This window comes from Rhizobium sp. L9, from assembly GCF_002531885.1.
Lineage (GTDB): Bacteria > Pseudomonadota > Alphaproteobacteria > Rhizobiales > Rhizobiaceae > Rhizobium.
In genome coordinates, this window is record NZ_NWSZ01000026.1 from 1 (window position 1) to 57,391 (window position 57,391).

Sequence of the window (57,391 nt, forward strand, 5' to 3'; positions counted from 1 at the left end):
GGCAACCCCAAATATCCCAACTCTCCCGGTTCACCGTCACTCGTGATGGAAATCTTCCGCAAATTGCGGTCGCTCCCCGGTCACAGTTTTTGGCCGGACGATGTGAGCCTTGTCGGGTCAGGTGATATCGCTCCCACGAAGATTCTAACATCGGGACAGGTAACTGACACCTACCTGCTTGCGCTAGCCAAGGTGCATGGGGGGCAGCTGGCGACATTCGATCGCAAGCTGTCAACAGCAGCGGTTACAAGGGGCAATTCTGCCTTGCACCTGATCACCACGAGTAGATCGTGAGTTCCCGTCGATCCATTATGCGATTTTCCTGGGCTAAACCGTGAACGCCATAGCAACAAGCCGCACAATGCTGGCCTCGAAACTCGCGCCGTGCCGGAACTGTTGACCGCTATTTCAATGTCGGTGGCGTAAAAGGTATTTATGGAACGCGCTGCAGATAAATTCGCCGATCGTCCACGATGAGGCGTCGCAATTGCATTTCCACCGCGCCAGAGACCTATGCTCGTACCGCCCGCGAGCTGTCTAGCAGGATAACCTCTGCGCTCGCTCCGTCGTCGGATGCCGGAAGATTGTCGTCTTCAGCGACAGGTTGATGGATTTTGAACTGACACAAGAGTTCGGTGAGCGCTTCCGCCTGTGACGCTAACATGCTTCCTGCGGCGGCGGATTGTTCCGCCATCGCCGCGTTCTTTTGTGTTTCGTTGTCAATTGAGCCGACCGTGGCGTTTATGTTAGCCAACGTTATCGCTTGCTCTTGCGCCGACCAGGCTATTGCCACGACATGCCGATCGATCTCGGTGACCTCCGCTATAATCTGGCCCAGGCTCTTTCCAGTCTCGTCTACGAGGGATACCCCTTTTTCCACCTGTGCGCTTGCACTCGAAATCAGTTGCTTGATTTCCCTTGCAGCTGTCGCTGATCGCTGCGCCAGCTCTCGAACTTCTTGAGCCACTACTGCAAAGCCACGTCCGGCATCGCCAGCCCGGGAAGCTTCAACTCCGGCATTCAGGGCAAGGAGGTTCGTCTGAAAAGCGATCTCATCAATCACCTCAATGATTGTCGTGATCTGATCGGAAGATTTCTCAATGTTTCGCATCGCCTCGACCGCAGAACGAACGACGACACCGGACGCCTCCGCCCCAGTCTTCGCTTGTGCGACCAGGACTTTCGCTTCGTCGGCTCGAATCGCGTTCTCGCGAATCGCGGACGTTACCTGTCCAACCGCCGCTGCAGTCTCCTCGAGTGAAGCGGCTTGCCGCTCCGTTCTGGTGGACAGGTCATGGGACGCCGAACGGATTTCTTCACAGCTGCTGTCGATCTGAAAGGCGTTTTGATTCACCGACAACAACGCGCCAAGGAGCTTTTCGACTGAAGCATTATAGTCGAACCGAAGACTATCCAGATCCGCTCTAAAGGGTGTTTCGATCCGGTGGGTTAAGTCCCCGTCGGAAAGCCGCTGAAGTGCAGCGCCCAATGTGCTTACAGCAAACTTTGCCGCGCCGGCGTCGGCAGCGTCCCTCCCCTCGCGCGTTTGCCGGTCTCTTTCCGCTGCCTCTCGCACCAGCTCGCTCTCGTGTTCCAACTGTGTGCGCTCAATGGCGTTCTTTCGGAACACTGACACTGCGCGGGCCATGCTTCCCAATTCGTCTCGACGCTCCTCGCCTAAGACTTCGTCGCCCGTGTTACCATCCGCCAGAGACATCATTCGGTCCCTGAGACGAACCATCGGCAGGGTCACGTACCGGGAGGCTATGAAGATCGACACCGCCAATAAGGACGCAAACAGGACTGCGATAGTGACGAGCGAATAGAAGCTGGTTTTATCGGCGCTGTCCGCCAATTGCTGGCTCTTGAGCGCGGTTGCGCTGGCAAACCCATCAGTCCAGTCACGCACGGCAAGGACCTGATCCGCTATGATTGGGTCGGCTCGGCGCAGCAGTGCATTGGCATTTGCGGTGTCGCCCTTAAGTGCCAATTGGACCGCCCCGTTGGTCAGCTCGAGAATACCGTTGGCGGCAGATATGAAACCATCGATACTCTCCTTCTGATCGGGAGCCAGCTTCTTGACAGCGCGAAGTTCGGAAAGCAATTTCGCCTTGTTGTTCTCGTAATAAAGAGCGAATTTTTTGATGTTCGGGTCCTTGGTGTCATAAGACATGACTTGGTAGGCATTGTAGCTCAGCGCGGTAAGCCGCTGGCTCGCCCGGGCCATCTGAATGGCCGCCGCCTCATCCTCGGCGATGAAGCTGACATAGCTCTGTGAGGCATACCGATATTTGAGCGATACAAATGTCAATCCGGTTATGCCGATCGCACAGACCGGCGCCACCAACAGAAGCATTTTCAGTTTTATGCTGACATTCTCTAGAAACGACATAGTAAATCCCCCATGTATGTCGTTGATTCTTTGCCCATTACCGCGATATCTACTGCCGCTATCAGACTTCTTCTTTAAGCGTCTCTTTCTGCGTGATGAGGCGCGCCGAGTGATGTCCCGTCGTGAAGACCCAGAGCCAGCTGAGTGCGACGGCCATTCGGCTGCGCGTGCCGATCAGGAAGTAAATGTGGGCCAGACCCCATATCCACCAAGCAAGCGAACCCTTCAGTCGGAACTTCCCGAAATCAATGACAGCCGAGCTCGGGCCAATTGTCGCCAGGTTGCCGAGGTGTCTGTAGCGGAAGGGTGCGGGCGCGGGTTTTTGCAGGCGCCGCGCCTTGATGACCGAGGCAACATATCTCCCTTGTTGCTTCGCCGCGGGCGCGATGCCAGGTACCTGACTTCCGTCTTCCGTTCTCACGGAAGCGGTGTCTCCAACGATGAACACTTCCGGGTGCCCGGCAACGGTCAGATCTGGTTCAACGAGCGCTCTTCCTGCGCGATCCCGCTGCGCTCCGACCCATTCGGCCGCCTTGGATGCCTGAACGCCTGCTGCCCAGATAACCGTTCGGCTCGGAACGACCTCGTCTCCAATGGTCACGCCGTCTTCGTTGCAGGCGGTCACCGGGCGGCCGATGCAGACTTCGACACCCATCTTCGTCAACGACTTGGCGGCGTAGTCGGACAGTGCCGGCGGAAAGATCGGAAGAACTCGCGGCCCGGCTTCGATCAACAGAATTCGCGCCGACGAGGTGTCGATGCTTCGAAACTCTTCCACCAGGATTTTATGAGCGAGCTGGGCAATGATGCCAGCCATCTCTACCCCCGTGGGTCCAGCCCCGATGATGCTGAAGGTCAAGAGGGCCTTCCTACGCTGGAGATCCGCCTCCAATTCGGCTTTCTCGAACGCAAGAAGAAGCCGCCTTCTTATCGTCGTCGCATCTTCGAGCGCCTTTAGACCGGGAGCAAAGGGCTCCCACTCGTCACGGCCGAAATAGGCGTGGCGCGCTCCAGTGGCGAGGACCAATGTGTCGTACGGCACCGAATGATCGCCCTTCAGTGATACAGAGCGTTGCGCTATGTCGATGCCGACGACTTCGCCGAGCAGCGTAGAGATGTCCTTCCTTTCGCGGAACAGCGTCCTTATCGGCCAAGCTATTTCCGACGTCGCAAGCACCGTTGTCGCGACCTGGTAAAGCAGTGGCTGAAAGAGATGATGATTGCGCCGATCGATGATTGTAATGGAAGTTTTTGGGCATTTGAGATCCCTGGCGAGCTGGAGACCCGCAAAGCCTCCACCTACGATCACTACGCGATGTTGCGCCATTTTCACTCCAAGATATGGACGGGGTGCTCCTCATCGGAAGCACAGTTCCGGCCGAGCCACTGACGCGGTTCATTCAGTCGCTTACGCGGCTATTCACGATGATGGACGGGGGACTAACGAGCAGTGGCAGGAGTGGCTCCAGAACGCGGATCACATTGGGGTGCTTGCCGTGAGCGGCCACCGCCTCCTCGTTCGCCCAGCCATCGAGAATGTAGAACGTATTGGGCTCGTCTGCGCGCTGGTACAGGTCGTAGTAGAGACATCCTGTTTCTTCACGGGCCGGTCCGATAAACTCCAGAAGGAGTTCCTTCACGCGGCCCCTGTTCTGGGTTGTGGTTTTGAATTCGACGATAAGGTGCTGTTCCCCGGATTTCGTGGGCGACATCGGCTGGCTCCTAGTTGAACACGATGACGGGCTTGATAACGCGACCCGCTTCCGCGTCCGCGATGGCCTCGTTGATCTTCTCGAATGGATACTTCGTGATCAGCTTCTGAAACGGGAACTGGCCTGCCTGATTGAGCTGAACCATCTGCGGAATAAACAACTGCGGAATTTGGTCGCCGAGGATTGCGCCCTGGATCTTGCGGTTGAAGACCATGAGGTCGAGTGGGATCGGGATGTCCTTGCCGAGCGCGTCGAGGCCGAGCAGAACGACATGTCCGCCTGGCCGTGTGCATTTGATGGCGTTGAGGATAACTGGAATGATACCGACCGCCTCGACGGCGAAATCAGCACCACCGCCGGTCAGGGCGTGAATCTGTTCCACGATATCGGCTTCCTTGCCGTTGATGGCATGCGTCGCGCCCAGTTCCTTGGCCATCTCGAGACGCTGCAGGTTCAGATCGACGATGATGATCTTGCTGCATCGACGCACTTTGGCGGCCATGATTGCCGCGATGCCCACGGCTCCCGCACCGAATATGACAATGGTCGAACCAATTTCCGGCTTCATGGCATTGATGACGGTGCCGGCTCCGGTCGCCATGCCGCAACCGAGTGGCGCTGCATCTGTAAGGTCGAAGCCTTCCGAGGGGAGTAGAGCTGCATTGTTCTCTGTCGCTAGAATGTGTGTCGCGAAGGAAGACTGACCGACGAAGTTGCTGCCCACATCGTCACATACGATGGCTTTCTTCCCGTTTCGCCGCAGACCCGTCAAGTTGTATTGCGTGTAGTTCTGGCAGTTCATCGGATGCGAGCGCCGGCAGTCGGCGCAGAAGCCGCATGAACTCTGGCTGAGGGCGACGGCGTCGCCTATCTTCAATGCCTGCACGTCAGGTCCAACCGCCTCGACAATCCCGACACCTTCGTGCCCTGGAATGACGGGAGCCGGTGGGCCGAAGATGCCATCTCGCAGAAGCAGGTCGGTATGGCAGATGCCCGTTGCAACCGTTCGGACAAGGATCTCGTTCCCTTCGGGGTCAGCGAGCTCGAGGTCCCGAAACTCCAGTGGAGCCTTCGGCTTCACGGCGACGGCCGCAGTAATCTTGACCATTTCTTCTCTCCTGCTTTCTCTTGCTAAGTCGCGGAAACAACTGCGATCGACAATTACGGCACTCGGGCTCAGATGCGCCCCGTTCGAGTTCCGTAGATGATCGCGGCTAGCGCGATGATGAGGCCCTGGACGATGAGCTTTCCTGGTTCCTGAATGCCGAAAACGGTCAGCATCGCAAACAGGAAGCTGAACGCGACGACCGCAACAAACGGACCAGCAACGCCGCCACGATCGACGCCGAAGGTGACGCCGCCGAGGATCGTCGCAGCCAAAGCATTCATGAACGTATCGAAGCCCGGCTTGATTGTGCCGACCGCCAGCGCGGAAACTTGGACAAGCGCAGCGATCCCGGTCAGGACTCCTGCCGTCACATGCGAGACAAGTATCGTTCGGGCAAGCGGGATCCCCGTTGTCTCAGCGGCGCGCGGGTTATCGCCAACTGCACGGAAATAGCGGCCAACGATCAAGAAGCGGAACGCGAGGGCTACGAGAATCGAAGTCGCGACCCAGATGATGACGGAATAGGAAAGTCCATGCACGTTGCCGTTCGTCAGTACGCGTAGCCACGTTGGCGTGGAGCCGGGCGCCCTGCCCGCGCTCATATACTGAACGATGCCGATCAGGATCGCGGAGACGCTTAGCGTCGAAATAACGGCGGACGCACGGATGTAAGCGACGAGGACGCCGTTGATAATTCCGACGAGCAGCCCAACTACGATAGGCATCGCCACGGTCAGGAAGGGCGGGTAGCTGTTTAACAAGCCCGAGCTTGCGAGGTAGATCGCAAAAGCGAAAACGCCGCTGACGGAGAGATCAATCGACCGAACTCTCATCACAAGAGACTGCGCGAGCACAGCTATTCCAAGTGGGGCGGACTGCTTGAGGATTACAAACCAATAGTTCGGGTTGACAAGGGTCGCGCTCACGGCCGGCGCGACCGCGATTAGCATCGCAAGCACATAGTACGCCGGAGGCAGACCGATGATCCAGGAAACAGCGCGCTTGCCGTTAACCGAGGGCGATGGCGCACCGGGCTTAGAATTAGCGGTAGTCATCGAGGTGTCCATCTTCTTCAAAGTCCGATTGTTTTGCGCCGCTGCGATACGACGAGCACGAGGAGCAGCGCGCCTTTAGCCACCGATTGCAGGAAGGCAGAGACATTCGCGAGGTTCATCACGTTGTTGACGAGGCCCAAAATCGCGGCTCCTACGGCAGTACCAAAGATGCTTCCGATTCCGCCGGCGAGGTGAACGCCGCCGAGGGCTGCCGCCGTAACGGACTCAATCCCGAAAGCGGCTCCGCCCTTGGGATCGCCGGACGCAAGCCGTCCCGCTAGGAACATCCCTGCGGCGCAGGCAAAGAGAGCCGACAGAACGTAGGCGTTGATGATCGTGCGCTCCACCGGCACGCCGTTCATGCGGGCGTTGAATTCATTGCCACCAGCAGCAAAAAGATAGAGGCCAAACGGTCTGCGATAGAGGATCCAGGCGGCGGCGAGCGAAGCGACGACGAGCCAGACCAAGGAGTTCGGTATCGGGCCCATCGAGCCCGCCACCGAGGTCGAAAGCCAATTCGGCACCTTTCCCCCGGGAATTGGGAGTATGATCAGAGCGAGACCCTGGCCGATTCCCATCGTGGCGAGGGTCATGATGATCGGGTGCACGTTCAGGCGCGCAACGCCGTAACCGTTGACCAGCCCGAATGCGGTTGCAACCGCAATGCAGAGCAGGATTCGTACGAGAACGGGCATGTCCAGCGTCATTATCGCGGTCGTCACGCTGATGATTGACCCTACAGAGACGTCTAAGCCGCCGGTCAGGATCACGAATGTCTGGCCAAGCGCTGAGATGACAAGGGTGGTCGACTGCGCAAGCAGGTTCGAGAGGTTTTCGCCCTCGAGAAAGCCGGGCAGGAAGGCAATCGACGCGACGAGCATCACGACGAGCGTTCCGATCGAAAGTCGGATCGCCCCTGCTCGATACGGAACCCTGAGGTAAGTTGCGACAGTGTTCATAAACTTCTCCTCAATGAACCGCAGCGCTCTGATCATGCGCGGCATGAGACCCCAACGCGGTTCCAAGAATGCTTTCTTCGGTGGCTCCGACGGCAGGCGTCTGACCCACGATCTTTCGGTCGTGGACGATCAGAATGTTGTCACAGAGCCCGATGAGCTCGGCGAGTTCACGGGAGGAAACGATCACTGCTCCGCCACGCTCGCTGAAGTCACGAAGCAGGCGGTAGATCTCGGCTTTCGCGCCGACGTCCACGCCACGCGTTGGCTCCTCGATCACAAGAATGTCCACGCCCGACAGAAGCCACCGTCCGAGCAAGACCTTTTGTTGGTTTCCGCCGGAGAGCTTGCCAACGGGTGCGCTGGGGTCGGCGGCCGCTACCCGCAGGGACGCGATGATTTCACGCACGCGCGAAACGGATCTCCACGCGACGCTGGCCATGCTGCGGTTGAGCTGCTTGCCAAGCGCGATGTTGTCGTAAATTGGCAGACGGAGAAATAGACCTTCCTGCTTGCGGTCCTCGGGTATGAAACCGATGCCTGCGGAGATCGCGCTGGAGAATCCCGAAGAGACGTCCACGACGCGCATGGATGAGTCGGCATGCCGGCGTCTGATAGAGACGGATTTCGCCGACTCCACTCCGACCAGCGCTCTCATGATTTCCCGTTGCCCTTGTCCTTCGAGACCCGCAAGCCCGAGGATTTCTCCTCTCTTTACTGAAAATTGAACCGTCGGTCCTTGGGCATCAAGGCGAAGGCCAGAGACCTCGAGCATATGATCGCCCGTTTCACCCGCCCGCGACGGAAAAAAGTTCTGCAGTTCTCGGCCGACCATCGTGGCGACAAGAGAACGGAGGTTGAAGTCTTCCACTTTCCCGGTCCTCACCCACGCGCCGTCCTTCATCACCGTGATCTTGTCACAGAGTTCGAAGACCTCGTTCATCCGATGTGAGATATAGACAACGGCTTTGCCGGCGCGCTTGAGATCCCGGATGACTTTGAACAGGTGTTGAACGTCGGCCGAATTCAACGCTGCTGTTGGCTCGTCGAAGATGAAAACGTCCGCATTCGATGTAAGACCCTTCGCGATTTCGACAGCCTGTTGCTGGGCGACCGTCAGCGTGTCGACGATCGCCATCGGGTCGAGTTGGGGAAACACGTCGGCCAACAGACGGCGCGATCTCTCGATTACCGCTGCTCTATCGATCGAGCCGTCAGCGCGCCGTGGCTCGTGACTGAGGAACATGTTCTCGGCGACGGTTAGATTGGGTATGAGAGTGAATTCTTGGAATACCGTCGATACGCCGGCGAGGCGCGCTTCCTTTGGGCTACGGAAGTTGACGTCCTCACCGCGAAGCCGCACGGTTCCCGAGTTGGGCTGATAAACGCCGGACAGAATCCGCATCAGCGTGGATTTACCCGCGCCATTTTCGCCCATCAGGGCGTGCACCGAGCCGGGCTCCAGCGAAAAGCGTACGTCCGACAAGACCTTCGTGGCGCCAAACGACTTATTGATGCCGACCATTTCGACAAGCAGGCTCATGAAAGCTTTCCATGTTGTTGGAGTTGCGGGCGCGGAAATTCCGCGCCCGGCTTGCTTCAGGCTTTGAAGTATTCGAGCAGCTTCTCGTTCGGCATTTCGGTCGGAGCCCAATATGCATCAGTGAGATCTGGCCTGTAGAACTTGGAGAGCGTGTCGTCAGTGATTGGCTTGGGACGGTTAGTCCAGTTGCGATTGATTGGCTTCCCTTCGAGAAGCGCGAACGCGGCGCGTAGCGCGGCGGTGGAAAGCGCCGGCGGGCAGATGGGCCCGATTGACGACAGCTTTTCATCGTTCCAGCGGCGCATCCAACCATTCAGCGCTTCGCCGGTGATCGGCGGTATCGTTGAGGCGCCGGCTTCCTGAAGGGCATCGAGAACGCCGAGCGACATATTGGCGCCATCGGTCCAAACACCGGCGATGTCGGGATCGGCGAGATAGAGATTCTCGGCGATCTTCTTCGAATCCTCGTATGACCAACTGCCGTGCTGTGTCGATGTGATCTGAAGCCCGGACTTGTTGAAGACTTCCATGGCGCCGCTGTAGCGGTCGGCATCGATCGGATGGCCGGCGACGCCGCGCAGGACCCAAACCTTACCCTTGTTGCCGAGCTTGTCGACGAGGAACTGCGCCATGACGCGTCCGAAATAGAAGTCGTCGCCCTGCACCTGAACAGTGAAATCCTCGGTATCAACACGGCCGAGGTAGACGACGGTCGGTATCCCGGCTGCTTTCGCCTTTCGAATGCCTTCTACGGCCGACCCCGTGGTCAGCGGAGCGATGATGATCGCGTCAACCTTCTGCGCGATCAGGTCTTCGATGTCGGCGACCTGCTTGGACGGGTTCAAGTCGGCGCTGCGGAACTGATAGTCCGCGACACGATCCTTGTTGCGCGCAATTTCGTATTCCGCTTCGAAGGCGGTCTGGTAGGTGTGCGTCGATCCTGCGAGACCGTAATGGCTGTGACCGATCTTCCAGGGACCGCTCTTCGCGAATTTGCCCGCTTCGACGATCGGGTTGTCGCCCTCGGACGGCCAGGTGTCGGAAAGAATGTTGATATCGGTCGCCGCCCGAAGAATGTTCGGCACGCCGAACGTGCCAGCGGCGAGCAACGCGCTACCGGCCTGCAGGAATGTACGTCTCTTCATCTAAGTTCCTCCTCTACCGCCCCAGGCGGAAATTTTTGTCTGATATGCGAGAGCCGCTTAGTCTCCTGCCGTTGCCGGACTCTCCACAGAACGGCGACGAGCATCATTATAAATCAGCAGACAATCTGTCAATCTATTTAAATATCCACGGTAGATACCTAGATATAGGGGATCTATCCTATTGATTTATCGACTCCGTTCGCTTTTCGCCAGAGCATGAGACAATAGGACAATCATTGGACCCGAAACTGAATGCGAACAAAAGGGATGAAAATGGCGACCTTGGTCATCGTCCGTGACGGGCAAAGCGATGGGAACGAAAGGAACGAATTCACGGGCTGAAAGGACGCGTCACTTACCGATCAGGGCGGTTGGAAACCCTGCTCGGCATGTCTGTTCTGACCGAGGACGACCGATGACGCCTCGGCCAGACTCCCTTGCGGTCGGCTTCAGTTGAAGTCGGTGATCACCACATAGCCGCTCGTGTTAAAGCTATCCATGTCGTGCAGAACCGATTGGACGTCACTGAGGGAAACCGTTCGACTCACAAGAGCGGTGGGTCTTAGTTTCTTCGAAGCGACGAGACTGTGGAGGTCGCCATACTCGCTCTGTGGATTGCCCAGGCTGCCACGAATTTCGAGTTCTTTGAGCACGATCATGTCCATCGGAATCGCTACGATGCCCTTCTCCGCCTGGGACGTCAGACCAACCTGGGACAATCGCCCGCCTTTGCGGAGCGAATGCAGCGCCCCGTGTACGGTCGCGACGCTACCGAGCGCATCGACTGCGAGATCGACCCCCGCGTCTCGTTCCGTAACTCTCCTGACCGCGACGCCGACCTTCTCAGACGAAAGGCCCTTCGCATTGACGACAGCATGCGCGCCGATTTCCTTCGCCTTTGCAAGTTTTGCATCATCGACATCGACAGCGATCACACGTCCGCCGAGCGACGCTGCGATCTCTATTGCGGCCTGCCCGACGCCACCGCACCCAAAGACGGCGGCGCTCTCTCCGCCGCGCAACGCGCCACGGCTCTGGATTGCACGCCACGCCGTCATGTAGCGGCAGCCAAGCGCCGCGGCGGTGAGTTCGTCCACCCCCTCCGGAAGCGGTATGCAGTTCAGGTCAGCGTTGGGCGCGCGCATGTACTGCGCCCAGCCGCCTGATCCTGGGATGAGGTGCGGCACCGCCGCGTTGTCGCAAATGTTCTGCTCGCCGCGAGAGCAATGGTGGCAATGCCCGCATGCCAGATTGAACGGCACCGTGACACGTTGCCCAGGGCGGACGGACTTCACGTCGGATCCGACGGCTTCGACAATGCCGCCGATTTCATGCCCGAGGACGGCTCCGGGCTGAAGCTTCATTCCGACCCATTCCCAGTCGCCGTTCCATAGATGCCAGTCACTTCGGCAGATCCCTGATGCCACGACCCTAACGAGAGCATCGCCTGGCTCCAGCTCCGGGACCTTGACCTCAGCTACCGAGACCCGTCCCCTTACTCCCTCAATTTGCGCGGCCTTCATTGAACGACTGGACCACGCCTTCGGCGCTTCGAACATTCCTTCTTCCTCCCGAGTGGCACATGTGAAGTTGTATTTTCCAACGGCAAAAAGCTATTTTTTGTCTGCTAATCTGTCAACGGTTGGCCGACGAATGTAATTCGAAGCCCATCCGCTTTGCAATACAGGCGCCAATCGCTAGCGCTTACCGCTGTAAAGACGTGCTTTTTCGACGTTTTAAGTGGCGGTCATGACAGTGGAAATTCGATTGCACACAAAATAGACCGAGACATATTGACTGATTGTCTGAGGATACGTAGTTTTCGCCCATCTGCGCTGGTGCGCGTCTGGAGGAGCCCAACTTATGAAGCAAGCGTATGCTGCAATCTCGCGCGAGAAGGCGAAGCCTCTCGTCTTAGAGTGCATCGGAATTGATGAACCGCGAGCGGACGAAATCCTAGTTCGGATCGTCGCGTCCGGCGTCTGCCATACGGACATGGTCGTCCGGGATCAGGGATACGACGTGCCTCAACCGGTCGTCCTTGGACATGAGGGCAGCGGCATCGTCGAAGCGGTCGGAAAGGACGTTAAGAGGCTCGCTCCCGGCGACCACGTCGCCCTCAGCTACGCCTACTGCGGCAAGTGCGAAAGGTGCCGCGTCGGCACGCCATATTATTGCGAAGATTTCTTCGGCAGAAATTTCCGCGGCACCCGCGCCGATGGCACCTGCCCGATCCACGATTCGCACGGCAAACAGATTAGCGGTTGTTTTTTCGAGCAGTCCTCGTTCGCGACGTACGCCATCGCCAGCGAACGCAACGCAGTTAAGATTTCCAAGGACGTACCCCTCGAGCTTATCGGTCCGCTCGGTTGCGGTCTCCAGACAGGCGCGGGCGCGGTGTTAAACTGCTTAAAGCCAATGCCTGGGTCGTCCATTGCGATCTTCGGCGCGGGAGCGGTTGGGATGGCGGCTGTCATGGCCTCAAAAATCGCAGGGTGCACGACTATTATCGTTGTCGATCTCAACGATGAGCGTCTCGAGCTTGCAATTGAACTCGGTGCAACACACACAATCAATGCTCGCTGGGAAGACAGTATCAAGGCCATCAAAGAGATCGTTCAAGCCGGCGTGGACTTCAGCCTGGAATGCACAAGCTCTCCAAAGGTTTTTCGCCAGGCCGTCGATTGCCTTGGAACGCCAGGGACTTGCGGACTTGTCGGCTCATCTGCGCTCGGCACCGAAGGCACGATCGACATCGGCAACTTCCTATTTGGCCGCACCCTTGTTGGAGTAGTCGAAGGGCAAAGCATACCGTCTGAATTCGTGCCTCAGCTTATTGAATATTGGCGGCAAGGTCGCTTCCCATTCGACAAGCTCGTCCAGTTTTACGACCTCGAGGAGATCAACGAGGCGATGGCCGACTCAGAGAGCGGAAAGGTCATCAAGCCAATCCTGCGCATGAACCACTAGCCTTCTGGTGTCGCGGCCGAAATATGCGGGGCCGCGACGGAGGTTGCGGTGCCACAGGCTAGCTTTTGCACTTGGGGGAGAAATGGTTAAAGCACTGTTTGGAGGAGACAGCTTCGACTACATCGTCGTCGGAGGCGGAACGTCTGGATGTGTCGTCACCAATCGACTGAGCGAGGCGGGCTTCAAAGTCTGCCTTCTCGAAGCGGGTCCAAAAGACGTCAATCCGATGATTCACATCCCCGCCGGCTATATCAAGAATATCTATAGCAAGAAACTCACCTGGAACTTCATGTCCGAGCCGAACCCGGGCACAAACGACAGGAGCTTCGCCCTGCCCCAGGGCCGAGTGCTTGGAGGATCGAGTTCAATCAACGGTCTCAATTATGTCCGGGGTCAGGCAATAGACTACGACAACTGGGCTTCCCAAGGAAATCCTGGGTGGAGCTACAATGAAATCCTGCCTTATTTCAAACGATCGGAGCGTCGCATCGGCAACGCCGACGATCGCTACCGCGGACGTGACGGCGAGCTTCCAATCACCGACCTGGACTGGCATCATCCCGTCAGCGATGCTCTGATCGACGCGGCGGTCGAATTGGGAATTCCCCGAAACCCGGACTATAATGGTGCCAGCCAAGACGGCGCAGGGTATTTTCAGCGGACGATCTACAAAGGCTTCAGGCACAGCTCGGCCCGCGCTTTCCTTCGTAAGGCAATGAAGCGCGGCAACGTGGACCTCCGTACGAACAGCCAAGCCACCTCAATAATCTTCGAGGGCACAAAGGCCGTCGGCGTCGCATATGTGGTGGGAGGGCCAGACGGTGCTCGACACGAAATCCGTGCGACACGAGAGGTAATCCTTACCGCAGGTGCACTCAATACGCCAAAGCTCCTTCAACTGTCAGGGGTCGGACCGGCCGACGTTCTCGGGCGCGCGGGGGTCAGGGTTTTCCATGAGCTTCCCGGCGTAGGCAATAACCTTCGCGACCACTACGCCGTTCGCATGGTTGCCCGCGTAAAAGGCTCGACAACCATCAACGATCTCGCTCAAGGTCCTGCCCTTCTGGGCCAGATTGCTCGTTGGGTCTTCGGGAAACCGAGCATACTTGCGGTTAGCCCCTCACTTGTTCACATCTTCTGGAAGTCCGATCCCTATTTGCCGAGGCCCGACCTTGAGTTCGCGTGCGCGCCAGCGAGTTTCCGAGAGGGCGTAGTCGGGTTGCTGGACACGCACCCTGGCCTGACGCTCGGCGTCTGGCAGGAGCGCCCGGAGAGCCTTGGTTTCGCCCATATCAAATCGTCAAACGCCTTCGAGCATCCGGCGATACAGCCCAACTATCTCACCCATGAGACGGATCAAAGGGCCCTGCTTGGTGGGATGCGCGTGGCGCGGCAGTTGTTCCGAGCCAACGCTCTCAGCAAATACATGGATGCCGAGACATCTCCCACGCCAGATCTCGAAAGCGACGAGGATCTCCTCGGATTCGCGCGCCAGAAGGGCACGACCGTCTATCACATGATTGGCACCACCCGCATGGGGCCGCGCTCAGATCCCGGAAACGTGGTCGACTCGCAACTGCGCGTACATGGCCTGTCCGCTCTTCGCGTCGCAGATGCCTCGATCATGCCTTCGATGCCGTCTGCCAACACCAATGCTTCGACGCTGATGATCGCAGAAAAGGCTGCTGATCTGATCTTAGGATGGCACGTCGCGCCGGCCGCGCCTCCGGAGGAACATGCCGCATGAGGAAAGAGGCACCATCGTCGACGAAGTTGATACGGGCAGCCGAGGTGCTGGATGACACAACCTCAGCCTATGCGATTTCTGCTCACGCGTGCTTCGAGAAGTTCCATGGTGCGGCCAATCGACTGGCGGGGCTTCTAGTTCTTCTTGCCATTGCGAAGTCCCGTCTTGTACTCGACGTGCAGGTCCAGGCCGCGGCGGCCCGCCTCATAAAGGCGGGAAATGAGGAGTTCCGCGCACTCCGGTCCACGCCTCGCAGCCAGCATTTTCACAGTCATCTCGCCAACGCAGGCAACCTGCTGCGCGTCGCGATGGAGCACGTAGAGCGCACATTGGCAGGCTCCGCATCCGCGCGCGACCCGCTGGTGCCGCTACAGGCGGCATGGTCGGAATTAAGAAACGCATCAAAATGCCTGCCAGGGTTCGAGGTGGTGGACTTCCGCCACTCGTGTTGTGCCCTTCATGAAACCGCTATCAGTTAATAGGCATTGGGAGGTGACATTGTCTGACTACTCAATATGGATGCTCGAATTCGCCTGGGTACCTGACGCGCCTAGCAGTTCTCTCGTCTATGGCCGGCACAACGCGGGCAATGAAAAGCTTCCTTACTGCTACACCCTCCTGAAGGGGCATGGGAAGACGATCCTGTTGGACTGCGGTGTGAACTACGCCTCCCACGGCCGTGAATTCATGGAGCGCTTCAACGTTCAGAACTGGTTCTCGCCCAAGGAAGTCCTCGCCGAGGTCGGCTGTACTCCCGAGGAAATCGACCACGTGATCCTGACGCACGCGCATTTCGACCACATGGGTGGTTTGGAACTGTTCCCCAACGCAACCTTCCACATTCAGCAGGAAGAGCTCGCGGCATGGGTTTCGATGATGGCGCTCGACCGACGCTTTCGGTGGCTGCTCACGGCCACTGATACGGGGGACATGCTCTATGCAGTCCAAGTCGCTCGGGAGGGGCGAATGCGCGGCATTGATGGCGATGCCGACAACATCTTCCCGGGGATCGATGTCAGGATAGCGCGGGACACCCATACCGCCGGGTCGCAATATGTCATCATCCGTAACGACGGCAAATCTGCAAGCGACGACGTCTTCGTATATACGGGGGACTTACTTTATCGGCACGACAATATTGATGGCGGTGTCGCCGGCGACCCGATCTATCTTCCGGTCGGCCTTGCCTTTGGCAGCCAAACTAAGCTCATCTTCACTACTCACGAGATAATGAAGTGTACCGGTTTCGACATGCGTCGAGTTCTGACGCCACATGAACCTGCGATGACCAGCATGTATCCAAGCCGCACGACGAAGAACGGTCATTACTTGATCGAGGTGGCCCTAGCGCCGGGGCAGCAATCACACGTCTAACGCTCCCAAGGCGTGGTCGGGCGGGGATGGCATCGTATGTAGCCTTCTCGCCCGACTAATTCACGGCGGTCCTGCCAGCCTTGAGCGGAGTCGCCGCAGTGGGGAAAGCTGTTGGACAGCTGTCGACGGCGCCAGAGTGCGGTTTCAAGTAGAAAACTTGATTTTAGGTGTTGTCGACCGACTTCACGCGTGAAACATTCACCCGATAAAAGCCACTGGCCCCCTCGACGCTTGTGCGAGCGGTGAGATCGACGCCATCGGCTCTTTCCTCGACGAAGTCGTCATGGCTGTAGAATGCCGAGATATCGTGGTCGCTCCGGGTGGGCTTCTTGATGTGTTCGGCAGATGCTTGTTCTGTCATGCGGCAACCTTGCGATTGAGAGCGGTTCCGCTGCGAACCTCTCAGAGATACGAATGTAGCCTCCCCCAGGTCGTGGGGGACGCCGATTCAATGGATGGAGAGCTTCACTGCGAAGCACGCCGTTCGGCGCGCCTCCTCAACCTTCTCAGGCGGGTATGCCGCCGAGGCAGACGTATTTCATGGACAGGAAGTCATCCATGCCGTACTTCGATCCCTCGCGACCGAAGCCCGACTGCTTCACGCCGCCGAACGGAGCCACTTCCGTCGAGATCAGGCCTGTGTTCACGCCGATCATGCCGTATTCAAGTGCCTCGGTCACCTTCCACACGTTGCGAAGGTCGTTCCCGTAGAAATAAGCGGCGAGGCCGAACTCCGTGTCATTAGCGAGATCGATGACTTCATCGACGCTCTCGAACTTGAAGACCGGCGCCAGCGGCGCGAAGGTTTCCTCGCGGGCGACCTTCATATCCTTCGTCGCTCCGGACAGAAGCGTCGGCTGGACAAAGGTCCCACCGTTCTCATGTCTTTTGCCGCCGACGACGACGGAGGCACCGCGGCTGACCGCGTCCTCGATGTGGTCGTAGAGCTTGGTCACCGCCTCGTCATTGATCAATGGACCTATCGTTGCTCCATCATCAAAACCGTCTGAGACTTTAAGACCTGCAACCCGGCTCGCCAGCTTTTCCACGAACTTGTCGTAGATGCCGCTCTGGACATATAGGCGGTTAGCGCAGACGCAGGTCTGCCCAGCGTTGCGGAACTTGGACAACATCGCTCCCTCCACCGCTTCGTCGAGATCCGCGTCATCGAAGACGATGAAGGGAGCGTTACCGCCGAGTTCGAGACTGAGCTTCATGATCTTCTGTGCGCCTTGGGCCATCAGGATGCGCCCCACTTCCGTGGAACCAGTGAAGGTAAGCTTCTTGACGATCGGGTTCGAGCAGACCTCCGCGCCGAACATCCGGGCGTTTCTAGTTGGGAGCACGCTGAACAATCCGCTGGGAACTCCCGCCCGTTCGGCGAGGATTGCGAGCGCGAGAGCCGAAAGCGGGGTCTCTGCGGCGGGCTTGAAAATGATTGCGCATCCGGAAGCGAGAGCCGGCGCGACCTTGCGAGCGACCATCGCGGATGGGAAGTTCCATGGCGCAATAGCGGCGACGACACCGACGGGCTGCTTGAGGACGAGAAGACGTTTATCGGCATGGTGACCCGGTATCGTGTCACCATAGACGCGTTTCGCCTCTTCCCCGAACCATTCGATATAAGATGCGCCGTATGCCACCTCCCCACGAGCTTCGGCAAGCGGTTTGCCCATTTCAGACGTCAAAATGACTGCAAGATCATCGGCGTTCTCCACGACCAAGTCATAAAAATTCCGCATGATCGACGCTCGGTCCTTCCCGGAGCGGGCTGCCCAGCTTTTTTGTGCTTTCTTTGCGACGTCAATGGCAACGCGCACATCGTCGAGACCGGCACTGGGGAGAGATGCAATAACCTCGAGGGTGGAGGGATTCTGCACCTCGATCCGCTCACCGCCTGTCCCTTCCTTTTGCCAAGTGCCTCCCACAAACATTTCTTCACGTACGAGAGAGTGGTCTTTGAGACGGTTGAGAAGAGTGTTCGAGACAGCCATCAGCGTTCCTTTCGAATGCCTGCGTATAGTTTCAGATCTGATTTCGTATGTGGGGCGATCGGGCGTAAATCGCGACCATCGGCACGATCAGCAAACCGACGACGGCCTGCTGCGCAGGGAAACTGAGGCCGAGGCCCACAAGAAGCGACGTCAATACCGTAAGCACAAGGACGCCGAGAACCGTGGCGCCGTAGCCACCTGCCCCACCGAGCAATGACGTTCCACCGATTACAACGGCAGCGACAGTGGTGAACAGGTAGGGATCGCCGACCCCCACAAACCCGCCGCCCGAAAAGCCGAGAAGCAGCATGCCTGTGATCGCCGACATTGCGCCGCTGGCGCTATGGATCACCGTCCACACCTTGAATTCGGAGATACCGAGGCGTGCGGCAGCGGTCCGACTTCCCCCGATGGCGTAGATGCTACGCCCGAACCAGGTATTGTGCATGAGCCAGCTCAACGCGATGGCGATGACAGACCAGACGACAATAACCGGCGGGATCGGCAGGCCGAAGAATTTTCCGTTGAACGCTGAGATGTTGCGCAGCCATTCAGGAACTGGCGCAAAGACTGTCCCACCGAACTGCGAACCCAGCGACGTGTAGATCTGTACCGCCCCGACCGCAGCGAAGCCCACGCCGAGTGACATGATCAGCGCCTGTCCCTGGAGCTTGAAACTCAGAGCGCCGTTGGTAGCGCCGACAAGAGCGCCCAGCAGCAGCACCAGAAGCATGGCAAGGGGAGCCGGCAGCCCTGCCACCATCAAGCTTGGCAAAAGAATATTGGCCCCCCCGATGATGTACGGAATGGAAAGATCCAGCGCTCCTACAAGGGCGCACAGCGTCTGCCCAGTCGACGCCAGTCCGAGGAACGCCGCAAGGAGAAGGATCGACCGCGCGTTCTGCGACGATACGAAGCCCGGAACAAGCAGCGCACCGAGTACGAGCAGACATGCGAGCAATCCGAAACCGATCGAAATACCTTTGTAGGTTCGGAGCGGGTTCGACCGCATCGTTACGCCGGTGTCAGTCTTCATGACCGTGGAAATCATTTTCATTGTCCTCTCAAGCGGCGGCTCGCCGGGTGATCACGAAGACGTTGACGAGCAACGAACCGACCAGGATTAGGCCGAATGCCATCTGCGTGACGAAGCCCGACACGGTGCCGAAGTTGAAGGTGGAAAGCAGATAGGAAATCAGGAACATGTTGATGGCACCGAGCGTCGAACCCAATGCTCCACCACGCCCACCGGACAGGCTTGCGCCACCAAGTACCAGCGCCGTAACGGCCTGAAGCGTATAGGTGCTTCCCTGAGTGGGATCGCCCGAAGAAATGAGCGCGGTGTAGCTCAGAGCAGCAAGCCCGGTGAAGGCACCCGCGACGACATGTGCGATGATGCGAACGGTATCGACGGGCACACCGCTCGTGTATGCCATCCGTTCATCCGCGCCGGTCATGCGAAGATTGCGATAAAACATCGTGCGCCGGAGAACAGCCCAAACCACGTATGCCGCTAGGAGCAAAAAGAGGACGGGAGAGAACACACTCGTGCCGGCGCCCCAACTCAACATCCAGTCCGGAGCGACACCGCCCGGCCGTGACATGACCATCAGGTTCATGCCCGAAAGCACGAGGAAGCCGGAGAGGGTCACGATGATTGGCGCGACGCGGACATAGATGATCACTAGAGCCTGAAAAAGCTGGAAAGCTGCTCCAAGTCCGATCGCCCACCCGATGACAGCGACGGGATTGGTGACGCCATTGCCAACGAGCCAGGTGATCAGCGTAACATTAATAAAACCCATCAGAGGCCCGACCGACAGATCTACGGCCCCCCTTCCCGCCATCACGACAGGCGTGATGGCGAGCGCCGTAAGGATGAGCGGGGTGGCGACCAGGATCGCGCCGGCGATGCCGTTCGTCGTGAACAAGCCATGGCCGCGTGTCGCGACCGCGGCCAGGAGCACGATGAACAGACCAGCTGGCACAAAAAGTGAGCGGTCTCGCGCGACCTGTCGAAGTGCGTTGCTAGTCATCACGCGGTCCTTTCCACGTCGAACTCGACAGAAGTATCTCGGGACTGTCCGAACATTGCTGCGAGGATGGGCTCCTCGGCTATGTCGTCACCCGAGAGCGAGCGGAACAGCCTTCCGGCAAAAAAGACGTCGACGCGATCGGCAAAGCCGATGAACTCCTCTATCTCACTCGAGAGATAAATCACGCTACCGCCCTTATCGGCAAAGATACGAAGTTCACGATAGAGGTCCCGCTTGGTCCCGAGATCGACCCCGCGCGCGGGATCGTTGAGGACAATGACCTTCGGATCGTTCGCAAAGGCTCGGCCGATCAGCACTTTCTGCTGGTTTCCTCCGGACAGCGATGTGATCTTATTCGACGGATTCCCGATCTTGATGCGCAATCGGTCGACCTCTTGCTTGAACATCGGCTTGAGCGAGGGCTTCCGGATCACTCCGAACGTGCCCAGGTTCTTGCGGTAGACGCCGATCGCAAGGTTCTCAAAGATGCTTTGTTGCGGAAAAATGCCTTCCCGCTTCCGATCACCGGAAACGTAGGAGATCCCAGCCCTCGCCGCTTCGTCGAGTGTTCCCACCAAAGTCATTTTCCCCGTGCCGGAGGAGCGCACCTGAACGTCGCCTCCGAACGGCTGGGCGATCCCGGCGACGGCACGCACGAAGGCATCCTGACCTTGTCCGTCGAGACCGGCCACGCCGACAATCGCTCCTTGAGGCAGATCGAAATCGAAAGCTGCCGCTGATCTGTGGATCGCGAGGTTCCGCGCCGTCAGGATCGCATGCGCGCCGTCGCGGCCCTTAGCGGCATAATGCTTTGCGTCGCTCGCACGCCGGTCAGAAGGGGTCATCATGGTCAGCAGATTCGCTTCCGTGATCTCCTGCTTCTCAAGCAAGCCGACGGTGACCCCATCACGAAGGATGGTGGCTCGATCGGCGATTCGCACGAGCTCCGCGATCCGGTGCGTGACAATCAGGATCGTCGCGCCGCCAGCTCGCATGCGATCGATTTCCCCGTGAAGACGGATCGTAGAGTCGAGGTCAAGTGCCGCGGATGATTCGTCGAGGATGAGAACCTTCGGATTGCGCAGGATTGCACGAGCGATGACGATCCACTGCTTAATACTGAGAGGCAGTCGCCCGACGACTTCGTTGAGATCGACGGGCTTTCCGACGAGGCGAGCGAGGATTGTCTCGGCCTCGAGCCAACGATCCCCAGAATGACCTTCGGAACGAAAGATGCCATCTCGCCCAACGAACAGGTTGTCGAAAACACTGGCCTCCTCTGCGACCAGGACTTCCTGGAAGATGGTGGCCAAGCCGACCCGCTTTGCGTCAACTGGCGAAGTGATCTGCTCGCCAAGGATGGTGACCGTGCCGGCGTCCGGATGCAGCACACCCGACATGATCTTAGCCATCGTGCTCTTGCCGCTACCGTTTTCGCCGACGATCGCGTGCACTTCTCCGGCGCGGGCTTCGAAGTCGCATTTCTTGAGCGCCTTTGTTTCGCCGAACGACTTGGCGACGTCAGCCATCCTGATGGTGGTTTCATTGTCCATTGCAGAACCTCCGGCAGCCCTGTCTGTCAGCGCCGCTCATCCGCATAACCAGAACTTCCGTCTGACGACTGACGTCGCCAGACGGCAAGAGCCTTACTTAACGAGCTTCCAGGGGTCAGCCGGACGCTCGAAGTATTGATCCGCGACAGCTGCCGGGAACCAGCCATCGGCCTTTGGCTCGATGAAATCCGTCGAATTGAGATCGCAGTCGTCCGGGATCGCCGCCCGCACATCTTCGATCGTGTATGGCAAGACCGGACGAAGGAACGTCTGCACCTTTGGTCCCTGCCCTTCGAGCGTGCGAAGCATGATCTCCCACATCTGCTGCATCTCGCGACGAGGCGGCCAAATATGGAAGCTGGCATCGATCCAGTCGGGGTTCTTTCGCCAGTAGCAAGCCGCGGACGCCTCGCCGCCGAGTGTGATCGGAACCATCGGACGGCCCGACTGAAGCATCGCGTTCAGCACGCCGTTTTCCTGGGCACCCTGGGTCAAGATGCCATCGATCTGAGAGGGATTCGTCGCAAGAAATTTCTGGACTTCAACCTGGGCAACCTGATCGGTCCATTTGCCCGCCACTTCTCCGACGATTTTGATATCAGGATATTTGGCGAGAGCCTCCTTGGCGGCCTTGTCGAAGCTGTCAGAGGAGGCAAAGCCAGGTATCCCAGAGACGAGAAGGACGTTTCCTTTCTTCCCGATTTTCCCTGCGAGCCAGTCAGCCATTTCGGCTCCGCCTTGGGCGTGGTTTGCAGCGCCGTTGATAGCGTAGGGAGACGTCACATAACCCGAAAATGAGAATACCGGGACCCCCGCCTTGTGGGCGTATTCGATCGTTTGGTTGAGCGCCGTGACGTTCGAGCAGCAGATGATGATGGCATCGACGCCATCGTCGACCATCTGCCGCATCTGCTGAATCTGAACCGCGTCCTTCAGGTCAGATTGCGTCACCACGACGTCGGAAACCAAACCCGCTTTCTTCGACCTCGGAAGAAGATCGTTCATCACTGCGTCCAGCGCAGCCGCGCGCCAGGTGTTTCCGGCGTAGCTGCTCGCATATCCGATCTTCCAAGGTGGTCCCTTCTTGGGTTTGAAGTCCTTGTAGGCGCTTGGACCAAGCGGGATCTGCGGGTCGACAATCTGGTAGATCTTCTTTTCGCTAGCCGGCAGCTGATCGACGCCGTCGGCGTAGGCGGCGGCGGCAAGAGCGCTGACCGAAATCAGCGCTCCGATGGTTATGTTCAGCAAGTCTTTCATTGATATGCTCCTCCCAAAGACTGTTATCAGGCGACCTTCGCCTTCGTTTCGGATGTCTGCTGAATTTCCTCCAGGATCGGCAGCAGGTACTTGCGGAATTCGGTGTAGTCCTCGGTCACTGGGAAGTGTCCGAGCTTCTCCATCGTCCAGAACTTGCTGCCCTTGACGAGGTCGGCAGCGATCTTGGTGTCGGCCGGGGAGGTGTTCGGGTCGTACTCGCCCGTCAGGAAGTACAGCATGCACTTCGACGTATCGATCTTGCTTGCCTCTTCAGGGGTAACGTTGTGATCGTAGTAGTAGTAGTAGAGGTCGCCAGCGAAGATTCCCGGGCCGCCGCAGCTATACTCCCACTGGATTTCGCGGACGTTCGCTTCCGGCGAGTAAGGCGAGATGTTCAGCATCATAGCCGCGCCGATCGAAGTGCGGTTGACGTTAGGATTATCGAACTCCCGGCGGATGCCCGCCATACCGACGTCAACATACTCGGCTGCAGAACGCAGTGCGCCTTCGACCGAGATCGTCGCCCGGAAATTGTCGGGATAGTTCGATGCCAGATCGATAGCCAGATGGCCGCCCATGGAGCTTCCCATATACACGGGACGGTCGAGGCCGAGAGCCTTCGAAAGCACGACCTGGAAATCCATCATGAACTTCTTCGTCATGTTGTATTCGGTCTCCCACCAGCGGACGCCGTAGGGCGGAAGCGACTTGCCATGATACGGCAGATCGAAGGCTATGACGCGGAAGTTCTTAGTCACTTCCTCGTCGCAAAGCAGGTGACGATACTGGCGGCCGTCGGAACCGGCTGTATGGCCGACGAGAAGCGGAATGCCTAGACCGGCTTCCTCGTAGTAGACGCGATACTCAATGCCGTCGATTGTCAGATAGATATATCGGCCGGTGATCGGATCGTGCTTAGTCATGCTGCTGCTCCTTCCATGCGTGCGTTGCGCATCAGCGTCGTCATGCGGTTGAGAGCGGGCAGATACGCGAAGGTCTCGTTGGTGTTGCTGAGGTAGAGGCCGTGCTTGACGTTGGACGATTGCAGGCACTGATAGAAGGGAAGTGGCTTATGCTGCAGCAGTGCCTCCCACTGCTCGCGCGTTCCACGAATAACGATCTTGCACTTGTCGTCGTCGTAACCTGCCTCTTCAACGTTCACCAATTTTCCGTCGTCAAAATGAAGGGCGACGGAACGTCCGGGGAAATCCAGTTTAATGATGCCGTTGAGGTACCGGGTTTCGCGCTTGAATTCGAAGTCCTCACGCGCGAGCTGAGTGAATTTCTCGAGATTGATAGCCAATTTCGGCTCCTCCCTGTTGATCAACGCGGACAATTCCGCGCTTTGGTTGTTTGCCGCCACTCCCCGTGACGACGGATTAGATGCCCATCTCGTTGAAGACTTCTTGGGCGTGGCGGAAACTGTCGATGCCGGCGGGGACGCCAACGTAGATCGCCACTTGCAACAAGATCTCCTGGATCTCCTCTTTGGTGACGCCGTTGTTGATCGCGCCCCGCACGTGACCCCTGAGTTCGTGAGGACGATTGAGGACCGAAATCATGCCGAGATTCAGAATGGACCGAGAGCGTCTATCGAGGCCTGGACGGTTCCAGATCCTATCCCAGCAATACTCGGTCACGAGTTGCTGCATGGGCCAGGTGAAGTCGGTCGCCTTCCCAAGCGCGGCGTCGACATATTCGTTCCCCATGACTTCGCGACGCGTTGTCAGCCCATGGGCAAATTGCTCGGACGGTATGGGCCGTTCCCTACCATTGGTCTTCACTGTCGCTGCTTCCACTACGGTCATGCAACAAGCTCCTTAGTTTCCTCGTTCACCTCATTATTGACAGATTATCAGACAATCTGTCAATGTAATTCTGCGCGTTCGATGGTCTTAGTTCAATGCATCATCGTGAGACGCTTAGGCGTGATCCATCACGTAGCGGATGATCCGGGTATGATCCTCCGCGGGACCGAGCTCCTTCTGCGCCGCATCCCAGGCGTCGGCGGTGCTTGCTAGAGCTTCGAGGCGCAGGCCGAGCGTCTTGGCCAGATCGGCAGCGATGCGGATATCCTTCGCCATCAGTCCGAGCGCGAAGCCGGAGCCAAAGGTTTCCGACAGGATGAACTGCTTCATCTTCACGTCGGTCGCATTGTTCTTGCCCGAGGAGGAGTTCAGAATGTCCACTATGGTGTGGGGTTCCAGACCGAATGAGCGGCCGAGAACCACGGCCTCAATAGCCGCGAGCACACCTGCGCCGGAAACGAAGTTGTTGATTGCCTTCATCGCATGGCCCGATCCAACCGGTCCGGTCTTGAACACCTGCGATCCGACTGATTTCAGAAGAGGCTCTGCCTCTTCGATGTCAGTTTCGACACCACCCGCCATGATGGTCAACGTCCCCGATACAGCACGCTTGACGCCGCCCGATACCGGAGCGTCCACCAGCCTAAGTCCTCGCGTGGCGAGCTCAACACCAAGTTCACGAGTATCGTTTGGCGCGGAAGAACTCATGTCGATGACAAGAGCGTTCGGCTTAAGGCCGCCGCAGGCGTTGCCAGTTAGGAGAGCATCGCGGACAGTCTTGCCGTTAGGTAGCATCGTAATGACGTAATCAGCGTCTTTCATGGCGTCCGGCATCGCCTCGACAGCATGTCCGCCTGCTTTTGCGAGGGTCTGCCGCGCGTCTGGCGAGAGATCAAACCCGAATACTTCAAAACCCGCCGAAATGAGGTGTTGGGCCATGGGCTGCCCCATCGCGCCGAGGCCGATGAACGCCACCCGCTTTGCGTTGACTGTCGCTGACAATTCTTCCTCCAAGGTCAGGCAGGCAATGAAACGCCTGCTCTTCTTCCAGATGGAATAAAAGGATTATCAGACAATCTGTCAATCGGAAAATTTAGGATTCGTTAGCGGCGTTCTTCCTAAGATACTCCAGCGCCACCTTCGCGGCTTGGTCGATGTGGTGCTTGCAGGCAGCCGCAGCCAACGGCCCGTTGCGGTTCTTGATGGCATCGGCGATTTCTTTGATTTCCGCAATACTGTGAGAGAGGCGCCCTGGCTGCGTCATCGAGGTCATCCGCAACAGGTTGATTCGGTTGTGAAGAGACGTCAGCAACTGCCTAACAAAGACGTTCTTGCTGCCGTCCATTAGACAGTTATAGAAAGCGCTCTTGGCGTCGATCAAGCGGCTTCCAACGCCGCTTTCAGCGGCAGCCTCAAACTCAACTACCGCAGCCTGCAGTGTCGCAATATCCTGGGCCGAACCGTTTTCCGCAAATTGCTGTCCCGCGAAGCTTTCTAATAGGGCGCGCACTGTATACAGTTGGGCAGCTTCTTCATAGGTTATGGTGCTCACGACCGGTCCCTTGTGAGGAAAACTGGTGATGATCCCTTCGGCCTCTAACTGGCGGAGGGCCTCGCGAACTGAAGTCCGTCCAACGCCGAGCATTTCGCAGAGCTCGCGCTCGACAAGCCGCTGCCCAGGTTTAAAACGGCCTTTGGCGATCGCCTGCCGCAGGGTCTCTTCGACCTTCACGCGCAAAGTCGCACTCTGTCTCGCAATCTGTAGATCCGACTCCATCACCATCACCAAAACGGACTATCTTCGCACCAAGCGTTAGCATACCTATGACCGCTTTTAGAGAAGATATCAATGCGTGGATTGTCTGATACCTGATGATCGACAGACGCGATGCGCGTTTGTATTGGCCTCACCGAGTTCACTATCTCCTGATCATCGTCAAGCCCCTAGTGAAAATCCGGCGGCCTGAATTGACATGGCACCACACCTACCTCCGCATGTGGACGCGCGAAGCAGGCACCCCTTCATTCCAAATTTTTAAGGAGCTTAATGGCCGGTGAGCTCTTGGTGTCCTTCGCGAAAGTGGGTTTCGCAACGGCTTAGATCGGCAGCCTGAGAGCCGGACACACATGAGGTCATGGTCTTTTCGACAATTCGCCATCATCATATGAAATCGGCGCCTTAAGGTGATCGAGAAATGTCCGGAGAGCCGACGGCACCTGTCGGTGCGAAACATAATAGGCGTGGAAACCTGGCCCTTGCGACGTCCAGTCTGGCAACACTACCTCGAGCGCGCCAGCGGCGAGTTTATCCTCGACCCGTGCCCGCAAACAATAGAAGAGCCCGCACCCCTCCTCCGCCATGCGGATCGACAGTTCCGAATCTCCGAGCGTAAGCAATCCCGGAACGTCGAGAGTGACCATGCGATCCCCATTGCCGAGTTCCCATTTGTAGACGCGATCTGTACCGGTTCGGATCCGGATGCACTCGTGTTTTAGGAGGTCCGTCGGCCGTTCGGGTCGCCCCCGCTCGTTGAGATAGGCCGGAGAACCGACGACGACCCATTCGAGTTCGGGGGTCAGGCGCGAAGCGATCATTCCCTCGGGGACAGTTCCCCCGTAACGGATTCCGGCGTCGAAGCCTTCCGCCACCATGTCGATAAAGCGATCGTCAACGCTGATTTCGATTTCGACATCTGGGTAGCTGCGCCGAAAACTTGGCATTCGGGGAGCAATCAGCAGCTGGGCCGCGTCGCGGAGAGTGTTCACTCTCACTCTGCCGCTAGGCCCGCTTCTGAAGCTGTCAAGAAGATCGATCGCGGCCTGTATGCCGAGGAAACGTGGTTCAAGCTCGGCAAGGAGCACTTCGCCGGCAGCGGTGAGACTGATGCTCCTACTTGTCCGATGAAACAGACGAACGCCGAGGCGGTTCTCCAAACCCCTGATCGAGTGGCTGAGAGCGGAGCCCGAGACGCCGCGAATTGCGGCGGCCTTTCGGAACCCTCCCGCCCGCGCGATCGCGACGAAAGCTTCAAGGTCGGCTAGATCCGCTCGCGTTGACGCCATGGGTGAACAGTACTCAAGCCTGCGCTAAACCAAAATTGCCTTTACACAAACTGAGACGGAGTTGCAAACCGCTCCTTCATTCCTAATTCGATTGGCCTTGTTTACCCCGGTATTTGATGCGGGAAAAAGGCACTCAAATATATGCCCTAAAACGAATTGGTGCTGTTGCAGGCAGGATGATGGTCAACCTCGAGATGTCCGATTTGGGCACGTTGAACGATCGGGCCAGCGTGTCGACTTCAGCGTCTCGTCGTGCTCTTCGGTTGGCGAGATGGCGAGGGTCGCCGCACATAAAGACGACCTCTAAGCTGCCCACGGCTACGCAATAAGGCGTCGTGATCCTCAGGCACGAGAGATGGCCCAATGGACAGGTGAGATTGCGCAGACGCCGAACAGGATCCAGTCTTGAATGATAACTGCCCTCTAGCAGGCTTGGAGGCTCAAAATCAACGGCGCTGAACCGACCAGCATCCAGCGCCGACGATCTACCAGTCCTGCCGAGTTGGGTGCAGGATGATATCATTGATCGTGATCTCCGGAGGCTGGTCTAGGGCATAGATCACGGCGTCCGCGACCGACAACGGCGGAATACCCTGCTTGTTGAGTTCGCCAGCGATCTTCCTACCCGTTTCGTCTTCGACCTTGTCGGCCCAGCCAGTGTCGATTACGCCAGGACTGATCATCGAGATCTGAATTCCATTTCCGAACCCGACCTCCTTTCTGAGGCTTTCGGTGATTCCGCGGATGAAAAACTTTGTCGCGCCGTAAACGCCTGCCGCCTCACCGATATGGACGCCAGCGATAGAGCTCATGTTCAAGATTCGGCCCGACCTTCGCTCCAACATCGAAGGCAGCACCGCAGCGATTGCATGCAAATAACCACGCAGGTTGGTGTCGATCATCTTGTTCCAGTCGCTGACCGCGACATCCTTCCAATATGAGAAGAGCATGAGCCCCGCATTGTTGACCAGGATATCGACCGGGCCGTATGTCCTCCTGGCGAAAGCGACGAGCATTTTGGTGCTTTCGAAATCGGTCGCATCGGCAACGTGGTGGCTGGCGATGCCGCCCGATCTGGTGATTTCCTCGACGATCTTCGCGAGGCGTCCGTCGTTGCGGCCGGCAAGGACTACGCGCGCACCCTTCTCCGCAAGGCGTTTAGCTGTCGCCGCTCCAATTCCCGACGAAGCTCCTGTGACGATGGTGACCTTCTCTTTAAGATTCGACATAACGGGCTCCTTCACTGTGGTCGAGTCAACTCGGCTTGGCGGGCGGCTTTGACGGGCTCCGGGATCGTCCGGTTTTCTATCGCCTGCAGCTTGGTCTCCTGATCTCCGCCAACGACATGGTCCACATCGTTCATGAGGGCCTCGAACCCTTGCTTGGCGACGAGCGTCTTGTCGTTCTTCTTTAGGCCGCCCAGTTTTGTGCCCCCCATTCCGGCGTTTGCGTGGAAGTCGCTGTTGGTGGCGCCTGGAAGCAGCGCCGTCACGGTGACCCCGGTCGAGCGCAACTCCTCCCGCAGGGACTCCGCGAACATGTAACCGAACGCTTTTGAGGGGCCGTAGACGGTTTCGTACGGAGTGGGCTGTGTCGCTGAAACCGAGGAGGTGATGAGAATCCTGCCGCGGCCGTTCATGACCATGTGCTGGACGACACGTTTAGCCATATGGACGGTACCCGTGACGTTGATTGCGAGCAGGCGAAGCTCATCATCGAGGTTGTTGTCCACGAAGGCACCACCAATACCGACACCAACGTTTAGAGCAGCGGCTTCTACTGGGCGGCCTAGTCCCTGGGTGAAGGTCCAGAAGCTCTCGACGCCCTCGTACGTCGAGGCGTCCGCCTTGAATGGATAGGCCTCCGCGCTCAAGCGTCGGAGGACGTCGGCCGCTTCGCTTACCTTGTCGCTGGAGCCGGAGATGGCGACATCGAAACCATTCTGAGCGAACTGCGTTGCAAGCTCGAGGCCGATCCCCGACGAACCGCCAGTCACCAATGCGAGAGGTTTATTGTCTGTCATGATTTCACTCCAATACTTTTCCTCGACGCCAGGGGTGCTCCAAGGCGTCGCCTAAGAAAGTGAGGGAGAGCCGCTTTTGTTACATGAGCAAAATCGATCGCGGCGGTGAGCCAAATTTATCGAGGTGACCGGCAGGAAACCAAAAACCGACCGTCCGCAATGGCCACCTATTATGATGCGGACAGAAACCCTCGATGACCCCCGGACCTCAGCACGGCGTCTCAAGCTCGTCGCGATGCATGAGCAGTGATCATCAGCGTGTGCAATCAGCCTAACTTTAAGCGTTCGGCCGAGTAATCTATCTTTTTCCAACGATGAAAGGACGGCGTGCTTACCCCGCAAAGCAATATGGTCCGATCTGGCTGAAGTTGGCTTGAAGGCGATGCATTGTTTGTAAGGGCGGTCGTCAGTCGAGTGAAATAGTGGGAATTCGCATGCACTGGCGGGATGTTACGACTGCTCGACGGCGCGACTTCCACTGCTGAGGCCCACGAGTCACAATAAGAAGGAAAAACATGAGCGAGAGAATGGAAGGGATCGTTGCCCCCGGCCGCGTTGCAGTCGTCACGGGCGCTGCGAACGGCATCGGCTTGGCAATTGCGAGGACTTTTGCAGCCCGCGGCATGCGGCTTGCGCTGTTCGACCTAGACGCGGACGCGCTCCAGAATGTTGCCTCAACAGTTGGCGTCGACGCCATCTGCGTGAGCGGCGATGTGTCAGATCTCTCAGCGCTGACGAGGTTGCGCGACGAAACGCTTTCCCGGTTTGGCGAGGTGGCCGTGCTTGTAAATAACGCAGGCATTACGCAGGGAGCGGGCCCCTGGGACGATCCCGCAAAGTGGCGACGTCAGATCGAAGTAAATTTCGGAGGTGTCCTGGCCGCGCAACACCTTTTCGTGCCTTACCTGATCCAGTCGAGCCGCACTTCGGCGGTCATCAACCTTGGTTCCAAGGAAGGTATCACGACTCCTCCGGGCAACGCTGCGTATTCTGTGGCGAAGGCAGCGGTTAAGGTACTGACGGAACAGCTGGCGCACGAGTTACTGAAGGTGACCGCAGGCCGTGTATCGGCACATCTTCTCGTCCCAGGCTACACATGGACACCAATGAACATGGCTTTTAAGCCACAGGGCGCACCGAAACCAGATGAGGCATGGACGGCCGAGCAGGTGGTGGAATACTTTCTGGCTCGTCTCCTGGACGGGGACTTCTACATAATTTGCCCGGATAACGCGGTCACGTCGCAGACTGATGCCAAGCGGATCCGCTGGGCAGCCGATGATATGATCCTGAACCGGCCGGCTCTTTCACGTTGGCATCCCGACTGGAAAGAGAAGTTCTTGGCATCGTTAAACGACGGACGCTGATGGCGAATGTTTAGCAGAGGAAAATAGTCCAATGACAAGACCGTATGTGATTTGTCACATGATGTCGCCGCTGGACGGCCGACTGATCGTCAACGACTGGGCCGGGGGGACCGGCCATTCGATTGATGAACTCGTGAACGTCTACGATTACTTGCATGAGAAGATCGGCGCCGACGCCTGGCTTTCGGGAAGAGCGACGGGAGAGGAATTCGCCGACGCCGTCGACCGACCCTATGAAACAACCGGCAAAGCCGAGCGACCGGTCCATATCGCCGATCCAGATGCCAACGAGTTCGCCGTGATCGTCGATAAAGACGGTCGGTTGCGCTGGGACAAGGGCGACATCGAGGGCGCTCACGTTGTCGTCCTGACCGCACGAGATGTAGACGACGGATACCTGGCGGGCCTGATGCAGGCCGGCGTTTCCTATATTGTGTCCCAGGCCGATGCCGTCGACCTAAAAAACGCGCTAGACGTTCTCGGCGAAGAGTTCGGCGTAAAGCGTCTGATGCTGGAAGGCGGAGCACAAACGAATGGGCATTTCCTGAACGCGGGTCTTGTTGACGAGGTCAGTGTGGTCGTCTTTCCGGCGATCGGAGGCAAGTCGAATTCTCCGGCTATATTCGAGGGCGGTGACGATGGGCTCGCGGACAGGGTGAGGCTCACGCTTCTCAGCGTCGAACCAGCCGACCTTGGCTCCGTACATCTCAGATATCGCGTCGACCGCCCATGACAGAATATCTCGGGGCGCGCATTCACGGATTCGCGCTTCCTTAGGCCTCTAACTCATTCTGCACTAAGCTGTTAATGGCAGGTCATGCTGTTAGCCTTGAGACCCTGCGTTGCAGGATCGACTTTGACGATGCTACGGCCACAGATAACGAAGGCTGTTCAGCGCAGTTAGTGTTTGCTTTCCCGTCGCCGATCTGGAACCTTGATAACATCTCGAAAAGCGAGGCTGTCTCTTTCGCCAGGTTGTTGACGGCAGCGGTCGACTCTTCCACCATCGCTGCGTTTTGTTGCGTCGCTGTTTCAATCTTCCCTACTGAGAAATTGATGTCCTTGAGCCCGTCAGCTTGCACGCGAGAAACTTGAGCAATGGCGTCGACGTTTTGATTCACACTCTGCACCTGAACAACGATTTGGCCCAAGGCATTGCCGGCTTGGTGCACGCGCTGAACCCCGTCATTTATATGTCCATTAGATAGCTCGACCAAGGATTTGATTTCCTTCGCGGCCGCCGCAGACCTTTGCGCCAGATCTCTCACCTCCTGCGCAACCACCGCAAACCCACGGCCAGTCTCACCAGCGCGGGCCGCCTCAATGCCTGCGTTCAAGGCCAATAGGTTTGTCTGAGACGCGATTTCATCGATAACGCCGATTATATTGCCTATTTCAACTGAAGAGGCCCGAATTTTCGTCATCGCCTCAACAGCTTCGCGCATTATTGTGCCGGACTTCTCGACAGTCTCTTTGGTTTCAGCGACCAGAACGCCTGCTTCAAGTGCTCTGTGGCTAGCGTCCACTACCTGTCTTGTCATATCTGCAAGGACCGACGCCGTCTGCTCGACAACTACAGCTTGCTGCTCCGTTCTTGTAGCGAGATCGTTGGAGGAACTGCGGATTTCTTCGGCACCTGCAGCAATCGCTTGCGCATTGTAGTTCACCTCGGACATCGCGTCACGAAGCTGGCTAATCGCTGAATTAAGATCCAATCTAAGTGGCTCAAGAGCTTCTGCGAAAGGCCGGCTGAGTTGAATGTTAAGGTTGCCTTCCGACAATTGTTTCAGCGCGTCGGCAACTTGTTCGACGGCAGAGCTTGTCTGTTCGGCAGCCCGCTGGCGTTCCTCCCCTTCCCTTTCCAGGCGCTGCCGCTCGGCATGCTGTCGATGTTGTTCGGCAATCGCCTCGCGCTCAGCTTGCTCCGAAAGATGGAGCTTCAGGCTGGATATCTGCCTAGCTAGCTGACCGATTTCATCTCTCCGTCGCTCAAGTACTCGGTCAATCTGCATGTCGCCGCCGGTTATCATTTGACCAATAGACTGCTTCAGCTTTGCCAGAGGCGCAATAATTGAGCGGGTCGTGAGTGCTGCCGCAACTGCTCCGAATAAGGCGGCAACACCGAGCGCACTGAGGGTCATGGATTTAAACTGGTCAGAAGCCTCTTTAACTTTGCCGCCTACGCCCTGGTTCAACGCTTGCTCGTAGTCGATCAACTTGTTCAAAGCACCAATCCACGCCGTCAATTTGGGTCTAAGTTCATTTAAGAGGAGTGGCTTTGCCTGGTCCTTCTCTCCATCGAGAGTCAACTTGATCACTTCGGCGACTAATGGCTCCGTTTCATTCTGGAACGCGGTCAGGCCGTCGACGAGACGGCGCTCGGCGGCAGTGCTGAAGGCATCAGAACTCACGGCTTTCTGCAACTCCGCCGAGCTGGAGGCATAGGACGCCTGCAGCTTTTTCATCATCACGATTGTCGTCGCTTGATCCGTGTCTGAGACGGCCAAGACGATGTCGCGCAATGCAATAGCTCGATCTCGGACCGTTCCGAGCATATCAATTCCGTTTCGGTATTTTTGGCTGTTACTGCCGTTTATAAGGCTGAGCTTAGCATTTATCTCATTTACCTGCCTGATTGACGAAAGAGACAGAACTCCCATCGCGAATAACAGTAACCCAAAAGCGATCGTCAAACGTAGCGCCACGCCGAATTTCCGAATATCTCGCATTGTTCCTCCGTCCCCTGAAGCACATCTGACAAATGGACTATAGGTATGACCTTATACCTAATACCTTTATTCGAGGTTAAGGGTGAGGCGGCGTGTTCGCTCTCTGCGCCCAGAATAAAGGGAGTCGACGCAGATCTGGAGAGGCCCGCTCCCCATAAGTTGATGCAAGATGACTTGGTGGGTTGAAGCTCGGCGCGTGGTGCGATCCGAACGCTTATCACTTTGCGGAGAGGCGCTACGATCGGACGAAGAAGCTCACCGCGACAAGCGACGAGGTCGACTAGATTGGACGACTGAAAAAGGAATTAGCTCGCCTCACCGAGGGACGCGGCGGCGGCGTCATAGCCAAGGAGGCAATGTGAAGTAGTCCTTCGTCGCCGAACATCGAAGGCAATTCTCGGGCGAATGACGTGCTTTGCCTACGTATCGGTCCTAGCGGCTTCCTTGCCCGGTTCATCCAACAGGATCGTTCCCGGTATTTACTCGCTCTCGTGTGATGCGACGCGAAGAGACACGTTGGCTCTCTCTAACGCCACGCGGGCATCGTCCGGCGGTTCTTGGTCAGTGATGATGACTTCGAACTCATCGACCGTGGCGAGGACATGAAGAGCAGTGTGATTGAAACGCTTATGGTTCACGAGCAGGCAACGGCGCGCCGCGTTCTCAATCATTGCTCGTTTCGAGCGGATGACGTTGTCATCCATATGATAAACGCGCAATCCTGAAACAGCTGGCGTGGAAATGAAGGCGATGTCGGCGCTAAGGCGCGACAGGGCTTCTTCAGCAACGACGCCGAAAAATCCATTGAACTTCACCGAATAGCTTCCGCCAACTGCGATCAGGTTGACGCCCGACTCCGCCTTGAGCCGATCGATCACCGCTGCGTTGTTCGTGATCACCGTAAGCGGTCTCTTTTGTGGCAGCAATTCACCTAGGACTGACGCCATAGATCCGTCGTTGACCATGACTGTCATTCCGGGCTCAATGAGTTCAAGGGCGGCTTCGGCCATACGACGCTTCGCGTCGCCCTCCTGCTGCTGGCGGAACCGGAAATCGCTTTCGAATTGGCCTCCTGCCTCGATGGTTGCGCCGCCACGGACTTTGCGAAGCATCCCCGCCTGCTCAAGATCGTCCAGATCGCGGTGAATCGTCATCTTCGATACTGCAAATCGATCGGATAGGTCGTCGAGATCCACCATCCTCTGCTCGACCAACAGATCCATTATGGCCTGCCTCCGATCATCTCTCTTCATATGCCAGTTCTCCGACGCTCTGAATGAGACCTTCTAGCACCAAGCCCACACCAATTCAAAATCACATAATAAAGCTCAAAAATGTGATTTTGTGATTTTTGTTGTGAAGTTGGCGTTCTGATGGTAGAGGCTGTCAGAGCAAGAGTTGCCAATCACGACTGGCAAAGGCGGCCCAGCGGGAGGCGCCTGCGACAGACAAACAAGCAGTCGAAGCTCTGCCAGATTTGGAAACAGGAGGATTGGAATGAAGATTGGAGCGCTGCGCGAGCGGCTAGACGGCGAGGCGCGAGTCGCCTTGACGCCGGACTCGGCGTCACAGCTCAGTAAGCTTGGACATGAAGCCATTGTCGAAACAGGCGCAGGCCTCATGTCAGGAATCTCGGATGAAGCCTACCGTCAGGTAGGAGTTACGGTCGTCGAAAGTCCACAGGCCTGCGCCGAGGCTGCGGACGTAATCGTCAAGGTGCGCCCTCCGACTGATGACGAAGTCGCGCTGCTGTCGCCTGAAAAAACGCTGATCTCCTTCTTCTATCCCGCGTCCAATGGCGGATTGCTTGAGCGGGCTCGGACTTCTGGCGCGACCTTCATCGCTATGGATATGGTCCCACGCATCAGCCGCGCGCAGAAGATGGACGCGTTGTCCTCCATGGCGAATATCGCTGGCTACCGTGCTGTTATCGAAGCGGGTGCGAATTTCGGCCGCTTCTTCACCGGACAAATCACCGCGGCTGGCAAAGTACCACCGGCAAAGGTGCTGATTATCGGCGCCGGCGTGGCGGGCTTGGCGGCGATCGGCGCCAGCGTCAGCCTCGGCGCGATCACCTACGCCTTCGATGTCCGGCCTGAGGTGGCCGAACAGATCGAGTCGATGGGAGCTCAATTCGTCTATCTCGACTTCGACGAACAACAGATCGACGGCGCAGCGACCGGCGGATATGCGGCCCCCTCGTCGCCAGAGTTCCGTCAGAAGCAGTTGTCCAAGTTCCGCGAGCTTGCTCCGGACATCGACATCGTCATTACGACCGCTTTGTTACCGGGCCGCGATGCTCCGATCCTCTGGTTGGCTGATATGGTCGCGGCGATGAGACCGGGATCCGTCATCGTCGACCTCGCTGCAGAGCGCGGCGGAAATTGCGAGCTCACGGTCGTCGATCAGAAGGTGGTGTCGGACAATGGTGTGACAATTATCGGCTATACGGACTTTCCAAGCCGGATGGCAGCCCAATCCTCGTCCCTTTATTCTACCAACATCCGGCACATGATCGCCGACCTTACTCCGTGCAAGGATGGCGTGATCGTTCACAACATGGACGACGATGTTATCCGCGGCGCAACAGTGACGTTTCGTGGTGATATCACCTTCCCTCCACCACCGCCCAAGGTGCAGGCGATTGCCGCGCAGAAGCCGAAGGAGAAGACAAGGGAACTCACCACCGAGGAAAAACGGGCTGCTGAAATGGCGTCCTTCCGCTCTGCTACACGCACGCAGGTCGGCCTGCTCTTCGCGGGAGGGCTCCTTATGTCATTGGTCGGCGCGTACGCGCCGCCTGCTTTCATGGCGCACTTCATCGTGTTCGTCCTCGCGTGCTTCGTGGGCTTCCAGGTGATCTGGGGCGTGAGCCATGCCCTCCACACGCCCTTGATGGCCATCACCAACGCGATCTCCGGGATCATCGTGCTCGGTGCTCTTTTGCAGATCGGCTCCCCCGGCTGGCTGGTGCCGTTGCTCGGGAGCCTGTCGGTCTTGATCGCGACCATCAATATCGTCGGCGGCTTCATGGTGACCCGACGCATGTTGATGATGTTTCAAAAGTCCTGAGCGGGGAGGCTCCTATGACCATTGGAATTCAGACAGCTGCCTATATCGCGGCATCAGTCCTCTTCATTCTCGCGCTCGGCGGACTCTCCGGTCAGGAAAGCGCCAAGCGTGCCGTCTGGTATGGCATCACGGGCATGGGCATCGCGATCGTAGCCACCGTTTTCGGCCCAGGTGTCGAGCTTTCCGGAACGCTTTGCGTTGCTCTGGTTGTCGGTGCGATCCTCGGCACTGTTTTGGCGAAGCGTGTCGAGATGACCGGGATGCCACAGTTGGTCGCTGCTCTGCACAGTTTTGTGGGCCTCGCCGCGGTGCTGATAGGCATCAATTCCGATCTCACCGCGCATACGTTCGCAACTGCAGGCGAGCAAGTCATTCATGAAGCCGAGATTTTTATCGGCGTCTTCATCGGAGCGGTCACGTTCACGGGATCGATCGTCGCCTATGGAAAGCTGTCTGGACGAATCGGCGGCACGGCGCTGGTCCTGGCCGCGCGCCACTTGTGCAACGCCGCCATGATCGTCATCTCCATCGGGTTGATGATCCTCTACATGAATGACGCGGGATCATGGACGCTATACCTGATGTCTCTGATCGCGTTTCTTCTCGGAGCACATCTGGTCATGGCGATCGGCGGTGCCGACATGCCCGTCGTGGTATCGATGCTGAACTCCTATTCCGGCTGGGCGGCCGCGGCCACGGGCTTTCTGCTCGGCAACGACTTGCTCATTGTGACTGGGGCTCTCGTCGGGTCGTCCGGCGCGATTCTCTCCTACGTCATGTGCAAGGCCATGAACCGTAGCTTCTTCTCCGTGATCCTCGGTGGTTTCGGCAACAGCGCTGGTCCGCAGATGGAGATTACGGGCGAGCAGATCGCAATTGACGGCGACGGAGTGGCTGCTGCGCTAAATGACGCCCAGAGCGTCATCATCGTCCCAGGTTACGGAATGGCCGTGGCTCAGGCCCAGGCTGCGGTATCGGAATTGACGCGCAAGCTGCGCGCGGCTGGAAAGACGGTCCGGTTCGCTATCCATCCTGTGGCGGGTCGATTGCCTGGCCACATGAATGTGCTCCTCGCCGAGGCGAAGGTGCCTTACGACATCGTCGTCGAGATGGACGAGATCAACGAGGACTTCCCGGAGACCGACGTCGTCATCGTCATCGGCTCGAACGATATCGTGAACCCGGCGGCGCAGGACGACCCGAACTCGCCGATCGCCGGCATGCCTGTTCTGGAGGTATGGAAAGCGCGGCAGGTGTTCGTTTCGAAGCGTGGACAGGGTACCGGATATTCGGGGATCGAAAATCCCCTGTTCTTCAGGGAGAACACTCGAATGTTCTATGGCGACGCGAAGAACTCCGTCAGCCAGCTGATCCCTCTGCTCAGGTAGACGTTACGAAGAGGCAGAATGAAAAAGACCGGGTCATCGACACCCGGCCTTTCTCTCTGCGCATCGCCTGGGAGGACGATTGTGAACTGAGCGGATTCGCGTTCGTGGGCTTTCTGATTCGTCACACCCTGGAACGCTCTCCGTCGGCCAAACATATCTCGACGAGCATGAGCTCGCGATTGGTCACGCGGGACGGATAGATTTCTGACAACTTTTCCTCGTGCATGGGAACGATGCGGCGTTCGTCCATGCCGACAATTTTCAGCATCTCTTCCGCCGACTCGATCAGGCGTGTCTGGCTGCCATTGGCGAGGCCGGGCGGTACGAAGCATGGGTCGTTGGCGTCCCCGCCTGTGATGTTGCTGTAGGTATAGATGACGTCGCCAGACAGGACATACTTGTCGGCTCCATCACTGGGCTCGACCACCACATACTGCGATCCTGCCGTATGCGTGTCGAAAGCGGGGTAGACATGAATGCCGGGCAGCAAATTCTCACGTTCCCCCTCCAAGAGTTCAAGGCGGCCTTCGATATTCGCCTGGGTCAGATAGAGGATGTCCGCCGGGTTCAATCCCGCCTGCAATGAACGGAAGCGGCGACCCTTTGCCAAAATCCACATCCAGGATTCTAACTCCTTCTTCTGAATGAAAATTTTCGCATTCGGAAAGAACTTCAGGCCGCCGATGTGATCGAAGTGCGCGTGCGTGAGGATGACATGCGTGACATCTTCGGGTCTTATCCCGCATTCCGCAAGAACGATGTCCGGAGAGGTCCAACCCGTGACGCCGATTGAATTGGCGATCTGCCCTCCAAAATCGGCGGCATCGTGCCCGACATCCACCAGGACCACGGCGTCTCTTGTTTTGACGAGAATGTAGGCGAACGGCAGGTTCATTGTGCCTTGATTGTGGGCGCCATAGAATACCCCGCTAACCGGATGCACCGGACTACGTGAGTATTCAAGTACCCAGATCGAATGTGCTCCCATGGTTTTCCTCCCCATGTTTGAATAGAGACCCTCCGCAGCATGCGCTCGTATCGAAGGTCGTCGTGCCCAGGATAGCGGCCGAACGCTTGAGTTCGGCCGCCGCTTTCGAAAGCAAACCCAGCAGCGTCGCGTCGGAACTGAACACGCCGCGCTGAAGGTGCCCGTCCGCCTCGACCAGCAGGCGGTCGGCGTTTTCGAGATGAACCACGCCGTGGGGATCGCGTGTGAAACCAAGTGCGACGGGCCACGCGTGACGAATCGACCGCTTTATTCCGGCGGCGCGGTCGGCGAGTTCACCAACAAGAATGCGCATGCTCTTCTCCCTCAACGCCAAATGCATGAACGAGTACACCGCAAGAAGGTCGCCATATGCCCGAACGAGCGCTTCGAGATTTGCGCGCATCTCACTCAGCGCGACAGGATCGATGATCGCGTCACAATTGAAGCTGCGGCGGACCGTATCCCTGGTCATCATCGGCCAGTCGGGAGCGGAGCGTTCGCCGGAAGCAGCTCGGCCCCTTTCAAATCATCCCAGAACGCAAGGGATATCGCCTCGTTGATAGCTTTGATGTTCTGGTCAACTTCGGATTGGTTCTTCGCGCCCATGACGAGAGTGGCTACCGCGGGATGCGCGTAGACGAACTGCATCGCAGCTGCGGGCAGGCTCACCGAATGTTTTGAGCAAATGTTTTCGATAGCCTTCACCTTTTCGACGACGGCGGTCGGAACCTTGCCATAGTCGTACGTGGCGGTGGCGCCGCCAACTCCAGTCGCCAGGATACCAGAGTTGAAGATACCTCCCGCGATTACGGATACGTTCCGCTGGAGCAACTCGTCGAAAGCCGCCTCAAGAGGAGCGTGGTTCAAGAGCGTGTAGCGGCCCGCGATCAGCGAGCAGTCGATCGGAAATTCGCGCGCGACACCGACGACAGAGTCGGTTTCGTTGACCCCGAGGCCGATGGCTGAGACAGCGCCGCTTGACCGAAGCTCGTCGAGCGCCTTGTAACCGGAGGCTCGGAGCTGATCCCAATAGAACTCGCTTTGGTCGCCGTGCCAGGCGCGTCCGACGTCGTGCACCAGAAGAACGTCGATATAGTCAAGCCCAAGCCGCTGCTGGCTGTCTTCGAATGCCCGCATCACTCCGTCATAGGTGTAGTCATAGGTGTCGAGAAACGGAAGCGGGTCGATCCAGTCGATGCCGTAGACGGTTTCAAGCTTCTTCGTCTTGCTTGCGGGCTTTAGCACGCGCCCGACCTTGGTGCTCACCACGACGTTTTCACGCAGCTTGTTCGCTCTGAGGGCGTGACCGAGGTAATGTTCGGATTTCCCGAAGCCGTACATAGGCGCGCAATCGAAGTAGCGGATGCCGGCAGCATATCCAGCAAGAATGGTGGCTTCGAATTCGTCGTAGGAGACATCAGCGTTAAAGCCGGAGAGCGGCACGGTGCCTAGCCCGAGTGAAGTGACCTTCACGTTGCTTTTGCCAAGCGCCCTAATTTCGAGTTCAGTCATGTAGTCGTCCTCAAGATGTCGATAGAAGGTACCGGACGACCGGGCCTCAGCCTTGCCGTCATTGTTTGGGAAGAGCCCGCTTCGGAATTGATGAGAAGACCGCGCCCAGCCGCGCCGGCGGCCTGCCTCGATTTCTCAGACCAGTTTGATGAATACCTCCTTGGACCGACTCCTCAATCAGTAAGGTGTAAGGTATAAGGTCATACCTATAAAAGCAAGCTTTTTTGGAGGCTGATCCACACCGGTCGGGCAGAATCAACATGATCGGCTTATGTCGAACGAGGCGCGGCAGCACGTTTCAATCGGTCATTTATTGCCTTTCCGATACCGACCAGCGGCACTGACGCGAACGCGATCACGCCACCTGGCCCAGCGAGAGCATCGGCTTCGCTCATAACGGTGTAGAGGTTGCGTGCAGCCTCCTCGATGTCGCCAGAACTGGATAGGGTTAGCTGGCAGCCCTTGCTTTCCGGGCCGAAACCGACCCAGACCGTGTTGCCTGTTGGACAGTCGACATCCATCCGAACTGTGGCTTCCGGAGCGTAATGGCTCCTTAATTGGCCCGGGGCCGCGACCTTCTCGGGCATACTGTCCTCACCCATTGGACCGAGTAGAGCTTCCAAGGCTTCCTGGGGAACCGATCCATGGCGCAGAATGATCGGAAGCCCGACCAGAGACAGAATCGTCGATTCAAGTCCGTGATCGCATTCGTCTTCTTCAACGATCCCCGCTATTCGTCCGTTCAACTGGCGTGCAACCTCTGCGAACCGCGTCGAAGATATCTTTCCCGAGCGATTAGCCGAGGGCGCCGCGACCGGAAAACCGACCGCCCGGATCAGTCGTTGCGCGACAGTTGACGAGGGAAAACGGATCGCGACGTTGTTCATGCCTGCAGTGACTGCGGAGGCGAGCCCGGCGTCGGCCCTTTTGGGCAGAAGCAATGTCAGAGGTCCCGGCCAGAATTTCGCACCAATCAACTCTGCTACCGGACTGAGATGCGCCATTCTCCGCGCCATCTCCAAATCCGAGACATGGATGATCAGCGGGTTATGCCGGGGGCGTCCTTTGGCTTCGTAGATTCGATCGATCGCAGCTGGGTTGCTAGCGTCCGCTCCAAGGCCGTAGACCGTCTCGGTCGGAAACGCCACAACTTGCCCACATCGCATGAGGTGTGCGGCAGCCTCGATTTCGCTATCGCTGACGCCAAACCGACGGGTCATGGGCATTTGTTCCTCGCGATGATACTTGAGCGGTCGTCGTCAATTGCTTGGGCCACTCGCCGACGAGAAAATTTCTATGGGCTGCCGTCCCGAAACCGAGATTGAAACGACCTGTGCACGTCTAGAAAGACAGCACCACTTGCCGACCGCTTCAGCTAGGCTCCCGCTGAGATAACTCAGTTCAAGCCCACCACCCTGTGTGGCAAATAGGGCTCCTCGAGTTCCTGGATCTCGTGGTCGTTCAACTTGACGTCCAAAGAGGCGACCGCGTCCCTCAGATGCTGAAGCTTCGTGGCGCCGATGATCGGAGCCGTCACGCCCGCCTTGCTGTTGAGCCAAGCCATCGCAACGAGTGACCGCGACACGTTCTTGGTGTCTGCGATCTTTGCGACAATGTCCACGACTTGCCGGTCCGCGTCGTCAGCGTGACCGTAGAACCGGGCCGTCACATTGTCGGTCTGGGACCTCAGGCTGGTCTCCTCCCAGGGCCGGCTGAGGCGGCCGCGAGCAAGCGGGCTGAAGGCGATGATCCCCACACCTTCTGCCTTGCAGAGAGGTAGCATTTCCCGCTCCTCCTCGCGATAGAGGAGGTTCATCTGGGCTTGCATCGAAACGAAGCGTGACCAACCGGCAGCGTCAGACTTGTAGAGAGCGCCCGCGAACTGCCACGCGTAGCAATTGCTTGCCCCGATGTAGCGGACCTTGCCGCTCCGAACCAGATCGGTCAGTGCCTCCAAGGTCTCTTCGATGGGCGTAGAATTGTCCCAGAAATGGATCTGGTAGAGGTCGATGTAGTCGGTCCCCAGCCGCTTGAGGCTCGCCTCGGCCTCCGCGATGATCGCCTTGCGAGAAAGTCCGACCGCATTTGCGCCATTACGCATCTTGCCGTAGACCTTGCTGGCAATAACGACTTCGTCACGAGGCACCATCTCTCTCAGCAGCTTGCCGACAATTTCCTCACTGGTTCCGTCGGAGTAGACATTGGCCGTGTCGAAGCAATTGATGCCGAGGTCGAGCGCTTCCTTGATGAACGGCCTGCTGTCTTCTTCGGACAGCGTCCATGCATGGTTGCCGCGATCGGCGACGCCGAAGCTCATGCAGCCAAGGACCAGTTGCGAGATTTTCAGACCTGACCGGCCAAGTTGACGGTATTCCATCTTTGTCACTTTCCTTCTGATACGGTCTTTGAGCCGAACTTGGCGAGCGCCTGTGCCAACTCCGGATGCGATTTGGCATATTCATTCAAATCGATTCCGCTGACGGCGGCGTCCCAGGCGGCACGGACCGCTTTCACGCCCGCCGACGGCCCGCCGGGATGGCTGACCACGCCACCACCGCAGAGATACAGGTGGTCGACCGTCTGCCCCGTTCTTCTATAGGTCTCAGGTGCCTGTCCGCCCCATTGGCCCGAGCAGACGACCGGCAGGGGGCGGTCGGCGTCGCGGAAGATCGGCTTCTGGAGATCATGAAACGACTGAACGAACGAATCGTCCGGCTCCCAGTATTTGGCAGCGATCCCGTTGATCTGGAATTGGTCGACGCCAAGCAGGCGCCAAAGCTGCTGGTAAACCGAGAAGTCGAAGCCAAGACCCGGGTGTCGAGTGAGAAGATCCCAGCCGTTTCGATGGGCATGCAAAGTCAGCGACGAGCGCCGACGCAGAAACAGGAAAGCGCCCATGCCAATTGAATTGATGTTGATAACTGCGGCGTTGCCGCCTTCGCGCACCACCATGTCGTGCTTGCGGACCATCTCGTCAGGATCGACGTCCGATATGCCGAAGGCGTACATCACCTTCTTACCCGTGCGTTGCTCTTCGTCACGGATAACAGGCATTATCGCTTTCACTCGTGCCTCCAACGAGGAGTAAGGTGGCGACATCAGTTTTTCGTCGTCCTTGATGAAATCGACGCCGGAAGCGACAAGATCGGCAACTACTTCCGCTGTCTCGTCGGGGGTCAGGCCGAGTGCGGGCTTGATGATCGTGCCAATGATTGGTCTTTCGTAAACGCCAGTCAGGCGCCGCGAGCCCTTGATGCCGAACTGAGGGCCGGGATAAACGCCGTCGAACTCTGACGGCAGTTGCAGGCCGATGACCCGCAGCCCGGTAAAACCTTTGATGGACCAAACGCCGCCGAGCGCAATCGTGGTCAGCGCCGTCAAATCGGTGCCGACCGCTTCCAGCGGATAGGCGATCGTCGCCTGGGCGCGATTGAATTTTCTCCCCTCTGAGGGAAGAGACGCGACCTCGATCGCATCCAGGTGCTCAAACGCCACAATCCTCGCGGCCGCGCGGGCTTTGAGCTCCGGTGTCTCGCCCGGCAAGTCAACGAACGTCCCAGTCGATTGGTCGCTCGCTATCTTTGCGGCCAATGCCTCGGGGCTACCCGCCGTTTCGATCCGGTAAGTGACCAGGATGTCAGAGGGCCTCGGTTGAGCCAAGTCGATCGTCATGAGAGTCACGCCGTCGGTACTGGCGCGGCCGCGGGGATGAGGCCGGACGATTTCAAATCGTCCCAAAACGCGGCCGGGATCGGCGCCGAGATCGCGGCAACATTCCCCACGACGTGCTCGCGCGTCAGCGCTCCCTGGACGACAGCGGTCACCGCTGGATGCGCATAGACGAACTGGGTGGCGGCGGTTGGAAGCGATACGCCGTGGCGTTCGCAGACAACCTCGAGCGCTTCGACCTTACGGACGATCGCCTCAGGCGCAGGCTGGCAATCATAGGTCCGCGTCGTTGTCATCGACTTGCTGCCCTCGGCGAGAATGCCCGAGTTGTAGATTCCGGCAGCGATGATGCCGATGCCGCGGCGCTGCATTTCGGGATAGAAATGCTCAAGCGCGCCATGGTTCAGAAGGGTGTAGCGTCCGGCCACCATGGAGCAGTCGAGATCGAACTCCTCCGCCACCTGCAGGACCGAAGCGGTCTCGTTGACACCGAGGCCGATCGCCTTGACGGACCCCGTCCGGCGCAACTCGTCACACGCCTTGTAGCCGCTGGTCCTAAGCGCCGACAGATGCGTGTCGTACGCTTCACGATGCCATTCGCCGCTCACGTCGTGAAGATAGAGGATATCGATGTGGTCCATCCCCATGCGCTGCTGGCTGTCCTCGAACGCACGCATGATGCCATCATAAGAATAGTCGTACTCATCGACGAACGGCAGCGCCTTAACCCAGTCGATGCCATACAGACTTTCGGCACGCTTGGCGCGGCTTTCCGGCTTGAGAATGCGTCCCGCCTTGGTGCTGACGACGACCTTGCCCACGAGATCGTTGTTCCTCAGGATGTGGCCGAGGGAGTGTTCCGACTTCCCCAGCCCGTACAAGGGTGCCGTGTCGAAGTAGCGGACACCCAGTTCGTAGGCCTTGAGAACCACCGCCTCGAATGTCGGGAAGCTGACGTCGACGTTGCAGCCTCCGAGCGGCGACGTTCCCAGCCCCAGCGAGGTGAGCGTCACATCCGTCTTTCCAAGTTTTCTTTCCAACATGGTGGTCGATCCTATTTCCCTGTATTGTAAGCGGACGGCCCGCGCGGGCCGTCCGCCGCCGTCCAATTACATGTACTTTTCTACGTTGGTGGAATCGAGGATCAGCCACGGCACGGTGTAGTCCTTCTGGGTGCCGTCTTTCCATTCCATCAGCGAGCCCCAGATTTCGGACTGCGGCTTGTAGCTTTCGCCCTTGATCGCGCGAAGAGCGAGGTCAACCGCGCCCTGGCCTTCGGCGCGGGCGTACTTGTAAAGGCTAACCGCCATCTCGCCCTTCTTCACGGCGCGCTTGGCGTCCGGAATACCGTCGATCGCCAGGACAGGAACGGTCTTGAGGTCTATGCCGGAGCTCTTCATCGCTTCGATCGCACCCAGCGCCATTTCGTCATTCTCCGCGAGGACGCCGTTGATCTGGCCCGGATGGGCGAGCAGCCAGTTCTCCATCAGAGCCTGACCTTCGGCGCGGCTCCAGTTGCCGGTCTTGTTCTCGATGAGCTTGAGGTTCGGGAACTTGGCCAGGCCAGCGTCGATGCCGGCGCGGCGCTCGATCTGGGCCGACTGGCCGATCGGTCCTTCCATGAGGACGACGTTGCCCCCGTTCGGAAGGCGCTTGCCGAGCTCTTCAGCAATAATGCGGCCGCCTTCGGTGTCGTTGACGATGATCGACGCGGTGTAGTTCGTCGACTTCGTCTTAAGCGCCGACACGATCAGCGGGATTTTCGCTTCGGCGGCCTTGTCGATCGGCGGTGCCGAGGCCTCAAGGTCGAACGGAGCCATGATGATCGCATTGAACTGCTGGGTGATCGCGGTGTCGATCTGGTTGGCCTGGGTCAGCGGGTCGTACTTGCCGTCGAAGACGGTGATCTCGACCTCGCCGGACTTCACGGCGGGATGGTTCTTGATTTCGGTCGACCAGGCCTTCATGTATTCGCCGGACTCGCCGAACGATAGTGCTGCGATGCGGATCTTGTCTTCCGCGAACGCCAGTTTTGGTCCGGCCATTGTCGCCGCGACCAGTACCAGTCCCGCGCCTGCCTTGAGCAGGCTCCTCCTAAACGTCTGCATTTTCTTGATCTCCTCTGGTTTAAAAACTGCCCGAACACGCCTTGCATGACCGGGCATTGTCGCCGGCCACGCCGGCGGCAATTCCGAAATTCGTTATTTGCGGATTTGATCGGCGATGACCGCGACCACGATGATGGTGCCCTTCAGCACCTGCTGGTAGTAAGACGACACCCCCATCAGATCCATGCCGTTATTGATGGTGCCAATGATCAACGCGCCAATCAGAGTGCCGAGCAAGGAACCACGCCCGCCTGCAAGGCTCGTGCCGCCGATGACGACCGCGGCGATGGCGTCGAGCTCGTAGCCGATGCCAGCTTGGGGCAGTGCCGCAGTTGTACGTGCGGTCAACACAAGCCCAGCCAAACCAGCCAGAAGGCCGGAGATGACATAGGTGGCGCCGACGATGATTTTCGTCGAAATACCACTCGTACGCGCAGCTTTCTCATTGCCGCCAACGGCGTAGACGTAGCGACCGAAGGTCGTGTAATTCAGAACGACCCATCCGATGATGAATACGAGAAACAGGATGATAATCGGAACCGGAATGTACATGACCTGACCCGAGCCAATCCACTTGTAGGCGTCGGAAAGGTTGGGGATCGGGCTTCCTTGGGAGAAGATCAAGGTCAGACCGCGGGCCACGCTCAACATTCCAAGCGTCACCACGAACGGCGGAACCTTGATTGCCGCCACGAGGACGCCGTTCACCAGGCCGAGGCCCGCGCCCACAGCAAGTCCGGCCAAGATGCCGATAAGAACGAAATGTTCGTTGGTTTCGGTTACCAGGCTGGCCGCGATCATGCCGGCAATTGCCATGACCGAGCCTACGGACAGGTCAATGCCTTTGGTCAGGATCACGAAGGTGACACCGATCGCCAGAATGCCGTTGATGGACGACTGGCGAACCAGATTCAGCCAGTTCGGCCAACTCATGAAATACGGGCTGGCGAACGAAAAGAACGCGACGATCAGGAAGAAAACCACGACAATACTGAATTGCCTTATGATCTCTCCGGCGCGGAAGCTTCCTGATTTTCCGATAGCGATTGTATTCATTACTCGAATCCTCCCATTGACCGATTGGCGCTGTCGATCAGCTCGCCAAATCCATGAGCGTCTGTTGTGATGCCTCGGCACCGTCGATTATGTTGACGAGCTGGCCCTGCTTGAAAATCGCGATCCGGTCGCTCAGCTGCATGATCTCCGGTGCCTCGGAAGAAACTACGAGTACGCCGTTACCCTTTGCCGCGAAGTCGCGCAGGAACGCGTAGATCTCCTGTTTCGAACCTTCATCGATGCCGCGCGTCGGCTCGTCGCAAATCAGGAGCTTCGGGTTCGTCAGGAGGCACCTTGCCAACACGACTTTCTGCTGGTTCCCACCCGACAATGTTTCGACGGCGACGTCCGGCGAGGCCGATTTGATTCGTTGAGAGGCAATCATGTCTTTGACCGCGCTCCGCTCCTTGTCGCCTCGGATAAAACCACTGACAGCCATCAAGGCGAGCGAGGAGAGCGTGATGTTGTGAGCGATCGACGCCGATAGCACGAGCCCGCTGTCCTTGCGATCCTCGGTCACCATCGCCATTCCACGTTGGATCGCCTCCTTTGGACTCCCAGGTTTTACCCGGCCGCCATTGAAGACGACTTCCCCTCCCGTCGGCGAATGCAGCCCGAATATCGTCTCCAGGAACTCGGTTCGTCCGGACCCGAGCAGCCCGTAAATGCCCACGACTTCGCCCGAGGCGACTTCCAGTGATATGTCCCGGAAGTGGGAGCCTCTGGCCAAATTCGAGACGGAAAGGAGGATCGGCGCGTCTTCAAGAGGCTTGCCTTTCTCGACCAGTTTTACTTCTCGCCCGACGATCTGCGTCACAAGATGACGACGATCGATGTCCTTAATGTTTCCGGTTTCGATGAAGCGGCCATCACGGAACACCGTGTATTCATCAGCAATCTCGAAGATTTCGGTGAGTTTGTGAGACACATAAATAATCGCAGAACCGCGGGCAGTGATCTTGCGGAGTGCGTTGAACAAGACGTGGACTTCGTGTTCACCGATCGCCGACGTCGGCTCGTCCATGATGACGATGTGTGCGCGATAGCTCAGAGCCTTCGCGATTTCGACGAGTTGAACCTGGGCGAGGCTCAGTTCCCCCATCTTCTTACGGGCGTCAACCTCAAAACCCAGTTCATCTAGGAACGCTTGGGCGTCCTTGCTCATCTGACCGAAATCGACAAAAACCCCAAGCCTCTTCGGTTCACGGCCAAGGTAAAGGTTCTCGGCGACGGTCATCTCGGGAACTGGAGAAAGCTCCTGGGTGATAATGGCGATCCCTTGGCGCAGAGCGTCCGCCGCGCTTTTGAAGTCGACCTGTTCACCATCGATCTCGACTGTTCCTCCATCGCGACGGAGCAACCCCATCGTGATATTAAGGAACGTGGACTTACCCGCCCCATTGCCACCGCACAAAGCGTGGACCGTACCGGCCTTTAGAGTAAGTCGTCCGTCGACGAGAGCCGGAACACCGTTGAACGACTTTTGCACACCTTCAGCCCGGAGAAGCACGCGTTCCGGCGACGACAGCTCGGTTGACAGGGCTTGAATCTTCTCAGTTGCGTTGACCATGATATGACGTCATACCTCACAAAATCGAAATCTATGGCGCGTGCATGCGCGCTGCATCCGCACTGGCGCTAGGCGCTCTCCAATCCCAAGATCGCGCGAGCCTCGTCGGGTGTGGCAGGCTCGCGTCCGACTTTTTGGGCGACCTCCACAGCGCGGGATATGATATCCGCGTTTGTCGGCGTACCGAACTCACGATAGGGGTAATCACCGATGCCAATCGCCATATGGCCGCCCAGGCGGCAAATCGCAGGAGCGATGTTCAGTAGATTTCCCCCCAGACAATTGACCGTCCATTCGACGGGCCTGTCGTCCGGCAGGAAAGCAAGATGCGCCATCAGACCAGCCTCGGTCGGCGGGTGCCCGGTGATGTATCGCCCTCCCGTGAGGTGGAGGAGAAAGTAGGCAGGACCAACCACGAGACCTGCATCCATCAGGGCAATGGCGCGACGCGTAAATCCAACGGACCACGAGACCAATTTCGGCTTCACGCCTCTTTCGGCTAAGATACGCGCATAGTGTGCGAGGCTTTCGGTCGTGTTCAGATACAACCGCTCGGGGTTTTCGAAGGTGCGTTTCTCGGCGTCCCAAATTTCGAGGTTGGCCGATCCCGTATCGATCGGAGCGATGTCGGGCCGCGTGGCCGGATCCAATGCCAGTGTCGCAACCGTGTCGATGCGCCTCTTGGCGTCGGAGTCATTCGAGATGAAGCCAAGAGTCGGGAGGATCAGTAGATCCGTTGCGTCCCTGACTTTACGGATGATTTCGGCGTTCGCTTCGACGGTGTTGGTCGCGCCTCCATCCGGAGTTCTCGCGTGATAATGGAGGATCGCCGCTCCAGCGTTTCGAGCTGCGACGGCAGCCTCAACGATGTCGTCGGCGGTGTACGGAATATTTGGGTTGGAGGTACGCGGTGCGTACTCGTTGACCCTAGCTTCGAGGATGATCTTCTTGTGCATCTTCCGATCCTTATGCCGCCACCGAACCGACAGTGCCCGCCTTGGCGCGGAGGAAAAAATCATCGGCACCAATCTGCCCGCCCTTCAGCATGACTTCGAGGCCATCGATCTCGGCGTCCCCTGGCGCCTGCAAACGGCAGACGTGGCAATTCTGAACTTCGTCGAAAACAGCGATCTCGAGCGCTTCGGCTCCGATCGTACGCACCGCATAGCTTGAGCTGTCACCGCCGGAAAAAACGATGCGCGGCAAGGAAACGACACGACGCACTGCACGAGCGACGTCGCAGTATATGGCTCCCAAACGTTCGGCTGGGACATCGCCACCCTCTACGCGGCCGGACTCGCCGCGGGCGGTGTAAATGACTGTGGGACGGCCGCGATCGAGGCCTTCGACGGCCTTTAGAGCAGCCTCCGAGGCAACTGCCGAGGCATGGTCGTCGGACTCGATCTTGGAGACATCCAAGTGGACCATCTTCCAGCCAGCAGCTTCCGCCGTGGCGATTTGGCGACCAGTCTGGAGCGCGCAGCTGCCGGACAGCACCAGCAGATTTTCGACTCCGGTTATTTCCGTCTTTACAGCGTTCGGCGAAGAGAGCAGCCCCAAACGTGACCAATGAGCTCCAAGCTGTTGCGCAAGACCTTGAGCTGCAAGCGCAAACATAGGTAGCCTCGAAGACTGAGCCCAAAGCAGATCGACGACAGCGGCCAGATCAGTGTTTTCAAGACCATCGAAAATGACCCCTACCCCCTGTTGAAAGGCCTTGAACACGCGGTCGTCCATCGCCGAGCGATTCCGGATCAGGGGAAGCGTAATGTTGATGAACTCCATGTCCGTCTGCCGGGCCAGGTGCATGCGCAGATCGGCCTCCTGCATTGGGGTCCGGGGATGGCGCGACATGCTTGGGTGACGGTCCAGCCGCTCGATCCTGTCGGCGAAGCGAGCAAAATGGTTTCCGAAACAGGTGTAGCGTCCAAAATCTGGAGTGGCGGCGAGGACTGAGACGTCCCTTTTGCCGAAATGAGCCGCAGCGCGATCGAGGACCGCACCATAGCTTCCGACAGTCGGCGACGAGTCGAAGGTCGAGCAGATTTTGTATTGAATGAACGAGCTGTCGAGAGTGCGCATAATCGAGAAGGCGCTATCCAGTTCCTCGGCGAGTTCAGCTCCCGACAATGCCCGCGCGGTACCAGCGAAACCAAGCACGTCATAATGTTGAGAATCTGCGGCCACTTTGTCCACCGAAGGACGTGCCAGATAAAGCTTGGCCTTCACTCCGCTCCGATGGAACTGTGCCAGATTTTCGGACGAGCCCGTAAAGTCGTCGCCGTAAAATACGGCCTTGAGCTTACCAGCTGATGTCATCGGATTCTCCCAATTTCCCTCGGCCGAAGATACCTGCCTCCGTACTTCAGCCGTGCTCCACTCTTGACAATACTCATAGAAGCAGCTCATAACGCTGTCAAGGTCATACCTTATACCTTATACCTCATATCTCGGAAAATGGAGGAAAAGATGAGACTGTCAGGACGCACTGCCGTGGTGACCGGCGCTGGCCGGGGCATTGGACTAGCGATTGCTGAAGCCTACATTCGCGAAGGCGCGAACGTCGTAATCGTTGACCGCGATCGGGATGTTGCTGACGAGGCCGCGGAGCGGCTTGGCGACCGGGCGCTGGCCGTTGCGGCCGATATCTCGGTCACCGAAGACGTGGAGGCGATCGTCAAGGCAACGGTCGACCGATTCGGAACCGTCGACATACTCGTTAATAACGCTGGTGTGGGCGCGACTACGCTGTTTCTCGAAAGCTCAAGGGAGGAGTTCGAGCGCGTTGTCCGGATCAATCTGACGGGAACATTTCTCGTGGCGCAGGCCTTCGCGCGCATCATGGCGGCCAAGGGCTATGGGAGGATCATCAACATTGCTTCACTCTCCGGTCAGAAAGGCGGCGTCGGCCGCTCGGCTTATGGAGCCTCAAAGGCCGGCGTCGAGCTGCTCACAAAGGTGATGGCGGTCGAACTCGCGGAATCGGGAATCAACGTGAACAACATAGCGCCCGGTCCGATATTGACCGAGGTGTCGAAGGTCATGCATACGGTCGAAACGCGCGAAGCCTATCATCGACTCGTACCGCAACGTCGTTATGGCGAGCCGTCGGAAATCGCCGACGCCGCGGTGTTCCTGGCGAGCGACGAAGCTGCCTATATCACTGGGCACACTCTGAACGTCGACGGCGGATTCCTGGCCGCTGGCCTGATGTTTCCGTTCGACCCGAAAGCCTCGAAGCGGTTGGGGCAGATCAGCGAATAGCTTTGATAAGTGGCCAGCTTGACCGTTGGCATTTGTCGGAAAACGCAAAACGCGGTATGACCTCGTACCTTCCTGATTTTTCTGATTGGAGCGTGACTAGGAATGCTGTCTGTTGATCCCAAAAAAATCCCAAGCAGGTTGGACATAGCGCTCGACTATATTACGGGCGAAATTGCCAAAGGAAACCTTGGACCCGGCGACAAACTTCCCAATGAAAAGGAGCTGGCTCAGCTTCTCGGCATCAGCCGCACTCCGATTAGAGAGGCGATTAAGACACTTGCGGTGTCGGGTCTCGTCGAGACCCGACATGGCTTTGGCAATTATATCCGGAAGGACGAAGGCCTTCCGGTAATGCCGCTTGCGATGTTCCAACTCTATCTTCAGAGTTCGACGCCGGAAATGCTGATGGAATTGCGGTTCGTATTCGACCGTAACTGTTCGGAACTCGCCTCGTTGCGGCGCACGGACGAAGATCTTGCCATCATGAGGGAGTGCATCGACCGGCTGAAGAGACTGTCGGATGACCCGGACTCCCCAATCGACGAACTCCTTAAGGCCGACCTCGATTTTCATCGAGCCATATACAAGGCTGCGGGAAACCCGTTGATCGCCGTGGTTGCGGATTTCGTGCTGAACATGGTCGCACCATGGGTCCAGAAATCGCTTGAAGTCAGTGGCAAGTGGCGGGCTGTCGGGCTTCATGAACACATGTTCGAAATGATCCGCGACAGGAAGACCGGCGACCTTAGCCGCGAGAGCGTCGAGGAGAACATGGAACACTTCCGCACTTCGTTGCTGAAATGACGGGGTTTCTTTGATCTTCCCACTGTGATTGGAGTGCGGCGTCGTTTTTGGTCCTGAACGAAATATCACCGCCGACTGTTTAGTCGAGGCGGCCGCTGAACCTTGTAGGTAGACGGCCCGCCCCATTCGCGGTCGGGCCGGTCAGAGCCGCCAGTCGGGTTGATCCGCGCCGATCCGCCTAGCGGCTTAAAGTCGGTGCGCTCGTATGATACTTGCTGTCGAGATCGTTGATCGCCCTGACGTTGCCCGCTGATTGGCTACGCTCATCGAACGTTTTACCCAGGAACATGTCGGCGATTGCCTTGGCATGCTCCGATCCTATGACACGGGCGCCCATCGTGATGATCTGCGCGTTATTTGAAAGGGCAGCACGCTCGGCGGAGTAGGTGTCGTGCGTCAGAGCGGCCCGGATGCCCGGCACCTTATTCGCTGCGATGCAGACGCCGATTCCGGTTCCACAAACGAGAATCGCCTTGTCATACGTGCCATCGAGAACACCCGAGGCCACGCGTTCGGACAGATTGGCATAAAAAGCATCGAGGTCCGCATCGATTCGGGACACTTCATACACGTCGAAGCGGCCTTTCAGGTGTTCGGCCAAAACCTTGGCAAGACCTTCGCCAGCGCTGTCTCCTGCAACGGCAATCTTCATGTTTTTCTCCTTAGAGTTTGGTGGCGCATTTGCGGAGAATCTCGAGGTATCCCTCGAACTCCCATGCGGACCGGCCAATGAAAAGCCCATCAATGTGCGGGCTCGAAATCAGTTCTTCGCAATTTTCGGCATTGACGGAGCCGCCATAGAGGCAGGGGACCCTCCGACCGACCACCGCCTCGGCGATAGCAATAATTTCGGCCTGACGCGCATCAGCGTAGTCAGCGGTCGCCGGAACACCCGTCTCGCCGATTGCCCAGACGGGCTCATAGGCAAAGAGGATCTCCGCCTCCTGCTGCGCAGCGGTCAATTTCGAAAGCGCGCCACGCACCTGGGTAGCCAAAATTTTCGAAGCGTTTCCGCTGTCGCGATCTCTTAACGTCTCACCTATGCAGATGAGCGGAGTGAGACCGTGCCGGACGGCGGCTTCTGTCTTCAGGGCCACTGTTTCATCCGTCTCACCGAAATGTTCACGCCGCTCAGAGTGGCCGAGTTCGACCAAATCGAGCTTGCAGTCCTTCAGCATCAGTGGCGAGACTTCGCCCGTCCACGCGCCACGTTCGGCCCAATGCATGTTCTGGGCGCCGACCTTGACGGAGGTTTCCGCGAGCATCGCCTTGACCTCGCGAAGAACTGTGAAAGTCGGAATGACGAAGCGCTGGATGCGTGGATGATCCGTCGAGCCTGACTTGAGACCGCGCACAAAATGCTCGGCATCGGCGAGCGTCTTGTTCATCTTCCAGCTAGTGCCAATCCAGATGCTCTTCTTCTCGTTCATGTCCCGTTTCACCGCGTTTCCATTTCAGTTGTCGCTGCCCGACCTAAAGCGATCCGACCCGATACCGCTTCGCCATTTCAGCAAGTGGGATGACGTGAATGGAGCTTGCGCGCCCCGCCGTTCCGAACGCCTCGAATCGTTCGCGACAAAGCTTTGACAGTGCCGTCATTGCGGGCTTCAAGTACTTGCGAGGGTCGAATTCGCTCGGATCCTCGGCCAGCACTCTGCGCACCTGACCCGTCATCGCCATACGGCAATCCGTGTCAATGTTGACCTTTCGTACGCCATGCCGGATGCCTCGCAAGATTTCCTCAAGCGGCACGCCCCAGGTCGGCTTCATCAGGCCGCCGAACCGATTGAAGATTTCCTGCAACTCCTCTGGCACGCTCGAAGAACCATGCATGACGAGATGCGTGTTCGGCAGCTTCCGGTGGATCGCCTCGATCACTTCCATTGCCAGAACATCTCCGTCCGGGCGACGTGAGAATTTGTAGGCGCCGTGGCTGGTTCCCATTGCGACGGCAAGCGCGTCCACCTTCGTCTCGTTGACGAATTTCGCGGCCTCGTCCGGATCGGTCAGAAGCTGATGTGGATCAAGCTTGCCTTCGACACCGTGACCGTCTTCGGCTTCGCCCATACCGGTCTCCAGCGAGCCTAGAACACCAAGCTCCCCTTCCACCGAAACGCCTGCCCAATGAGCGATCTCGCTGACGTCTTTCGTGACCTTAACGTTATAGTCCCAGTCCGCCGGCGTCTTTCCATCAGCACGGATCGACCCGTCCATCATCACTGAAGTGAAGCCATGTTGAATCGCAGTGACGCAGGTGCTTGGTTCATTTCCGTGATCAAGATGGACGCAAACGGGGATATGCGGATAGATCTCCGTCACTGCATCCATCATGTGCTTAAGCATGATGTCGTTGACATAAGCCCGCGCCCCTCGGCTCGCCTGCAAAATGACAGGCGAATCCGTGTCGTTGGCAGCCTCCATGATGGCAAGCGCCTGCTCCATATTATTGATATTGAACGCGGGAACGCCGTATCCCCGTTCAGCGGCGTCGTCCAACAGTTGGCGGAGCGTAATCCTGGCCATGAAATCTCACTCGCTGGTTCGATTGGAATTGAGATAGCGCGCGATTAATTCGACCTCGGTCGCTGAACCGAAGACGAGCGGCGTGCGGCAATGGTGGGAGGTCGGGATCTTGTCCAGGATCGCTGAAGTGCCATCCGTCGCCCGCCCTTCTGCCTGCTCCATCAGGAACGCGATCGGGTTTGCCTCGTATACCAGGCGAAGCCGTCCATTTTGATACCCGGGTCTCTTGTCGGCGGCGTAGAAAAAGACACCGCCTCTGAGCAGAATCCGATGGAGTTCACCGACTGCAGATCCAAGCCAGCGCATGTTGAAATCGCGGTCACGCGGCCCGTCCCTCCCCGCCAGGCAATCCTGAACATACTGGCGGAGACCAGATTGAAGGTGGCGGTGAACAGACGCGTTGAAAGCGAGTTCCGAGGTGGTCGTCGGTATCTTGACCTGCCTTCTCACGATCAAGAACTCGCCGGCTTGTGGATGCATCGTCGCCAGCAAAACTCCGTCTCCGACAGAGAAGCCGACATCGATCGTGTTGCCGAAGGAGACATATCCGGCGGCGACCTGGCGCCTGCCAGAGGTCAGGAATGGGTCTTCGCCTTCTGTGAAGGGAATGATCGAGAAGATCGTGCCCACCGGGGCGCCCAATCCAACGTTGCCCGAACCATCGACTGGATCGATAGCGACACCGAAGCCGGAACCGTTCAACACAACCGGCTCATCAGCCTCTTCGGAGAGAATCCACCCGGCCCCTGCCCTTTCCAGTATCTCGACGAACAACTCGTGAGAAGCAACGTCGATGGCCTTTTGCGCGTCTCCATCGGAATTCGATCCGACGAGCCGCGCCGGATCGCCCTCCAGCGAACCGGTGGCGATCCGCTCCGATAGAAGACATGCCGCGTCCAAGATTCCGTTGACGAGTGCTGTCACGCGCTGACGCGATTGGTCCTTACCGGCCCATGTCGAGAGATACGCATCGACCGACTGGTGCTGGGAGGAGGCTCCTTCGCCGGTGAGAGTTAGCGAAGCACTCATCGGTCGCCCCTCACCCTCGCAACAGCGCGCGCGACAATCGATTCACGGGTAATTCCGAACTTTTCGTACAAGGTCTCCGCCGGCGCGGATGCACCAAAGCCCGACATCCCGATGACGTCGTCTTCACTGTCCACATATCTGGTCCAGCCGAACTTCGAGAGTGCTTCAACTGCAATGCGGGGTGCGTCCCCCAGCACCGCATGTCGATAGTCCTTGGTTTGTTTTTCGAAGAGATCCCAGCTTGGCATTGAAACGACTGCAGCTGGAATGTTTCTCGCCTCGAGCTCCTCGGCGGCTTGAATCGCGAGCGCAACTTCCGTTCCCGTCGCGATGAGCGTGACGGCGCGCTGCATGCTGGCTTCCCGCAGCACGTATGCTCCTCGCGCGCAGCGATTGGAGCCGTCGCGTTCCGTACGCAGTTGGGGAACATTCTGCCGCGATAGCGCCAGGACGGATGGCGTATTTTTGCTGCTTATCGCAATGTCCCAGCATTCAAGCGTTTCGATCGTGTCGGCGGGCCGGAATACATGCAAGTTTGGCATGGCCCTGAGGCTTGCGAGGTGCTCGACTGGTTGA

General features: G+C 57.9%; 53 protein-coding genes (1 of these 53 cut by a window edge). 11 read left to right on the forward strand and 42 right to left on the reverse strand.

What is annotated here, in order from left to right; all coding sequences use genetic code 11:
- A partial coding sequence (locus tag CO660_RS33605; protein WP_097600904.1) for a VapC toxin family PIN domain ribonuclease occupies positions 1 to 294 on the forward strand: 294 nt, incomplete at its 5' end.
- 217 nt (positions 295 to 511) lie between these two features.
- Here the strand turns inward: CO660_RS33605 and CO660_RS24455 are convergent.
- The 9 genes from CO660_RS24455 to CO660_RS24495 form a co-directional block, all read right to left on the reverse strand.
- Positions 512 to 2,392 (reverse strand): methyl-accepting chemotaxis protein, encoded by a 1,881-nt coding sequence (locus CO660_RS24455; protein WP_097600905.1) that lies wholly within the window; start codon positions 2,390 to 2,392, stop codon positions 512 to 514.
- A 61-nt stretch (positions 2,393 to 2,453) separates the two neighbouring features.
- Complete coding sequence (locus CO660_RS24460; RefSeq protein WP_097600906.1) at positions 2,454 to 3,719, reverse strand: NAD(P)/FAD-dependent oxidoreductase; 1,266 nt, start codon at positions 3,717 to 3,719, stop codon at positions 2,454 to 2,456.
- Between the two features lie 73 nt (positions 3,720 to 3,792).
- Complete coding sequence (locus tag CO660_RS24465) at positions 3,793 to 4,104, reverse strand: antibiotic biosynthesis monooxygenase (protein ID WP_097600907.1); 312 nt, start codon at positions 4,102 to 4,104, stop codon at positions 3,793 to 3,795.
- A gap of 10 nt (positions 4,105 to 4,114) precedes the next feature.
- Complete coding sequence (locus CO660_RS24470) at positions 4,115 to 5,212, reverse strand: NAD(P)-dependent alcohol dehydrogenase (RefSeq protein ID WP_097600908.1); 1,098 nt, start codon at positions 5,210 to 5,212, stop codon at positions 4,115 to 4,117.
- A gap of 68 nt (positions 5,213 to 5,280) precedes the next feature.
- Positions 5,281 to 6,279, reverse strand: coding sequence for an ABC transporter permease (locus tag CO660_RS24475; RefSeq protein WP_097600982.1), 999 nt, complete (start codon positions 6,277 to 6,279; stop codon positions 5,281 to 5,283).
- 5 nt (positions 6,280 to 6,284) lie between these two features.
- A complete protein-coding gene (locus CO660_RS24480; protein WP_097600909.1) occupies positions 6,285 to 7,226 on the reverse strand; it encodes an ABC transporter permease in 942 nt (313 codons plus the stop codon).
- Between the two features lie 10 nt (positions 7,227 to 7,236).
- Positions 7,237 to 8,766, reverse strand: coding sequence for a sugar ABC transporter ATP-binding protein (locus CO660_RS24485; protein WP_097600910.1), 1,530 nt, complete (start codon positions 8,764 to 8,766; stop codon positions 7,237 to 7,239).
- 56 nt (positions 8,767 to 8,822) lie between these two features.
- Positions 8,823 to 9,911: a substrate-binding domain-containing protein gene (locus tag CO660_RS24490; protein WP_097600911.1), complete on the reverse strand. Its 1,089-nt coding sequence runs from the start codon at positions 9,909 to 9,911 to the stop codon at positions 8,823 to 8,825.
- Between the two features lie 449 nt (positions 9,912 to 10,360).
- Positions 10,361 to 11,470: an alcohol dehydrogenase catalytic domain-containing protein gene (locus CO660_RS24495; protein WP_210421954.1), complete on the reverse strand. Its 1,110-nt coding sequence runs from the start codon at positions 11,468 to 11,470 to the stop codon at positions 10,361 to 10,363.
- 304 nt (positions 11,471 to 11,774) lie between these two features.
- Here CO660_RS24495 and CO660_RS24500 point away from each other — a divergent pair, with 304 nt between their 5' ends.
- The 4 genes from CO660_RS24500 to CO660_RS24515 all read left to right on the forward strand — a co-directional run bounded on the left by CO660_RS24500 (position 11,775) and on the right by CO660_RS24515 (position 16,002).
- Complete coding sequence (locus CO660_RS24500; protein WP_097600912.1) at positions 11,775 to 12,881, forward strand: NAD(P)-dependent alcohol dehydrogenase; 1,107 nt, start codon at positions 11,775 to 11,777, stop codon at positions 12,879 to 12,881.
- Between the two features lie 82 nt (positions 12,882 to 12,963).
- Positions 12,964 to 14,628 (forward strand): GMC family oxidoreductase N-terminal domain-containing protein, encoded by a 1,665-nt coding sequence (locus tag CO660_RS24505; protein WP_097600913.1) that lies wholly within the window; start codon positions 12,964 to 12,966, stop codon positions 14,626 to 14,628.
- The gene (locus CO660_RS24510) at positions 14,625 to 15,107 is read left to right on the forward strand and encodes a hypothetical protein (RefSeq protein WP_097600914.1); all 483 of its coding nucleotides are present in this window, start codon (positions 14,625 to 14,627) and stop codon (positions 15,105 to 15,107) included. Before CO660_RS24505 ends, CO660_RS24510 begins: the two co-directional genes overlap by 4 nt.
- Before the next feature lie 19 nt (positions 15,108 to 15,126).
- Entirely contained in the window at positions 15,127 to 16,002 is an 876-nt protein-coding gene (locus CO660_RS24515) for an N-acyl homoserine lactonase family protein (RefSeq protein ID WP_245421360.1), read from the forward strand.
- Between the two features lie 163 nt (positions 16,003 to 16,165).
- On the opposite strand, the gene CO660_RS24520 is transcribed toward CO660_RS24515, so the two are convergent.
- The 14 genes from CO660_RS24520 to CO660_RS24585 all read right to left on the reverse strand — a co-directional run bounded on the left by CO660_RS24520 (position 16,166) and on the right by CO660_RS24585 (position 29,736).
- Positions 16,166 to 16,363, reverse strand: a complete 198-nt coding sequence (locus tag CO660_RS24520; protein WP_097600916.1) for a hypothetical protein — start codon at positions 16,361 to 16,363, stop codon at positions 16,166 to 16,168.
- 145 nt (positions 16,364 to 16,508) lie between these two features.
- Positions 16,509 to 17,996 (reverse strand): NAD-dependent succinate-semialdehyde dehydrogenase, encoded by a 1,488-nt coding sequence (locus CO660_RS24525; RefSeq protein ID WP_097600917.1) that lies wholly within the window; start codon positions 17,994 to 17,996, stop codon positions 16,509 to 16,511.
- Between the two features lie 31 nt (positions 17,997 to 18,027).
- Positions 18,028 to 19,047 carry a sugar ABC transporter permease gene (locus CO660_RS24530; RefSeq protein ID WP_097600984.1) on the reverse strand — a complete coding sequence of 340 codons (1,020 nt, stop codon included), beginning with the start codon at positions 19,045 to 19,047 and terminating at the stop codon, positions 18,028 to 18,030.
- A gap of 13 nt (positions 19,048 to 19,060) precedes the next feature.
- Positions 19,061 to 20,032, reverse strand: coding sequence for an ABC transporter permease (locus CO660_RS24535; protein WP_176536366.1), 972 nt, complete (start codon positions 20,030 to 20,032; stop codon positions 19,061 to 19,063).
- Positions 20,032 to 21,585 (reverse strand): sugar ABC transporter ATP-binding protein, encoded by a 1,554-nt coding sequence (locus CO660_RS24540; RefSeq protein WP_097600919.1) that lies wholly within the window; start codon positions 21,583 to 21,585, stop codon positions 20,032 to 20,034. Before CO660_RS24540 ends, CO660_RS24535 begins: the two co-directional genes overlap by 1 nt.
- A gap of 93 nt (positions 21,586 to 21,678) precedes the next feature.
- Entirely contained in the window at positions 21,679 to 22,842 is a 1,164-nt protein-coding gene (locus CO660_RS24545) for an ABC transporter substrate-binding protein (RefSeq protein ID WP_097600920.1), read from the reverse strand.
- Between the two features lie 26 nt (positions 22,843 to 22,868).
- Complete coding sequence (locus CO660_RS24550) at positions 22,869 to 23,765, reverse strand: alpha/beta hydrolase (RefSeq protein WP_097600921.1); 897 nt, start codon at positions 23,763 to 23,765, stop codon at positions 22,869 to 22,871.
- Complete coding sequence (locus CO660_RS24555; RefSeq protein ID WP_097600922.1) at positions 23,762 to 24,145, reverse strand: hypothetical protein; 384 nt, start codon at positions 24,143 to 24,145, stop codon at positions 23,762 to 23,764. The genes CO660_RS24550 and CO660_RS24555 overlap by 4 nt, the downstream gene beginning before the upstream one ends.
- 76 nt (positions 24,146 to 24,221) lie before the next feature.
- Positions 24,222 to 24,650, reverse strand: a complete 429-nt coding sequence (locus CO660_RS24560) for a carboxymuconolactone decarboxylase family protein (RefSeq protein WP_176536367.1) — start codon at positions 24,648 to 24,650, stop codon at positions 24,222 to 24,224.
- Between the two features lie 114 nt (positions 24,651 to 24,764).
- The gene (locus tag CO660_RS24565; protein WP_097600986.1) at positions 24,765 to 25,652 is read right to left on the reverse strand and encodes an NAD(P)-dependent oxidoreductase; all 888 of its coding nucleotides are present in this window, start codon (positions 25,650 to 25,652) and stop codon (positions 24,765 to 24,767) included.
- A gap of 91 nt (positions 25,653 to 25,743) precedes the next feature.
- Entirely contained in the window at positions 25,744 to 26,430 is a 687-nt protein-coding gene (locus CO660_RS24570) for a GntR family transcriptional regulator (RefSeq protein WP_097600987.1), read from the reverse strand.
- Positions 26,431 to 26,783: 353 nt separating this feature from the next.
- Positions 26,784 to 27,713 carry a LysR family transcriptional regulator gene (locus tag CO660_RS24575; protein ID WP_097600923.1) on the reverse strand — a complete coding sequence of 310 codons (930 nt, stop codon included), beginning with the start codon at positions 27,711 to 27,713 and terminating at the stop codon, positions 26,784 to 26,786.
- A gap of 485 nt (positions 27,714 to 28,198) precedes the next feature.
- The gene (locus tag CO660_RS24580) at positions 28,199 to 28,942 is read right to left on the reverse strand and encodes an SDR family oxidoreductase (RefSeq protein ID WP_097600924.1); all 744 of its coding nucleotides are present in this window, start codon (positions 28,940 to 28,942) and stop codon (positions 28,199 to 28,201) included.
- Positions 28,943 to 28,953: 11 nt separating this feature from the next.
- Positions 28,954 to 29,736 carry an SDR family NAD(P)-dependent oxidoreductase gene (locus CO660_RS24585; RefSeq protein WP_176536368.1) on the reverse strand — a complete coding sequence of 261 codons (783 nt, stop codon included), beginning with the start codon at positions 29,734 to 29,736 and terminating at the stop codon, positions 28,954 to 28,956.
- Between the two features lie 515 nt (positions 29,737 to 30,251).
- Here CO660_RS24585 and CO660_RS24590 point away from each other — a divergent pair.
- Together CO660_RS24590 and CO660_RS24595 are read left to right on the forward strand one after the other, a co-directional pair.
- Entirely contained in the window at positions 30,252 to 31,103 is an 852-nt protein-coding gene (locus CO660_RS24590) for an SDR family oxidoreductase (RefSeq protein WP_097600925.1), read from the forward strand.
- A 31-nt stretch (positions 31,104 to 31,134) separates the two neighbouring features.
- On the forward strand, positions 31,135 to 31,836 hold the full coding sequence (locus CO660_RS24595) for a RibD family protein (protein ID WP_097600926.1): 702 nt from the start codon (positions 31,135 to 31,137) through the stop codon (positions 31,834 to 31,836).
- Between the two features lie 82 nt (positions 31,837 to 31,918).
- Here CO660_RS24595 and CO660_RS24600 read toward each other — a convergent pair whose 3' ends face one another.
- Positions 31,919 to 33,832, reverse strand: coding sequence for a methyl-accepting chemotaxis protein (locus CO660_RS24600; RefSeq protein WP_097600927.1), 1,914 nt, complete (start codon positions 33,830 to 33,832; stop codon positions 31,919 to 31,921).
- A 479-nt stretch (positions 33,833 to 34,311) separates the two neighbouring features.
- Positions 34,312 to 35,085, reverse strand: coding sequence for a DeoR/GlpR family DNA-binding transcription regulator (locus tag CO660_RS24605; RefSeq protein ID WP_097600928.1), 774 nt, complete (start codon positions 35,083 to 35,085; stop codon positions 34,312 to 34,314).
- A 244-nt stretch (positions 35,086 to 35,329) separates the two neighbouring features.
- Here CO660_RS24605 and CO660_RS24610 point away from each other — a divergent pair, with 244 nt between their 5' ends.
- On the forward strand, positions 35,330 to 36,904 hold the full coding sequence (locus CO660_RS24610) for a Re/Si-specific NAD(P)(+) transhydrogenase subunit alpha (protein ID WP_097600929.1): 1,575 nt from the start codon (positions 35,330 to 35,332) through the stop codon (positions 36,902 to 36,904).
- Between the two features lie 14 nt (positions 36,905 to 36,918).
- Positions 36,919 to 38,292, forward strand: a complete 1,374-nt coding sequence (locus CO660_RS24615; RefSeq protein ID WP_097600930.1) for an NAD(P)(+) transhydrogenase (Re/Si-specific) subunit beta — start codon at positions 36,919 to 36,921, stop codon at positions 38,290 to 38,292.
- A gap of 121 nt (positions 38,293 to 38,413) precedes the next feature.
- Here CO660_RS24615 and CO660_RS24620 read toward each other — a convergent pair whose 3' ends face one another.
- From CO660_RS24620 to CO660_RS24675, 12 genes are all read right to left on the reverse strand, one after another.
- The gene (locus CO660_RS24620) at positions 38,414 to 39,280 is read right to left on the reverse strand and encodes an N-acyl homoserine lactonase family protein (protein WP_097600931.1); all 867 of its coding nucleotides are present in this window, start codon (positions 39,278 to 39,280) and stop codon (positions 38,414 to 38,416) included.
- Positions 39,252 to 39,755, reverse strand: a complete 504-nt coding sequence (locus tag CO660_RS24625; protein WP_097600932.1) for a hypothetical protein — start codon at positions 39,753 to 39,755, stop codon at positions 39,252 to 39,254. Before CO660_RS24625 ends, CO660_RS24620 begins: the two co-directional genes overlap by 29 nt.
- Positions 39,752 to 40,792: an aldo/keto reductase gene (locus tag CO660_RS24630; RefSeq protein ID WP_097600933.1), complete on the reverse strand. Its 1,041-nt coding sequence runs from the start codon at positions 40,790 to 40,792 to the stop codon at positions 39,752 to 39,754. The genes CO660_RS24625 and CO660_RS24630 overlap by 4 nt, the downstream gene beginning before the upstream one ends.
- Before the next feature lie 269 nt (positions 40,793 to 41,061).
- Positions 41,062 to 42,012, reverse strand: coding sequence for an L-threonylcarbamoyladenylate synthase (locus tag CO660_RS24635; protein ID WP_348627654.1), 951 nt, complete (start codon positions 42,010 to 42,012; stop codon positions 41,062 to 41,064).
- Between the two features lie 176 nt (positions 42,013 to 42,188).
- Positions 42,189 to 43,169, reverse strand: coding sequence for an aldo/keto reductase (locus tag CO660_RS24640; RefSeq protein ID WP_097600935.1), 981 nt, complete (start codon positions 43,167 to 43,169; stop codon positions 42,189 to 42,191).
- 5 nt (positions 43,170 to 43,174) lie between these two features.
- A complete protein-coding gene (gene oiaX, locus CO660_RS24645) occupies positions 43,175 to 44,464 on the reverse strand; it encodes a 3-oxo-isoapionate-4-phosphate decarboxylase OiaX (RefSeq protein ID WP_176536369.1) in 1,290 nt (429 codons plus the stop codon).
- Between the two features lie 5 nt (positions 44,465 to 44,469).
- Positions 44,470 to 45,504, reverse strand: a complete 1,035-nt coding sequence (locus CO660_RS24650; RefSeq protein ID WP_097600936.1) for an aldo/keto reductase — start codon at positions 45,502 to 45,504, stop codon at positions 44,470 to 44,472.
- Between the two features lie 66 nt (positions 45,505 to 45,570).
- Complete coding sequence (locus CO660_RS24655) at positions 45,571 to 46,569, reverse strand: substrate-binding domain-containing protein (protein WP_097600937.1); 999 nt, start codon at positions 46,567 to 46,569, stop codon at positions 45,571 to 45,573.
- 93 nt (positions 46,570 to 46,662) lie between these two features.
- Positions 46,663 to 47,625, reverse strand: a complete 963-nt coding sequence (locus CO660_RS24660; RefSeq protein WP_097600938.1) for a sugar ABC transporter permease — start codon at positions 47,623 to 47,625, stop codon at positions 46,663 to 46,665.
- Between the two features lie 37 nt (positions 47,626 to 47,662).
- Complete coding sequence (locus CO660_RS24665; RefSeq protein ID WP_097600939.1) at positions 47,663 to 49,195, reverse strand: sugar ABC transporter ATP-binding protein; 1,533 nt, start codon at positions 49,193 to 49,195, stop codon at positions 47,663 to 47,665.
- A 68-nt stretch (positions 49,196 to 49,263) separates the two neighbouring features.
- Entirely contained in the window at positions 49,264 to 50,151 is an 888-nt protein-coding gene (locus CO660_RS24670) for a 3-keto-5-aminohexanoate cleavage protein (RefSeq protein ID WP_097600940.1), read from the reverse strand.
- A 10-nt stretch (positions 50,152 to 50,161) separates the two neighbouring features.
- Positions 50,162 to 51,514 carry a four-carbon acid sugar kinase family protein gene (locus CO660_RS24675; RefSeq protein ID WP_097600941.1) on the reverse strand — a complete coding sequence of 451 codons (1,353 nt, stop codon included), beginning with the start codon at positions 51,512 to 51,514 and terminating at the stop codon, positions 50,162 to 50,164.
- Between the two features lie 150 nt (positions 51,515 to 51,664).
- On the opposite strand from CO660_RS24675, the gene CO660_RS24680 reads away from it, so the two are divergent.
- Positions 51,665 to 52,459: a 3-oxoacyl-ACP reductase family protein gene (locus tag CO660_RS24680; protein WP_097600942.1), complete on the forward strand. Its 795-nt coding sequence runs from the start codon at positions 51,665 to 51,667 to the stop codon at positions 52,457 to 52,459.
- A 102-nt stretch (positions 52,460 to 52,561) separates the two neighbouring features.
- Positions 52,562 to 53,263, forward strand: coding sequence for a GntR family transcriptional regulator (locus CO660_RS24685; protein ID WP_097600943.1), 702 nt, complete (start codon positions 52,562 to 52,564; stop codon positions 53,261 to 53,263).
- A gap of 178 nt (positions 53,264 to 53,441) precedes the next feature.
- Here the strand turns inward: CO660_RS24685 and CO660_RS24690 are convergent, their stop codons facing one another.
- The 5 genes in view from CO660_RS24690 to tkt are tightly spaced (at most 43 nt apart) and all read right to left on the reverse strand, a layout consistent with a single transcriptional unit that may run on beyond the window.
- Positions 53,442 to 53,915, reverse strand: coding sequence for an RpiB/LacA/LacB family sugar-phosphate isomerase (locus CO660_RS24690; protein ID WP_097600944.1), 474 nt, complete (start codon positions 53,913 to 53,915; stop codon positions 53,442 to 53,444).
- Between the two features lie 10 nt (positions 53,916 to 53,925).
- On the reverse strand, positions 53,926 to 54,693 hold the full coding sequence (locus tag CO660_RS24695) for a triose-phosphate isomerase (RefSeq protein WP_097600945.1): 768 nt from the start codon (positions 54,691 to 54,693) through the stop codon (positions 53,926 to 53,928).
- Between the two features lie 43 nt (positions 54,694 to 54,736).
- On the reverse strand, positions 54,737 to 55,786 hold the full coding sequence (fba, locus tag CO660_RS24700; protein WP_097600946.1) for a class II fructose-bisphosphate aldolase: 1,050 nt from the start codon (positions 55,784 to 55,786) through the stop codon (positions 54,737 to 54,739).
- 6 nt (positions 55,787 to 55,792) lie between these two features.
- A complete protein-coding gene (locus tag CO660_RS24705; protein ID WP_097600947.1) occupies positions 55,793 to 56,815 on the reverse strand; it encodes a class 1 fructose-bisphosphatase in 1,023 nt (340 codons plus the stop codon).
- Positions 56,812 to 57,391 carry the 3' end of a transketolase gene (gene tkt / locus CO660_RS24710; protein ID WP_245421363.1) on the reverse strand. 1,490 nt of this gene lie beyond the right edge of the window, so the window shows 580 of its 2,070 coding nt (coding positions 1,491-2,070); the start codon falls outside the window, past its right edge — the gene reads right to left on this strand; its stop codon occupies positions 56,812 to 56,814. Before tkt ends, CO660_RS24705 begins: the two co-directional genes overlap by 4 nt.

Excerpts from the sequence above, each read along its gene's own strand:
- oiaX (WP_176536369.1), bottom strand. The coding sequence starts at position 44,464 with ATGACGATCGACTTGGCTCAACCGAGGCCCTCTGACATCCTGGTCACT.
- CO660_RS24530 (WP_097600984.1), bottom strand. The coding sequence starts at position 19,047 with ATGATTTCCACGGTCATGAAGACTGACACCGGCGTAACGATGCGGTCG.
- CO660_RS24575 (WP_097600923.1), bottom strand. The coding sequence starts at position 27,713 with ATGGCGTCAACGCGAGCGGATCTAGCCGACCTTGAAGCTTTCGTCGCG.
- CO660_RS24665 (WP_097600939.1), bottom strand. The coding sequence starts at position 49,195 with ATGGTCAACGCAACTGAGAAGATTCAAGCCCTGTCAACCGAGCTGTCG.
- CO660_RS24485 (WP_097600910.1), bottom strand. The coding sequence starts at position 8,766 with ATGAGCCTGCTTGTCGAAATGGTCGGCATCAATAAGTCGTTTGGCGCC.
- CO660_RS24540 (WP_097600919.1), bottom strand. The coding sequence starts at position 21,585 with ATGGACAATGAAACCACCATCAGGATGGCTGACGTCGCCAAGTCGTTC.
- CO660_RS24675 (WP_097600941.1), bottom strand. The coding sequence starts at position 51,514 with ATGACATCAGCTGGTAAGCTCAAGGCCGTATTTTACGGCGACGACTTT.
- CO660_RS24705 (WP_097600947.1), bottom strand. The coding sequence starts at position 56,815 with ATGAGTGCTTCGCTAACTCTCACCGGCGAAGGAGCCTCCTCCCAGCAC.
- CO660_RS24500 (WP_097600912.1), top strand. The coding sequence starts at position 11,775 with ATGAAGCAAGCGTATGCTGCAATCTCGCGCGAGAAGGCGAAGCCTCTC.
- CO660_RS24585 (WP_176536368.1), bottom strand. The coding sequence starts at position 29,736 with ATGACAGACAATAAACCTCTCGCATTGGTGACTGGCGGTTCGTCGGGG.
- CO660_RS24560 (WP_176536367.1), bottom strand. The coding sequence starts at position 24,650 with ATGACCGTAGTGGAAGCAGCGACAGTGAAGACCAATGGTAGGGAACGG.
- CO660_RS24615 (WP_097600930.1), top strand. The coding sequence starts at position 36,919 with ATGACCATTGGAATTCAGACAGCTGCCTATATCGCGGCATCAGTCCTC.
- CO660_RS24460 (WP_097600906.1), bottom strand. The coding sequence starts at position 3,719 with ATGGCGCAACATCGCGTAGTGATCGTAGGTGGAGGCTTTGCGGGTCTC.
- fba (WP_097600946.1), bottom strand. The coding sequence starts at position 55,786 with ATGGCCAGGATTACGCTCCGCCAACTGTTGGACGACGCCGCTGAACGG.
- CO660_RS24620 (WP_097600931.1), bottom strand. The coding sequence starts at position 39,280 with ATGGGAGCACATTCGATCTGGGTACTTGAATACTCACGTAGTCCGGTG.
- CO660_RS24655 (WP_097600937.1), bottom strand. The coding sequence starts at position 46,569 with ATGCAGACGTTTAGGAGGAGCCTGCTCAAGGCAGGCGCGGGACTGGTA.
- CO660_RS24535 (WP_176536366.1), bottom strand. The coding sequence starts at position 20,032 with ATGACTAGCAACGCACTTCGACAGGTCGCGCGAGACCGCTCACTTTTT.
- CO660_RS24610 (WP_097600929.1), top strand. The coding sequence starts at position 35,330 with ATGAAGATTGGAGCGCTGCGCGAGCGGCTAGACGGCGAGGCGCGAGTC.
- CO660_RS24600 (WP_097600927.1), bottom strand. The coding sequence starts at position 33,832 with ATGCGAGATATTCGGAAATTCGGCGTGGCGCTACGTTTGACGATCGCT.
- CO660_RS24470 (WP_097600908.1), bottom strand. The coding sequence starts at position 5,212 with ATGGTCAAGATTACTGCGGCCGTCGCCGTGAAGCCGAAGGCTCCACTG.
- CO660_RS24680 (WP_097600942.1), top strand. The coding sequence starts at position 51,665 with ATGAGACTGTCAGGACGCACTGCCGTGGTGACCGGCGCTGGCCGGGGC.
- CO660_RS24595 (WP_097600926.1), top strand. The coding sequence starts at position 31,135 with ATGACAAGACCGTATGTGATTTGTCACATGATGTCGCCGCTGGACGGC.
- CO660_RS24670 (WP_097600940.1), bottom strand. The coding sequence starts at position 50,151 with ATGCACAAGAAGATCATCCTCGAAGCTAGGGTCAACGAGTACGCACCG.
- CO660_RS24510 (WP_097600914.1), top strand. The coding sequence starts at position 14,625 with ATGAGGAAAGAGGCACCATCGTCGACGAAGTTGATACGGGCAGCCGAG.
- CO660_RS24580 (WP_097600924.1), bottom strand. The coding sequence starts at position 28,942 with ATGTCGAATCTTAAAGAGAAGGTCACCATCGTCACAGGAGCTTCGTCG.
- CO660_RS24650 (WP_097600936.1), bottom strand. The coding sequence starts at position 45,504 with ATGTTGGAAAGAAAACTTGGAAAGACGGATGTGACGCTCACCTCGCTG.
- CO660_RS24685 (WP_097600943.1), top strand. The coding sequence starts at position 52,562 with ATGCTGTCTGTTGATCCCAAAAAAATCCCAAGCAGGTTGGACATAGCG.
- CO660_RS24520 (WP_097600916.1), bottom strand. The coding sequence starts at position 16,363 with ATGACAGAACAAGCATCTGCCGAACACATCAAGAAGCCCACCCGGAGC.
- CO660_RS24545 (WP_097600920.1), bottom strand. The coding sequence starts at position 22,842 with ATGAAAGACTTGCTGAACATAACCATCGGAGCGCTGATTTCGGTCAGC.
- CO660_RS24605 (WP_097600928.1), bottom strand. The coding sequence starts at position 35,085 with ATGAAGAGAGATGATCGGAGGCAGGCCATAATGGATCTGTTGGTCGAG.
- CO660_RS24480 (WP_097600909.1), bottom strand. The coding sequence starts at position 7,226 with ATGAACACTGTCGCAACTTACCTCAGGGTTCCGTATCGAGCAGGGGCG.
- CO660_RS24525 (WP_097600917.1), bottom strand. The coding sequence starts at position 17,996 with ATGGCTGTCTCGAACACTCTTCTCAACCGTCTCAAAGACCACTCTCTC.
- CO660_RS24590 (WP_097600925.1), top strand. The coding sequence starts at position 30,252 with ATGAGCGAGAGAATGGAAGGGATCGTTGCCCCCGGCCGCGTTGCAGTC.
- CO660_RS24640 (WP_097600935.1), bottom strand. The coding sequence starts at position 43,169 with ATGGAATACCGTCAACTTGGCCGGTCAGGTCTGAAAATCTCGCAACTG.
- CO660_RS24505 (WP_097600913.1), top strand. The coding sequence starts at position 12,964 with ATGGTTAAAGCACTGTTTGGAGGAGACAGCTTCGACTACATCGTCGTC.
- CO660_RS24550 (WP_097600921.1), bottom strand. The coding sequence starts at position 23,765 with ATGACTAAGCACGATCCGATCACCGGCCGATATATCTATCTGACAATC.
- CO660_RS24635 (WP_348627654.1), bottom strand. The coding sequence starts at position 42,012 with ATGACCCGTCGGTTTGGCGTCAGCGATAGCGAAATCGAGGCTGCCGCA.
- CO660_RS24660 (WP_097600938.1), bottom strand. The coding sequence starts at position 47,625 with ATGAATACAATCGCTATCGGAAAATCAGGAAGCTTCCGCGCCGGAGAG.
- CO660_RS24495 (WP_210421954.1), bottom strand. The coding sequence starts at position 11,470 with ATGTTCGAAGCGCCGAAGGCGTGGTCCAGTCGTTCAATGAAGGCCGCG.
- CO660_RS24625 (WP_097600932.1), bottom strand. The coding sequence starts at position 39,755 with ATGATGACCAGGGATACGGTCCGCCGCAGCTTCAATTGTGACGCGATC.
- CO660_RS24690 (WP_097600944.1), bottom strand. The coding sequence starts at position 53,915 with ATGAAGATTGCCGTTGCAGGAGACAGCGCTGGCGAAGGTCTTGCCAAG.
- CO660_RS24455 (WP_097600905.1), bottom strand. The coding sequence starts at position 2,392 with ATGTCGTTTCTAGAGAATGTCAGCATAAAACTGAAAATGCTTCTGTTG.
- CO660_RS24630 (WP_097600933.1), bottom strand. The coding sequence starts at position 40,792 with ATGACTGAACTCGAAATTAGGGCGCTTGGCAAAAGCAACGTGAAGGTC.
- CO660_RS24490 (WP_097600911.1), bottom strand. The coding sequence starts at position 9,911 with ATGAAGAGACGTACATTCCTGCAGGCCGGTAGCGCGTTGCTCGCCGCT.
- CO660_RS24695 (WP_097600945.1), bottom strand. The coding sequence starts at position 54,693 with ATGAACGAGAAGAAGAGCATCTGGATTGGCACTAGCTGGAAGATGAAC.
- CO660_RS24465 (WP_097600907.1), bottom strand. The coding sequence starts at position 4,104 with ATGTCGCCCACGAAATCCGGGGAACAGCACCTTATCGTCGAATTCAAA.
- CO660_RS24475 (WP_097600982.1), bottom strand. The coding sequence starts at position 6,279 with ATGGACACCTCGATGACTACCGCTAATTCTAAGCCCGGTGCGCCATCG.